Origin of the sequence: Thermococcus celericrescens (assembly GCF_001484195.1) — an archaeon.
GTDB classification, from domain to species: Archaea; Methanobacteriota_B; Thermococci; order Thermococcales; family Thermococcaceae; genus Thermococcus; species Thermococcus celericrescens.
On sequence record NZ_LLYW01000003.1, the window covers coordinates 1 to 40,959 of the forward strand.

The 40,959-nt window shown below is 56.4% G+C and carries 51 protein-coding genes and 1 pseudogene; 39 read left to right on the forward strand and 13 right to left on the reverse strand.

Features of this window, described 5'->3' with window-relative positions; translation table 11 throughout:
• Positions 1 to 76: 76 nt before the first annotated feature.
• Complete coding sequence (locus APY94_RS13545; protein ID WP_245610368.1) at positions 77 to 427, reverse strand: hypothetical protein; 351 nt, start codon at positions 425 to 427, stop codon at positions 77 to 79.
• Positions 428 to 756: 329 nt separating this feature from the next.
• Here APY94_RS13545 and rtcA point away from each other — a divergent pair, with 329 nt between their 5' ends.
• Positions 757 to 1,785 (forward strand): RNA 3'-terminal phosphate cyclase, encoded by a 1,029-nt coding sequence (gene rtcA, locus APY94_RS01005; protein ID WP_058937868.1) that lies wholly within the window; start codon positions 757 to 759, stop codon positions 1,783 to 1,785.
• Here rtcA and APY94_RS01010 read toward each other — a convergent pair.
• The 8 genes from APY94_RS01010 to shyB form a co-directional block, all read right to left on the reverse strand.
• Positions 1,782 to 2,630 carry a TatD family hydrolase gene (locus APY94_RS01010; RefSeq protein ID WP_058937869.1) on the reverse strand — a complete coding sequence of 283 codons (849 nt, stop codon included), beginning with the start codon at positions 2,628 to 2,630 and terminating at the stop codon, positions 1,782 to 1,784. The genes rtcA and APY94_RS01010 overlap by 4 nt on opposite strands.
• 9 nt (positions 2,631 to 2,639) lie before the next feature.
• A complete protein-coding gene (gene pbp11, locus APY94_RS01015; RefSeq protein ID WP_058937870.1) occupies positions 2,640 to 2,957 on the reverse strand; it encodes a tRNA-binding protein Pbp11 in 318 nt (105 codons plus the stop codon).
• A gap of 4 nt (positions 2,958 to 2,961) precedes the next feature.
• Positions 2,962 to 3,627, reverse strand: a complete 666-nt coding sequence (locus APY94_RS01020; RefSeq protein ID WP_058937871.1) for a DUF257 family protein — start codon at positions 3,625 to 3,627, stop codon at positions 2,962 to 2,964.
• Positions 3,602 to 4,291: a DUF257 family protein gene (locus APY94_RS01025; RefSeq protein WP_058937872.1), complete on the reverse strand. Its 690-nt coding sequence runs from the start codon at positions 4,289 to 4,291 to the stop codon at positions 3,602 to 3,604. The genes APY94_RS01020 and APY94_RS01025 overlap by 26 nt, the downstream gene beginning before the upstream one ends.
• Positions 4,292 to 4,403: 112 nt before the next feature.
• Complete coding sequence (gene shyA, locus APY94_RS01030) at positions 4,404 to 5,651, reverse strand: NAD(P)-dependent hydrogenase/sulfhydrogenase 2 subunit alpha (protein WP_058937873.1); 1,248 nt, start codon at positions 5,649 to 5,651, stop codon at positions 4,404 to 4,406.
• On the reverse strand, positions 5,648 to 6,388 hold the full coding sequence (gene shyD / locus APY94_RS01035) for an NAD(P)-dependent hydrogenase/sulfhydrogenase 2 subunit delta (RefSeq protein ID WP_058937874.1): 741 nt from the start codon (positions 6,386 to 6,388) through the stop codon (positions 5,648 to 5,650). Before shyD ends, shyA begins: the two co-directional genes overlap by 4 nt.
• On the reverse strand, positions 6,385 to 7,260 hold the full coding sequence (gene shyC, locus APY94_RS01040; protein WP_058937875.1) for an NAD(P)-dependent hydrogenase/sulfhydrogenase 2 subunit gamma: 876 nt from the start codon (positions 7,258 to 7,260) through the stop codon (positions 6,385 to 6,387). The genes shyD and shyC overlap by 4 nt, the downstream gene beginning before the upstream one ends.
• Positions 7,257 to 8,261 carry an NAD(P)-dependent hydrogenase/sulfhydrogenase 2 subunit beta gene (gene shyB, locus APY94_RS01045; RefSeq protein ID WP_058937876.1) on the reverse strand — a complete coding sequence of 335 codons (1,005 nt, stop codon included), beginning with the start codon at positions 8,259 to 8,261 and terminating at the stop codon, positions 7,257 to 7,259. The genes shyC and shyB overlap by 4 nt, the downstream gene beginning before the upstream one ends.
• Positions 8,262 to 8,428: 167 nt before the next feature.
• Between shyB and nuoE the strand changes: the two genes are divergently transcribed.
• The 4 genes from nuoE (at position 8,429) to APY94_RS01065 (ending at position 15,067) form a co-directional block, all read left to right on the forward strand.
• Entirely contained in the window at positions 8,429 to 8,893 is a 465-nt protein-coding gene (gene nuoE, locus APY94_RS01050) for an NADH-quinone oxidoreductase subunit NuoE (protein WP_058937877.1), read from the forward strand.
• Entirely contained in the window at positions 8,886 to 10,688 is a 1,803-nt protein-coding gene (gene nuoF, locus APY94_RS01055; protein ID WP_058937878.1) for an NADH-quinone oxidoreductase subunit NuoF, read from the forward strand. Before nuoE ends, nuoF begins: the two co-directional genes overlap by 8 nt.
• A 1-nt stretch (position 10,689) precedes the next feature.
• Entirely contained in the window at positions 10,690 to 13,551 is a 2,862-nt protein-coding gene (locus APY94_RS01060) for an NAD(P)-binding protein (protein WP_058937879.1), read from the forward strand.
• A 103-nt stretch (positions 13,552 to 13,654) separates the two neighbouring features.
• Positions 13,655 to 15,067, forward strand: a complete 1,413-nt coding sequence (locus APY94_RS01065) for an ATP-binding protein (protein WP_058937880.1) — start codon at positions 13,655 to 13,657, stop codon at positions 15,065 to 15,067.
• Between the two features lie 2 nt (positions 15,068 to 15,069).
• Here the strand turns inward: APY94_RS01065 and APY94_RS01070 are convergent, their stop codons facing one another.
• Together APY94_RS01070 and APY94_RS01075 are read right to left on the reverse strand one after the other, a co-directional pair.
• Positions 15,070 to 16,248, reverse strand: coding sequence for an aminotransferase class V-fold PLP-dependent enzyme (locus APY94_RS01070; RefSeq protein WP_058937881.1), 1,179 nt, complete (start codon positions 16,246 to 16,248; stop codon positions 15,070 to 15,072).
• A gap of 52 nt (positions 16,249 to 16,300) precedes the next feature.
• Positions 16,301 to 17,203 carry an asparagine synthetase A gene (locus APY94_RS01075; RefSeq protein WP_058937882.1) on the reverse strand — a complete coding sequence of 301 codons (903 nt, stop codon included), beginning with the start codon at positions 17,201 to 17,203 and terminating at the stop codon, positions 16,301 to 16,303.
• Positions 17,204 to 17,402: 199 nt separating this feature from the next.
• Here APY94_RS01075 and APY94_RS01080 point away from each other — a divergent pair, with 199 nt between their 5' ends.
• Entirely contained in the window at positions 17,403 to 17,984 is a 582-nt protein-coding gene (locus APY94_RS01080; protein WP_058937883.1) for a P-loop NTPase family protein, read from the forward strand.
• Here APY94_RS01080 and APY94_RS01085 read toward each other — a convergent pair.
• Both APY94_RS01085 and APY94_RS01090 read right to left on the reverse strand, forming a co-directional pair.
• Positions 17,977 to 18,762, reverse strand: a complete 786-nt coding sequence (locus tag APY94_RS01085; RefSeq protein ID WP_058937884.1) for a hypothetical protein — start codon at positions 18,760 to 18,762, stop codon at positions 17,977 to 17,979. The genes APY94_RS01080 and APY94_RS01085 overlap by 8 nt on opposite strands.
• Positions 18,763 to 18,791: 29 nt before the next feature.
• Complete coding sequence (locus tag APY94_RS01090; RefSeq protein WP_058937885.1) at positions 18,792 to 19,946, reverse strand: pyridoxal-phosphate-dependent aminotransferase family protein; 1,155 nt, start codon at positions 19,944 to 19,946, stop codon at positions 18,792 to 18,794.
• 163 nt (positions 19,947 to 20,109) lie between these two features.
• On the opposite strand from APY94_RS01090, the gene APY94_RS01095 reads away from it, so the two are divergent.
• The 33 genes and pseudogenes from APY94_RS01095 to rpl34e form a co-directional block, all read left to right on the forward strand.
• Complete coding sequence (locus APY94_RS01095; RefSeq protein ID WP_058937886.1) at positions 20,110 to 21,276, forward strand: MFS transporter; 1,167 nt, start codon at positions 20,110 to 20,112, stop codon at positions 21,274 to 21,276.
• 89 nt (positions 21,277 to 21,365) lie between these two features.
• A complete protein-coding gene (locus APY94_RS01100) occupies positions 21,366 to 21,914 on the forward strand; it encodes a 50S ribosomal protein L16 (protein WP_058937887.1) in 549 nt (182 codons plus the stop codon).
• 133 nt (positions 21,915 to 22,047) lie between these two features.
• The gene (locus APY94_RS01105) at positions 22,048 to 23,190 is read left to right on the forward strand and encodes an RNA ligase (protein ID WP_058937888.1); all 1,143 of its coding nucleotides are present in this window, start codon (positions 22,048 to 22,050) and stop codon (positions 23,188 to 23,190) included.
• A 51-nt stretch (positions 23,191 to 23,241) separates the two neighbouring features.
• Positions 23,242 to 24,609, forward strand: a complete 1,368-nt coding sequence (locus APY94_RS01110; protein WP_058937889.1) for an ATP-binding protein — start codon at positions 23,242 to 23,244, stop codon at positions 24,607 to 24,609.
• A 943-nt stretch (positions 24,610 to 25,552) separates the two neighbouring features.
• Positions 25,553 to 26,323: a putative RNA uridine N3 methyltransferase gene (locus APY94_RS01115; RefSeq protein WP_058937890.1), complete on the forward strand. Its 771-nt coding sequence runs from the start codon at positions 25,553 to 25,555 to the stop codon at positions 26,321 to 26,323.
• 1 nt (position 26,324) lies between these two features.
• Positions 26,325 to 27,368, forward strand: coding sequence for a 50S ribosomal protein L3 (locus APY94_RS01120; protein WP_058937891.1), 1,044 nt, complete (start codon positions 26,325 to 26,327; stop codon positions 27,366 to 27,368).
• Between the two features lie 10 nt (positions 27,369 to 27,378).
• A complete protein-coding gene (gene rpl4p, locus APY94_RS01125; protein WP_058937892.1) occupies positions 27,379 to 28,146 on the forward strand; it encodes a 50S ribosomal protein L4 in 768 nt (255 codons plus the stop codon).
• A 6-nt stretch (positions 28,147 to 28,152) separates the two neighbouring features.
• Positions 28,153 to 28,413 (forward strand): 50S ribosomal protein L23, encoded by a 261-nt coding sequence (locus APY94_RS01130; protein ID WP_058937893.1) that lies wholly within the window; start codon positions 28,153 to 28,155, stop codon positions 28,411 to 28,413.
• A 13-nt stretch (positions 28,414 to 28,426) separates the two neighbouring features.
• On the forward strand, positions 28,427 to 29,146 hold the full coding sequence (locus tag APY94_RS01135) for a 50S ribosomal protein L2 (protein WP_058937894.1): 720 nt from the start codon (positions 28,427 to 28,429) through the stop codon (positions 29,144 to 29,146).
• A gap of 5 nt (positions 29,147 to 29,151) precedes the next feature.
• Positions 29,152 to 29,553: a 30S ribosomal protein S19 gene (locus APY94_RS01140; protein WP_058937910.1), complete on the forward strand. Its 402-nt coding sequence runs from the start codon at positions 29,152 to 29,154 to the stop codon at positions 29,551 to 29,553.
• Between the two features lie 10 nt (positions 29,554 to 29,563).
• Positions 29,564 to 30,034 (forward strand): 50S ribosomal protein L22, encoded by a 471-nt coding sequence (rplV, locus tag APY94_RS01145; RefSeq protein WP_058937895.1) that lies wholly within the window; start codon positions 29,564 to 29,566, stop codon positions 30,032 to 30,034.
• Between the two features lie 5 nt (positions 30,035 to 30,039).
• On the forward strand, positions 30,040 to 30,672 hold the full coding sequence (locus APY94_RS01150) for a 30S ribosomal protein S3 (RefSeq protein WP_058937896.1): 633 nt from the start codon (positions 30,040 to 30,042) through the stop codon (positions 30,670 to 30,672).
• Complete coding sequence (gene rpmC, locus APY94_RS01155) at positions 30,659 to 30,859, forward strand: 50S ribosomal protein L29 (protein WP_014012554.1); 201 nt, start codon at positions 30,659 to 30,661, stop codon at positions 30,857 to 30,859. The genes APY94_RS01150 and rpmC overlap by 14 nt, the downstream gene beginning before the upstream one ends.
• Positions 30,860 to 30,895: 36 nt before the next feature.
• Positions 30,896 to 31,162, forward strand: a complete 267-nt coding sequence (yciH, locus tag APY94_RS01160; protein ID WP_206204241.1) for a stress response translation initiation inhibitor YciH — start codon at positions 30,896 to 30,898, stop codon at positions 31,160 to 31,162.
• Positions 31,048 to 31,425, forward strand: coding sequence for a ribonuclease P protein component 1 (locus APY94_RS01165; protein WP_083500581.1), 378 nt, complete (start codon positions 31,048 to 31,050; stop codon positions 31,423 to 31,425). The genes yciH and APY94_RS01165 overlap by 115 nt, the downstream gene beginning before the upstream one ends.
• A complete protein-coding gene (locus APY94_RS01170) occupies positions 31,422 to 31,757 on the forward strand; it encodes a 30S ribosomal protein S17 (RefSeq protein WP_014012551.1) in 336 nt (111 codons plus the stop codon). Before APY94_RS01165 ends, APY94_RS01170 begins: the two co-directional genes overlap by 4 nt.
• Positions 31,758 to 31,762: 5 nt before the next feature.
• On the forward strand, positions 31,763 to 32,188 hold the full coding sequence (locus tag APY94_RS01175; protein ID WP_058937898.1) for a 50S ribosomal protein L14: 426 nt from the start codon (positions 31,763 to 31,765) through the stop codon (positions 32,186 to 32,188).
• A 10-nt stretch (positions 32,189 to 32,198) separates the two neighbouring features.
• Entirely contained in the window at positions 32,199 to 32,564 is a 366-nt protein-coding gene (rplX, locus tag APY94_RS01180) for a 50S ribosomal protein L24 (RefSeq protein WP_058937899.1), read from the forward strand.
• Entirely contained in the window at positions 32,564 to 33,295 is a 732-nt protein-coding gene (locus tag APY94_RS01185; protein ID WP_058937900.1) for a 30S ribosomal protein S4e, read from the forward strand. The genes rplX and APY94_RS01185 overlap by 1 nt, the downstream gene beginning before the upstream one ends.
• 11 nt (positions 33,296 to 33,306) lie before the next feature.
• Positions 33,307 to 33,858, forward strand: coding sequence for a 50S ribosomal protein L5 (locus tag APY94_RS01190; RefSeq protein ID WP_058937901.1), 552 nt, complete (start codon positions 33,307 to 33,309; stop codon positions 33,856 to 33,858).
• Between the two features lies 1 nt (position 33,859).
• Positions 33,860 to 34,030: a 30S ribosomal protein S14 gene (locus tag APY94_RS01195; protein ID WP_014012546.1), complete on the forward strand. Its 171-nt coding sequence runs from the start codon at positions 33,860 to 33,862 to the stop codon at positions 34,028 to 34,030.
• A gap of 11 nt (positions 34,031 to 34,041) precedes the next feature.
• On the forward strand, positions 34,042 to 34,434 hold the full coding sequence (locus APY94_RS01200) for a 30S ribosomal protein S8 (RefSeq protein ID WP_014012545.1): 393 nt from the start codon (positions 34,042 to 34,044) through the stop codon (positions 34,432 to 34,434).
• A gap of 10 nt (positions 34,435 to 34,444) precedes the next feature.
• On the forward strand, positions 34,445 to 34,999 hold the full coding sequence (locus APY94_RS01205; RefSeq protein ID WP_058937902.1) for a 50S ribosomal protein L6: 555 nt from the start codon (positions 34,445 to 34,447) through the stop codon (positions 34,997 to 34,999).
• Between the two features lie 10 nt (positions 35,000 to 35,009).
• Entirely contained in the window at positions 35,010 to 35,390 is a 381-nt protein-coding gene (locus APY94_RS01210; protein ID WP_058937903.1) for a 50S ribosomal protein L32e, read from the forward strand.
• Positions 35,391 to 35,400: 10 nt separating this feature from the next.
• A complete protein-coding gene (locus APY94_RS01215) occupies positions 35,401 to 35,847 on the forward strand; it encodes a 50S ribosomal protein L19e (protein WP_058937904.1) in 447 nt (148 codons plus the stop codon).
• Between the two features lie 10 nt (positions 35,848 to 35,857).
• Positions 35,858 to 36,463, forward strand: coding sequence for a 50S ribosomal protein L18 (locus APY94_RS01220; RefSeq protein ID WP_058937905.1), 606 nt, complete (start codon positions 35,858 to 35,860; stop codon positions 36,461 to 36,463).
• Positions 36,460 to 37,167 carry a 30S ribosomal protein S5 gene (rpsE, locus tag APY94_RS01225; protein ID WP_083500582.1) on the forward strand — a complete coding sequence of 236 codons (708 nt, stop codon included), beginning with the start codon at positions 36,460 to 36,462 and terminating at the stop codon, positions 37,165 to 37,167. The genes APY94_RS01220 and rpsE overlap by 4 nt, the downstream gene beginning before the upstream one ends.
• An 11-nt stretch (positions 37,168 to 37,178) precedes the next feature.
• Positions 37,179 to 37,646 (forward strand): 50S ribosomal protein L30, encoded by a 468-nt coding sequence (locus APY94_RS01230; RefSeq protein WP_058937906.1) that lies wholly within the window; start codon positions 37,179 to 37,181, stop codon positions 37,644 to 37,646.
• A gap of 11 nt (positions 37,647 to 37,657) precedes the next feature.
• Positions 37,658 to 38,104: an uL15 family ribosomal protein gene (locus APY94_RS01235; RefSeq protein ID WP_058937907.1), complete on the forward strand. Its 447-nt coding sequence runs from the start codon at positions 37,658 to 37,660 to the stop codon at positions 38,102 to 38,104.
• 35 nt (positions 38,105 to 38,139) lie between these two features.
• Complete coding sequence (secY, locus tag APY94_RS01240) at positions 38,140 to 39,585, forward strand: preprotein translocase subunit SecY (RefSeq protein ID WP_058937908.1); 1,446 nt, start codon at positions 38,140 to 38,142, stop codon at positions 39,583 to 39,585.
• Between the two features lie 76 nt (positions 39,586 to 39,661).
• On the forward strand, positions 39,662 to 40,252 hold the full coding sequence (locus tag APY94_RS01245) for an adenylate kinase (RefSeq protein ID WP_014012536.1): 591 nt from the start codon (positions 39,662 to 39,664) through the stop codon (positions 40,250 to 40,252).
• A complete protein-coding gene (locus APY94_RS01250) occupies positions 40,245 to 40,772 on the forward strand; it encodes a DUF106 domain-containing protein (protein WP_058937909.1) in 528 nt (175 codons plus the stop codon). Before APY94_RS01245 ends, APY94_RS01250 begins: the two co-directional genes overlap by 8 nt.
• 42 nt (positions 40,773 to 40,814) lie before the next feature.
• Positions 40,815 to 40,959: pseudogene (gene rpl34e / locus APY94_RS01255) on the forward strand (50S ribosomal protein L34e); the annotation flags it as partial.

The window sequence follows — 40,959 nt, forward strand, 5'->3', positions numbered from 1 at the left end:
CTCGCGCGCCTTGTCAGGGTGCTCGTGGAGAAGAGGGGTCTGGGGGAGAGGGAGGCCCTGGCCCTCGCGGTGCGACTCAACCTTGGAGAGCCTTGAAGTATCGAATCACGGCCTCCCTGAATTGGGGATTGTTCTTTCCGAGGGCCGCGTTTATCAGTCCCTGGAGCTTTTCGTCCTCCGCGATGTACACAAGCAGAAGCCCCTGGTCCGGGCTAAGCTCGCCGAGAAACTCCGTTCCTTTCAGCAGACCCTCTCTGCTTCCGGCGGTTTTTTCAAGCTCCACTATCCTCTCGAGGTACGGTTCAACTTTCTTTCTCCTCGCCTCAAACTCCAGCCAGTCTATCGCCAGCCTCTCCCCGGGGAATATGTGGCGTCCGGGACTTTCTATATAGGGCCTGAGAACGTCCCCGAGCTTCGAGCCCAGCATCTTCCTTCGGAACCGTTCAATGGCCCTATAGTCGTTTTGAAGACGCTTTTTGTCCACGAAGTCGAGGGAGTCGTAGAGGGCTATTCCTGTGAGGTAGCAGAGGGCGGCGAAGGGAATCTCCGGGAGGGTGATGCAGTTTCACGTTACCCTGACGAATTCTCCATGTCTTCTTCCGGACCCCTCCAGGAGCATTCCCAGGGGATAGCTCATGCTCTTGATGCAGAACTCAAGTTCGTCCATACTCGCACCGCCTGAAATTCGTTCCGTAGAGTAAAAGCCTTTCGGCAAGGTTTTTAGCGGTCCCGCCGAAACTAATAACGGTGAGAGGGGTGATAGTGATAGACGGTTCCTACGGTGAGGGTGGAGGGCAGATACTGAGGACCGCCATAGCTCTCTCCGTCATCACCGGAAAGCCCGTTAAAGTCGTCAAGATTCGCGCTAACAGGCCAAACCCCGGTCTCAGACCGCAGCACCTCCACGGAATTCTGGCCCTGAAGGAGCTGAGCGGCGCGAGGGTTAAGGGTGCCCAGGTTGGCTCGACCCTTCTTGAGTTCGTCCCGGGGGAGGCAGGGCCAAAGCGCATCCGCGTTCCGATAAAGACCGCCGGCAGTGTGACCCTTGTCCTTCAGGCACTGCTGCCGGCGATGGCATTCATCGGTGGAAGCTTTGAGATAACCGGCGGAACTGACGTCCCCTGGAGCCCGCCGGTCGATTATCTGAAGAACGTAACGCTCTACGCCCTTGGGAAGATGGGGATTAAGGCCGAGATGGACCTCAAGAGGCGCGGCCACTACCCGAAGGGCGGCGGGCTGGTCACCGGGAGGGTCGAGCCCTGGGAGGAGAGGAAACCCCTGAAGGCCATTGAGTGGAGTAGGATAGAGCGCTTCGCAGGGATAAGCCATGCCACCAATCTACCCCCCCACGTCGCCGAGAGACAGGCGAGGGCTGCCGAGGAGAGGCTTGAGGAGCTTTACAGCGCCCCCGTGGAGATAGAGACCGAGGTATCGCGCTCCCTCGGGCCGGGAAGCGGTATCGTCATCTGGGCGGAAACCGATTCGCTGAGACTCGGCGGAGACGCCCTTGGAAAGCGCGGAAAGCCTGCCGAAGTTGTCGGCAGGGAAGCCGCCGATGAGCTCCTCGACCAGCTGACTGGTGGAAAAGCGGTTGACAGGTTCCTAGGCGACCAGCTGATACCGTTCCTGGCCTTCGCCGGCGGCGAGATAGGGGTAACGGAGATCACCAGCCACCTCGTCACAAACGTCTGGGTTGTGGAGCAGTTTCTGGGCAAGATCTTCGAGGTGGAGGGAGAAATCGGCGAACCCGGGATTGTGAGGGTGGTGAAGCGGGCGGAGGTTTAATCCTCCTCAACCTCTACCTCATATACCTTTCTCGGGTTCTCCACGTGGATCTTGTAAACGTCCTCCTCTGTGAATAAGCCGTTCTGGAGGAATGCCTTCGTTCTCTTCGGCACGGTCTTCGGCCCGAGAACCGCTCCCGGCCGTCTCTTGTCGTCTATGTAGTCCGTCTCCATCATGAACCTGTTTCCCTGCTCTATTGCCGCTTTAATGTTCTTCTTGCTGGCTATTATGCTCGGGAAGACTCCGACCTCCTCGGCCACCTTCACGAGGGGCGGCGAGAAGTGTTTGACGACCTTATACGGCTTTATTCCAACTTCCCTCACGTACTCCCCAAGCTCCCTGAACTTCTCCTCGTCGAAGCTCTCGGTGTGGAGCTGAACCGCGCAGTCGGCTTCCTTGGCAAGGCTCATCCCGTACTTCATCAGCTCGATGCTGGCGTTCCAGATTTCTTCGCTCACCTCGTAGTGCGGCCTGCCTATCTCGCCTATGGCTATGGCCTTCCCCTCAAGGCAGAGCCTCTGGGCGTATTCGAGGGCCTTCATGACCTCGTTTTTGGCGTATTCAAGGCCTTTCTGCTCCGCAAGATAAACGAACTCCGCAGGGTGCACACCAACGACGGCATAGGCCTTGACGGGCGTTTCCTCGTTGATTCTCTCGACGAGCCCGATGTGGAAGTCCATTGCCCTCATGAAGTCCTCCGCATTCAGTCCCGGGAAGCCGTAGTCGTGGGCGGTTTTGTAGACGACGACGAGATGTGTCCCTCCTGCCCTGTGGAACTGCCTCACGGCCTCAAGAAAGAGGCCCTTGTATGGGTCAACGTGGAAGTGGTCGTCCCAGATTATCATGCCATCACCTCACGACTGGTAAACTTCTATGATTTCACCCTCTTTGACCTTCAGCGTTCCCTCGAGAACCAGGGCCGCTTCGTCGTGCTCCACGACGAAATCTACCTTCCTGTTCTGGAGGTGTATCTCCCTCACGAGCGCTATTCCCCCACCCTTGAGCTTGTAGCCTGGGTATATGACGCCCTCAAGCACAACGCCGCCCAAAACCTGCTTTCCGAGGACGTATGTTACCCCAACCACCTGGAACCTGCCCGCGGGCTTTCGGGAGGCGATCTGAACATCTCCCCCGTTTCTGGCCCTGCCGAACAGCCGGTCCAGTATTCCCATGTTCTCACCTTGCACTCCCGTCCAGGTATGCTATCATGTCGCCGTCGACTATCCGAAGGGTAGGCCCCTTGGCGAAGACGAGGGCGTGCCGCTTGTTCCGCAGCTGAATCCTTACGACGGTTGTGGCTATCTCCTCCAGCTCCGGTATCGGGTTGGTTCTGAGGGCGGAAACTACACTTCTGTTCAGTATGTAGAACGAGACATGGCTCTCGTCCCCAAGCCGCTCCTTTATGGCTCCGGTCATCATGTAGAACTCGCGTTTGCTTTCAAAGAATGCGAACAGCCTCTCTATGCCGAGGGTTATGTGTATGTACCTCTTGCCGGGGGCCGCTTTTTTGAGGGCCGCTCTGTGCTGGTTCAGATACCTGGCGGCGTCGCTCTCTATGCCTATCCTCGCCACGACGTTTCCGATGCTCTTGACCCCGCCTGTTTTTATGACGCTGACGTCTGTAAAATCCTCATCTATTCCAAGGAATCGGAGATGTTCCCTGACTACGTGAAGTGAGTCCAGGATGTCGTCCACGTAAACGGGTACCCCCTTCTTTCTTCCGTACTCCGCTATCAGGCGGGTCATCAGAGCGGTCCCGTAGGGGGATTCGTTCTCCACTAGGATCACATCGCCGAAAAAGACGCTGTCCAGGTACTCATAGACCCTTTCCGTGGAAAGCATCGAGCATCACCTCCAGGCTCACCTCGTACTCCCTCCCCAGGAGTTCCCTTACCGGTGTTTTCAGGAAGGTGACCTTTGCACTGACCGGGGTGGGGGTTATCTCCACAACGGTGCTCGCTATGTACTCCAGCTCCGGCAGGGGGTTGAACTCCAGGGTTGAGGCCACCTCCGTGTTCATCAGGTACGCCGCCTTTCTCTTCGTGTTCCCGAGCATCTTCTGAAGTTCAGTTATGAACAGATAGTACTCCCTGGGGCTGTGGATAAAGGCAAAGAGCCTTTCTAGGCCGAGGGCAATGTTTATGGAGTCGTTAATTTCGGCGAGTGCATTTTTCATGGTCTCTTCATACTTTTTTATGTAAACAAGCGGCTCCGAGCTGAACTCCACGTTGGCTATGACGTTTCCAACGTTTATCCTGCCGCCCGATTTCACGACGAGTGCATCGTTGAAATCCTCCTCGATTCCCCAGAACCTGAGGTGCTTCTGAAGCACGTGAAGGGAATCAAAATTATCGTCTATGACTATCGGGACGTCCCTCTTCCTCCCGTACTCCATCAGCAAAAGAACGAGGAACTCGGGTGCGTAGGATGGATGGTACTTCACGAGAACGCTCTCCCCGGACTGTACCAGATCGACTATCCTGAAAAGCTCCTCGAGCTGCTCCATGGTTCTCACCGTTCAGAGTTTTACCATGGAGTGATATAAACATTTTGGGAGAATCTGAGGTTTGTGCACTGGATTTGAGGTTTTAGACTAAATTAAAATAAAAAACAACGCTTCAGAGCTTCACCAGGTGCACGGAGCAGGAGATGCACGGGTCGAATGCCCTGACGGTCTCCTCGAGCCTTCCTATCATCGCCCTCTCGTCGGCCTCACCGTACAATTTCCTTGCCTCTTCCAGCAGGCTGGCCTCCATCATCGCGTGGTTCAGCGCGGTTGGGGTTATTATGTTGGAGTAAGCGATGTTGCCGCTTCCGTCTATCCTGTAGTGGTGTATCAGAACACCCCTCGGGGCCTCGACGTAGCCTATCCCCTCGCCCTCCCGGGGCTCAACCGGGATGTTCTCCCCTTCGATGCCCCTGTCGAGAAGGGTCTTCGCTATCTCGTTTGCCCTCTCGAGGGAGTAGACAAGCTCTATCGCCTGGGCCAGGTTGTTGTAGCTGACGTAGCCGGTCTCCAGTTTTCCCCTGTGCTCCTCAAAGAGCCTCTTGGCCCTGGGGGTGAGCATCTCCGACTTGAGGAGCAGCCTCGGCAGCGCTCCGACGAAGAAGGCCTCGCCCTTGTAGCGGCTTTGCTTGGCGAAGCTGTAAACGAGGGAGCGTTCCTCTATCCTCTCTGTGTAGTGGAACTCCCCTTCCTCGTCCGAGACCAGCTTTTCGCCCCAGAGGTAGCCGTCGGTGGCAACGAAGTGCTTTGCCTGGGCGCCGTAGGGATCCAGTTGAGTGAAGAGCCTCACAGCCCTCCTGGCCAGCCTGAGGAGGGCTTCGCTTTCCGTCTCCACCCTCTCGAGCTCCTCCACCGTTGGATACCTGCCGAAGCCGCCGGGCTTGACGTTTATTCCGTGTATCTCCCTGCCGCCTACCATCACCCTTATCCTGTTGCCGAAGCCCTTCAGGGCGAGGCCCTCTTTCACCAGCTCCCCGTGCTTCGTGGCCATCCTTATGGCGTCGGGATAGCCAAACACGTCCGGCGCAACGAGGAGGTACAGGTGTAGCGCGTGGCTCTCAAGCAGTTCGCCTATGAGTCCGAGCTCCCTGATGAGGGCTATCTCCTCCGGGACTTCAACGCCGAAGGCCCGCTCTATCCCGAGGACTGATGCGACGCTGTGGGAGAGGTAGCAGATGGCGCATATCCTGGCCTCGAGGTCAGGAACGTCGTAGTAGTGCCTTCCAAGGGTCAGAAGCTCGAAGAATCTCGGCCCCTCGATGATCTTAAGCCTGACGTCCTTTACCTCGCCGTCCTCGATGACTATCTCGGCCTTTCCGTTGCCCTCAACCCTCGTGAACTCGCGGAGTTCGATTATCATGGCTCCCACCTCGCGAAGGTCTTGAACTTCCTTACGATGTACTCATCATCGTAGCTGAGCTCCTTGAGTATCTCGTACTCCCCGGCAGGGTTCACTTCTCCGGGCAGCGGACCGCGGCAGCCGATGCATCCCAGACCCGAGCGCACGCAGACGGCGTTGCAGCCGCCGTAGGTTATCGGGCCGAGGCAGGGGAGGCCTTTCTTTACCAGCACGCACTCGTACTCGTTGAGCTTGCACTCAAGGCAGACGGGGTAGTCCTTCCTGACGGGCTCGATGCCCTTGGCTATGTCCATGAGCACCTGGTAGACCTCGTTTTTGTCGTACGGGCATCCAGGAAGGGCGAAATCAACGGCTACGTATTCGACGACCGGCTTGGAGTCGAGGGCGCGCATCGGGTTGCCGTCGTCCCCATAGACTGCCTTCAGCTTCTCCCTGATGGGGAGTTCAACGCTCGCCTGGACCGAGCCGTGGGTTGCGCAGGTTCCGAGGGCGATGAGGTACTCCGAGTGGTTTCTCGCCTCTTTGAGCAGGTTCAGGTCGCGCTGGGTCGAGACGGTTCCGGTTACGAGGGCGACGTCGTAGTGGTTCCCCTCGCTGAGGCTCGTTGCCATGTGGAACTCGGTTATCTCGTAGAATTCGAGGAGGTCGAAGAGCTTCTCGTAGAGGAAGAGCATGTTGAGGGCACAGCCGCCGCAGTCGGTAAGCTCGAAAACCCCCAACTTGAGCTTGTCCATCATATCAACCCCCTCGTGGAGAGAGCGTCCCAGTACGTGAAGACCGGGCCGTCTTGGCAGATGTACTTCATGGAGACGCTGGTTCCGACGACGCAGTGGCCGCATTTGCCGACTCCGCAGCGCATGCGCCTCTCTAGGGTCATGTAAATCCTGCCCGGTGAGAGCTTTCTGTCTAGGAGCTCCCTTATGACGAACTTGTACATAACCGGCGGGCCGCAGATGAGGGCGTAGGCCTTGTTAACGTCGAACTCCTCGCCCCTGAAGAGGTCTGTGACGACACCTTTGCACACCCTGTCTGAGAAGCCCTGTTCGAGGTAGATGCACGATGGGCTCTCAACCTCGTATGCCAGCTTTACCGAGCAGTTCATGGCCTCGCCGTGCTTCAGGAGGTGTATTATCTCGTCGCGGAACAGTATGTCCTCGTAGGCTTTGGTTCCGTAGAGCAACCAAACGTTCTCATACTTGCCGGTGTCGATTGCGTACCAGAGTACCGAGCGGAGGGGTGCCATCCCGAGGCCACCTGCAACGAGTATCAGGTTGGAGCCCTCCATCTTCTCCATGGGGAATCCGTTTCCGTAGGGCCCGCGGATCCCCACGACGTCCCCTTCCTTCATCTTGTGGACGAACTTGGTCATCCTGCCGACCTTTCTGATGCAGAGCTGGAGGTAGCCCCTCCTCGTGGGCGAGGAGCAGATGCTTATCGGGAACTCTCCAAAGCCGCGGATGTCAACGATGACGAACTGCCCCGGCTTGAAGTTGAACTTGGCCTCAACCTCGGGGTCGAGGAAGCGCAGTGTGAAGAGCTTCTCCCTCGACGTTAAGTCCTTCACTTCGAGAATCCTTGCGTCGTACGTCTGGTACGGGTTCTCGCTCATTTCAGGGACCCCCTTACCTCTTCAAGAACCTTAACGTGCTCTATCTTCGCCGGGCAGAACTCGTCGCAACGGCCGCAGCCGACGCAGTTGTAGCCCGCCGTGGGGTCGAAGTAGCTCTTGCAGTAGTATCTGTGCCTGAAGCGGTCCAATCGCGTAGGCCTGAAGTTGTGGCCTCCAGCAACGAGTCCATGGTTCTCCATGAAGCATGAGTCGTAGCGCCTCTCGCGCACCGAGCTGTAGGCGTCCATCCAGCGGTCGCAGACCTCGTAGCAGCGGCACGTCGGGCAGACCATGTTGCAGTTGCCGCAGGTGAGACAGATGTCCGCGTACTTCTTCCACACGGGGCTGTTGTACGCTAAATCGAGCATGTCGGCGAGGCCTTCCTGTGGAAGCTCCTTCTGGAAGGCTTTCGCGCGCTTCTCCTCAAACTCTTTGAAGTTGGCGAGGTCTTCGTCGGTCACCTCCTCGAACAGCTCACCGTTCTCCCAGACTATCTCGTGGCCGCGGACGCTCCCGATTCTGACCAGCCAGCCGTCGGGAAGCTCGTGGAGAAACAGGTCGAAGCCGTCCATTGCGAAGTGCGTCCCGAGGCTCTTGCAGAAGCAGTACTCGTCGGGCATACAGCTTATTCCTATTATTAAAGTCTTCTCGCGCCTGCTCTTGTAGTACGGATCGGCCGGCTCGTCGAGGTATATCTTGTCGAGTATCTTAAGACCGTGAATGTCACAGGAGTGGAGCCCGAAGAGAACCGTCGGTTCTGCTTCGACTTCTTCCTCCCAGCGGCCGTTTTTCAGCCTGAGAATAGCCTCTTTGGGTCTGAAGAAAAACTTCTTCGGCGGAAGCATGGTTCTGTTGTAGTCCAGCGCTATCTCCGCCGGGTCGTGCACTTCTTGGAAAGAATAGATGCCCCCTCTTTTGACCGGGGCATACAAGGTACCCCATTCCCCAAGGGACTTGAAGAACTTCCCAAAGTTTTCGGAGGGCAATTTTATATATCTCAAGGGCATCACCGCCTTAAATGGGATTACAATTTTAAGTTTGTAAAGAATTGATTTAAGAATTTTTCAAACGAATGGTTACCAACCAGATGTTACAAACTTGTACTTTAGTGCACGCTTATAAACATTAAAGTTGAGACTCTTTTGAGAAAATCCCGTGGTGATGCGAGATGGAAGCCTCGTTCGATTACATGCGCTCTTATCCGCCGGAACCGAGTTCCCTAATCCCTCTTCTCCAGAGAACCCAGGAGCGCTTCGGTTACCTTCCCAGGGAGGCCCTTGAGGAGATCGCGAACTACGTCGGTGTCCCGCTCAGCAGGGTCTACGGCGTCGCGACTTTCTACGCCCAGTTCCGCTTCGAGCCCCTCGGAAAATACGTCGTCAAAATCTGCCACGGAACAGCATGCCACGTCAACGGTGCCGTCAATATATCCCAGGCCATAACTGAGGAGCTTGGAATTGAAGAGGGGCAGACAACCGAGGACGGCCTCGTGACGCTTGAGCGCGTCGCCTGTCTCGGATGCTGCAGCTTGGCACCGGTCATAATGATAAACGACAAGGTCTTCGGCAAGCTCACGCCGGATAAAGTCAGGAAACTGATGAGAAAGCTCAGGGAGGGGAAGCTCGATGTCTGAAATCAAAGCCATAGCGGTCGGCATGAACTCCTGCGGGATAGCCGCCGGCGCGAGAGAAACCTACGAGGCCATAAAGGCTGAGCTTGAGAAGAGAAACCTCGACGTGAAGCTCAAGATAGTCGGCTGCGTCGGTATGTGCTACCGCGAGCCCCTCGTTGACATAATTACCGATGATGAGATAATCACATACGGCCACGTCGACCCGAAGAAGGTTCCGAGGATTATAGAGGAGCACGTCATCAACGGAAGGCCCGTCGAGGAGTGGATAGTCAAGCGCGACTGGTGGGAGAACGGCGAGAGGAAAACCTGGGACGTTGATGGCTACTTCGCCAAGCAGAAGAAGATAGTGCTCGAAAACTCCGGCTACATAGACCCCGAGAACATCGACGAGTACATCCAGACTGGCGGCTACGAGGCGCTGAAAAAGGCCCTCACGATGGAGCCGGAGGAGATAATAGACGTCATCATGAAGTCCGGCCTGAGGGGGAGGGGCGGAGCAGGATTCCCGACCGGCCTGAAGTGGAAGTTCGCGAGGGAAGCCAAGGGCGACGTCAAGTACATCGTGTGCAACGCCGACGAGGGCGACCCCGGAGCCTTCATGGACAGGAACGTCCTTGAGGGCGACCCGCACAGGGTAATCGAGGGCATGATAATCGGCGCCTATGCGATTGGAGCAACCAAGGGCTTTATCTACGTCCGCGCCGAGTACCCGCTCGCCATAAGGAGGCTGAAGATAGCGCTGAAGCAGGCGCGCGAGAGGGGCTTCCTCTGTGAGAACATCCTCGGAAGCGGGTTCTCCTTCGACATCGTCATCAAGGAAGGTGCCGGAGCGTTCGTCTGCGGTGAGGAAACCGCTTTGATAGCCTCGATAGAGGGCAAGCGCGGAATGCCGAGGCCGAGGCCGCCTTATCCGGCCCAAAAGGGTCTCTGGGGCAAGCCCACCAACATCAACAACGTGGAAACGTGGGCGAACGTGCCGTGGATAATCAAGCACGGCTGGGAAGCCTACGCCTCGATAGGAACCGAGAAGAGCAAGGGAACGAAGGTCTTCGCCCTTTCAGGTAAGATAAAGCACGGCGGAAACGTCGAAGTGCCTATGGGAATGACGCTGAGGGAGATACTCTACGAGATAGGCGGGGGAACTAAGACCGGCAAGAGGATTAAAGCCGTTCAGCTCGGCGGTCCGTCGGGCGGCTGCATCCCGGAGTACCTCTTCGACACGCCCGTTGACTACGAGAGCGTGAACGCTACTGGCGCGATAATGGGGAGCGGCGGAATGGTCGTCATGGACGAGGACACCTGTATGGTCGACGTCGCCAAGTTCTTCCTCGACTTCACGGTGAAGGAGTCCTGCGGAAAGTGCACCTTCTGCCGTTTGGGTACCAAAAGGATGTGGGAGATCCTCGACAAGTTCACCAAGGGCGAGGCAGCGGAGGAAGACCTCGAAAAGCTCGAACGGCTTGCCTATCAGGTCAAAGCGGGTTCGCTCTGCGGCCTCGGACAGACCGCCCCGAATCCTGTTCTCACAACGCTCCGCTACTTCAGGAACGAATACCTGGCCCACATCGAAGGACGCTGTCCTGCCAAGGTCTGCAAGCCGCTCATCAAGTATGTCATCATCGCCGACAAGTGCACCGGCTGTACGGCATGTGCGATCTTCTGTCCGGTGAAGGCGATAAGCGGCGAGAGGCTCAAGCCCCACGTCATCAACCAGGAGGAGTGCATCAAGTGCGGAACCTGCTACGAGGTGTGCCGGTTCAATGCCATAGAGATAGTCGATGCGGGGGGTGAGTGAAATGGTCAAAATCATAGTCAACGGTAAGGAACTCGACGCTCCGGAGGGGAAGCCGATCATAGACTTCCTCCGTGAGATTGGGGAGCACATTCCCGGCTTCTGCTACACGAACGAGCTTAACCCCTACGGCTCCTGCAGGCTCTGCCTCGTCTCCACCAAGAGGGGCGTCACCACCTCTTGTACCCTCAAACCGATGGAGGGACTGGAGGTAGAGACCCTCAGCGACGAAGTCGTTTCGATGAGGAAGACGGCACTTGAGCTCATCCTCTCGGACCACTACGGCGACTGTATCGGCCCCTGTCAGGACGGCTGTCCGGCCCACAGCGACGTGCAAGGATATCTCGCGCTGATAGCCATGGGCAAGTACCACGAGGCCGTCAAGCTGATGAAGGAGAAGTATATCCTCCCGGCGGTCCTCGGAAGGGTCTGCCCGGCCTTCTGTGAGGATGCCTGCCGGAGAAACCTCGTGGAGGAGCCCCTCGCGATAAGGCAGTTGAAGAGATACGCGGCCGACTACGACCTCGAGCACGGTCCGTGGATGCCCGAGATTCCGCCCTCTACCGGAAAGAGAATAGCCGTCGTCGGCGGTGGGCCAGCGGGCCTTGCCTGCGCCTACTACCTCAGGACGATGGGGCATGAGGTGACCATAATCGAGGCGATGCCGGAACTCGGCGGAATGACCCGCTACGGCATTCCGCCCTACAGGCTGCCGAGGGACGTTCTGGACAAGGACATAGCGACCGTAATCAACACTGGAATAGAGGTGAAGACCAACACCGCCCTCGGAAGGGACGTAACCCTTGAGGAGCTCCGCGAGAAGTACGATGCCGTATTCCTCGGTGTCGGAGCGTGGAGAAGCAGAACGATGGGGATTCCGGGCGAGGAGCTTGAGGGAGTGATGCACGGTATAGAGTTCCTCAGGAAGGTCAATATGGGCGAGAAGGTCGAGCTCGGGGAGCGCGTCATAGTAGTCGGCGGCGGAAACACCGCCATGGACGTTGCTCGGACGGCTCTGAGGCTCGGTGCAAAGGTTACCGTCGTTTACCGCCGTTCGAAGGCGGAAATGCCCGCCAACGAACGCGAAGTCGAGGAGGCCATGGAGGAAGGCGTGGAGTTCATGTTCCTCACCAACCCTGTGAAGATTCTCGGAGACGGGAAGGTCGGGGAGGTAGAGCTCATCAAGATGCGTCTCGGCGAGCCGGATTCAAGCGGAAGGAGGAGGCCGATACCGATCGAGGGTTCGGAGTTCCGCGTTAAAGCGGACAACGTTATCCTCGCCATAGGCCAGTACTGCGACGAGGAGTTCCTCAAGAGCCTTGGCATCGAGGCGAAGCGCGGTAAGGCTCTCGTTGATGAGGTGACGCTCCAGACGAGCGTTCCCGGAGTTTTCGCCGGTGGCGACCTCGTCCTCGGGCCGTCAACGGTCATCGAGAGCATAGCAACGGGAAGAAGGGCCGCGATAATGATAGACCTCTACCTCAAGGGCAAGCTTGATAAGGCTAAGAACGTGCTTACCGAGCCCGAGAAGCACATCGAGGAAGTCTTAAGCGATGATGACCTTTACAGGGTTCTCTTCGACCTCAGGCCCTACAACCACTGGAAGAAGGTGACGGAGAGGGACTACGAGCACGTTGAGAGGAAGCCGAGGGCGAAGGTGAAGCTCCTCGACCCCGAGAGGAGGAAGAAGACCTTCGAGGAGGTCGAGCCGGCCTTAACCGAGGAGCAGGTTCTTGAGGAGGCCCAGCGCTGTATGAGCTGCGGCTGTATGGAGGTCTTCCGCTGCAAGCTGAGGGAGTACGCGACGCTTTACGGTGCCGAGCAGTACGCCTTCGAGGGCGAGCAGAACAAGTTCGAAATCGACGAGAGCCACCCATGGGTGACGCTCGACAACAACAAGTGCGTCCTCTGCGGCCAGTGCGTCAACTTCACCCACGAGGTTGCTGGAGAGGGAGTCCTCGACTACCTCTTCCGCGGATTCAAGACGAGGATCTCGCCGCCGCTCGGAGAGACCCTTGGAAACATGGACGGCAGATTCATCGGGGAGATGATAGACCTCTGCCCGGTTGGGGCAATAACGGAGAAGCTCCCCTTCGTCAAACCCGGCCCGTGGAAGACGAAGCCCGTCAAGACCGTTTGCAACGGCTGTTCCTTCGCCTGCGAGATGAACGTGGAGGTTTACGACGGCATGCTCGTGAGGGCTTCGAGGGTGGAAAACTCATGGAACGGGCACCTCTGCGACTACTGCCGCTTCGCCAGGCCGTGGGCCGAGGATCTTACTCAACCGCTCCTTAACGGGAGGCCCGTGAGCTGGGAGGAGGCAAAGCGCTTCATGGCCGAGAGGAGCTACGCCCTGGTACTGACTCCTGAACTGACGAATGAAGAAATCGCCAGGCTCAAGGCCTTTGCGGAGGAGAAGGGCATTCCAATAGGTTCAACCGTGAGTGGAGGCCTCTCCACGGCTACGCTGGAGGACATCAGAAACGCCAAAAGGGTTCTCCTGAAGGCAAGCGTGGATAAGTTCCCGCTCCTTAAGATACTCCTGAAGGGCAAGGAAATCGTTGAGGGGGGTTACGACGTTGCGATACTTGAGGGGGAAGAACCTCTCGATGTTCCGACGCTGATACTCTATCCCGGCGTTAACGCGGCGGGGCTCATCAAAGCCGGGATAACCGGAATACCTGAGGCTGAAGCCTACGTTGTCATCGGAAGGACGGAAAGGAAGCTGCCGGGTGACGTACTGGTGCTCCCGGCGGGCCTCTGGGCAGCCAGGGAGGGAACCGTGACCAATGCCTTTAGGATGGAGCTGAGGGTAGGAAGGGCCGTTGAAGAGGCCAGCAGGGTTTTTGAGCTCTTCTTCTCCTGATTTTCCCTTTCTGTGGGCCCTTTTTTACTTCCCTTCCGGCGGCATGCACCTGTTTTCAAAACATTTAAATAGTTTACCTGTGAGTAAATTACTGTGGAGTAAAATGTTTGTGGACAGGCGTGAAGAGCTGGGGCTTTTGGAGGAGAGGCTCAAAAATGGGAAAGCGGAATTCGTAGTCGTCTATGGCAGGAGAAGGATAGGGAAGACGACACTCCTCCTTGAGTTCCTCAGAAGAAACGGTGGCGTTTACCTCCTAGCGAGGGAGACGAGCAAAGTCGAAAACCTCAGGAGGTTTTCCGAGAGGCTAGCGGAGGTGTTTAACGACGAACTCCTGAGAAAGAATCCCTTCCAAAGCTGGGACGCGTTCTTTGAATACCTCCACCAGAGATCTAAGGAGAAGAGGCTCATCCTCGTCATAGATGAGTTCCCGTACCTCGTTAAGGGGGATAAAGCGCTGCCCTCCATTCTACAGGAGTACTGGGATTTGAAGCTCTCGGAGGGGAGAATTTTCTTAATCATCTGTGGTTCCAGCGTTTCCATGATGGAAAGGCTTCTAGGCTACAAGAGCCCCCTCTACGGCAGGCGAACCGGTCAGCTAAGGCTCCGACCGCTCGACTTTTTCAACGCAAGGTCGTTCCTTTTGGGATACCCGATCGAAGAGTTTATGAAAGCCTACGGCATTCTCGGCGGGACACCGGCCTATCTCCTCGAGTTCAGCGATGGGAAGAGCCTTGAGGAGAACCTGCGAGACTACTTTAGACCCGACTCCTTCCTGTACGGTGATGCGCTCTTCATTCTCAGGGAAGAGCTTGAAGAGCCAAGGAACTACTTCGCTATAATGGAAGCCATCGCAAGGGGGAAAACTTCGCTTGGAGAAATAATGACTGAGACCGGCCTTGAGAGGTCATTGATTGGAAAGTATCTCTCCGTTCTAATCGAGCTTGAACTGGTGAGGCGTGAAGTCCCTGTAACTGCGAGCAGGAAGAGCCGGAAGGGACGATACTACATCAACGATCCTTATTTTTCCTTTTGGTTCCGTTACGTCCACCCAAACTCTGACTTAATTGAGACAGGGCAGGGGGAGCTTCTCGTGGGTCTCGTTATGGAGGACCTTCCGGCGTACACTGGCGTTGTCTTTGAGGACGTTGCAAGGCAGTTTTTGCTCAGATTGAACAGGGCAGGAAAGCTTCCGTTCCGCTTTACGAAAATCGGCCGTTGGTGGCACAAGAGCGAGGAGATTGACCTCGTTGCCTTAAACGAGCGGGAGAAAAAGGCCCTATTCGTTGAGGTAAAGTGGAAAGGCTTAAGCGAGAGGAAAGCGAGGGGGATTTTGAATAGGCTGGAGAGGAGGGCGGAGCTTGTAGGTCTGGGGGGATGGGAGAAGTGGTATGGAGTGGTGGCGAAAAGCATCGAAGGCAAAGAAAAGCTGGAAGGAGAGAAGTGGCTTGCATGGGATCTGAGAGACCTTGAAGGCATTGGTGGTTCAGGCATTAAACGAAAAAGGAACTCTCCTTAAGCTCAGCGTCCCATAACCGTGAACAGCTCCTCCAGGAACATCTCGACGTCATCCAGCGTGTTGTAGAGATGCGGCGAGGCCCTTATCCCGTAGTGGCCGAGAACGCCGCGGTGGCTGACTGAAATCCCCTCCGCGGCGAGCTTCTGATACAGTCTTTCCTCTTCCTCGTAGCTCAACCCTGTTTTTATTGTGACTATCGAGGAACCCTCCGCGAGAACCTCAAGGTCGGCGTTCAAGGCTTCGTCCCTTATTCTGCCCGCCAGTCGGAGGTTGTGTCGTTCTATCTCTTCGATGCCTATCTCGTTTATCAGCTTCAGCGAGGCTTTAAACGCCGCGGCTATGAGATACGGGGCTCCGCCGCCGAAGTCGAGCTTCTTGACGCCTTCAGCAGGTTTCAACTCACCCCAGGGGTCCTTCTCGGGCAGTCCCCACCAGCTGCCCCATTCACCCGTCGGCGGTTCGTTGTTCAGCAGGCCGGTTATCGGCTTCATCTCATCTAGAAGCTCGTCCGAGACGTAGATTAGGCCCGCCCCAGTGTCTGGGCTGAGGAGCCATTTTTCACCGCCCGCTGAAAGCGCATCAACGCCCTCCTTCTCCGGGAACAACCTCAGAACCCCGAGGTGCTGGACGGCGTCAACTATCAGCCAGGCGCCGTGTTCGTGAGCCATCCTCGAAAGCTCCCTGAGGTTGAGCCGCTGCCCGGTGACCCAGTTGACGGAGCTTAAGACTACCGCAAAGGTGTTGTCGTCTATTGCCTTTTCGATGTCCTCTAGGCTGTGAACCCCGTTCCTGTTCTCCACGACCCTCAGCTCGAGGCCGAACCTCTTCGAGTAGCTCTTGAGAAGCGCGGGCACGGTTGGAAACTCCGTGTCCAGCGAGACGATGTTCTGCCCCCTCTTGGGCTTCATTGCCAGGAGTATTCTTCTAAGTCCCTCGGTCGTCTGTATCGAGAGGCCGACGTTCTCCGGGTTAACCTTCATCAGCCTTGCCGCCTCATCTAACAGCGGCTTCAGAACGACCTCGTCCATGTAGTCGACTGAGTTGACCTCCCCTTTGAACTCGATAACGTCGTTGAGGAGCTTTGTTGCCTCAAGAATCGCGGTTGACGGCATCAGGCCGAGGCTCGCGGTGTTCAGGTAGGCCTTAAACCTTCTTAACGAGGGAAACAGGCTTTTTCTCATAGAAATCCCCAAAAGGAGTGGGGAAGAAGGGTTTAAATGGGTTTTGGGGGCCTCAGATAACGGCCGGGACACCCGGAATCCTCGGGAACGGCTGCACCTCAGCTATGTGCTTTGCCCCCACCATGTAGCGGATTAGCCTCTCGACGCCGATTCCGGCCCCGGCGCTGGGCCTCAGGAGACCTGCCTTGGCCACTTCAAGGTACGGTCTGAATGCCTCAAGGCTTATCCCGGCGCTCTTCATCTTTCTGACGATGACCTCGTACTCCCACTCCCTCTCACCGCCGCTCGAGACCTCGCCGTAGCCCTCTGGCAGGTAGAGGTCGTAGTTCCTGAAGTGGCCGGGCTTTTCCGGGTCCTCCCTGTCGTAGAATTCCCTCTTGATGTCGGTCACCCAGAAGGGTTCCTTCATGGCCTTGCTGGCCTCGTCCTCGTCCCCGAACTTCTCCTCTATCTCCTCCAGGGTGAAGCGCTTGAAGGGCGGCTTGACTTTGGGCACCTCCCTCTCGAGCCCCCAGCTTCTTGCTTCCTTAAAGAGCCCGCTGATGAGGCCCTCGATGAGGCTCATCACGTCGTCCATGCTGGCATGGGCTATCTCGAAGTCGAGCTGGGTGAACTCGTAGGCGTGCCTTCCGTCGTCCGCGGAGCGGCCCTCAAGCCTCACGTTAGGCGAGAGGATGAAGAGCTTATCTATTCCCATCGCCACCGCCATCTGCTTGTGGAGTATCATGCTGTGGGTCAGTCTCAGTCTCGAGCCGTAGACCTCGACCTCAGGCGGTCTGAGCGCCTCTTCGGCGGCCGGATCGGGCCAGAGGGGGTCGGTGATGGAGCTGAGCATCACTGGGAGCATCCACTTGAAGCCCTCACTCACCATGTATCCTGTCATATAGTCAATAATCCTCGTCTGTATCTCCATAACTGGTTCAATTTTTCTGGTCACAATTTGGAGAGCGTTCATATCTATCACCTAGTTTTTGTCACTGACTTTTTCCTTTATGGCCTTTGTGCAAAAACTTTTGGATTTTGGGCAAGATATGACATGTAACTGCGATGATTTTTGAATATATGACGATATATTGCGCTTTATTTGACGTTTGTCAAAGCCCGCCGGCGATAGCGTTATAACGCCAGTCGAGAACCTTGTATGGTGGTAAAGCATGGGAGTGTACATATTCACGCCTGAGGACCTGATACGCTACGGCGCCGCAACCGAGGAGCAGTTTGAGGTTCTGAAGAACGCGATTCTCTCCAAGAAGGACATCCTCGTGGTTGGTTCCAGCCGCTCCGGAAAGACCAAGCTCGTTGAGGCGCTGATGCACTTCATACCCGACGACTGGAAGGTCGCTGTTATAACCGCCTACGGCGAGTTCAAGCCCTTCAAGCCGAACATCGTTGTCATGGATACTCAGTTCGACAGCCAGCCCCTGGAGAGGCGCACCTCGGACGTTATCTCAAAAATCAGGACTTTGAATCCCGACTACGTCGTCATCGACACCCTTCACACCGTTGACGCTGCAAGAATATTCCGCGAGCTTATAGACGATTACGCATTCATAGTGACCTCCCTCGCCCTCACGGACGATATAAAGGACGAGGTCAGGCACTGGCTCAGGATAAGCGGTGAGACCTTCGACAAGTTCGACATAGTCGTCGAGCTCAAGAGGGACTTCAGAACCGGCAGGAAGAGCATAGACCGCATATACGAGGTAAAGAACGGGGAACTCAGGCCCGTTATTTAGAGCGCTTTTTCAACCGCTCCTTTAACTTTCTCCAACCGTCCCTTATCTCGTTTCTGACCTTTCTCTGCCCCTCTTTTGTGAGGTAGCCCTTTCTCCATGCGATGTACATGAGGCCATTAAACGCGAGTGTAGCCACCACCGCCAGAAGCAGGGAGTTAACGGCGACGCCGGCTATCGTTTTCTGCGTCCTCCTGAACATTCCGAGGGCAACGTAGTCGTTGGGGTTCATGTGCTTCATAGGCAGAACCGCCCTCTCGGTGCCTTCGGCGGGGATGAGGGACAGCATGTGGTTCCAGGTTACGACGTAAACGTTGATGTGGGTCCCGTTAACCGTGCAGTTCGGCACTATCTGGTTCTCATCCACCCACAGGCAGCTCCCGTTCTCTAGGAGCTTTCCATTGACATCGGTGTGCTCGTAGGTCTGGAAGTAAAAGGTGCCGTTCTCTGGGTTCACCTTCACTACCTCTATGTCCTGCGTCGCGCCCCCGTAAACGAGGCCCCTGAAGAAGCGGTAGAGCTTGTCTATCAGCGAGTTGCTGAAGTACTCATCCTCCCAGACGATGTAGTAGTAGAGAACACCGTCGTAGTCCACCATGTAGAGAATTCCGACGGGTCTGTCGTTGGGGGCCGTGTAAACGATCGGTGTGTAGAGGTCTATCTTCTCGCTCTGGCCCGGCATGTAGCCTTCCAGGGAATAACCGCTTGAGGCCAGTCCAACGAACCAGAAGATGAGGAAGTTCAGGATGAGCCAGGCGGTTATCCACTTCTTTGAGACCATAACATTCACTAGAATAAAAAGAAGGGGGCTCAGCCCTTAAGCTTTTCTATGACCTCGCGGAGATTGGCGAGCATCTCCTCGATGTCCTCGAAGGTCATGTAGCCCATGTTTCCAATCCTGAAGGTCTTCTCCGCCACGCTTCCGTAGCCCTTGGCCAGCTCGAAGCCACGCTCGCGCATAGCGTTGTAGACGTCGACGCCCTTCATTCCCTCGGGGACGACGACCGCTGTAATCGTCGGGCTCTCGTAGCCAGGCTCAGCCAGAACGCCGAGTCCCATCTCCTTGACGCCTTCGCGGATGGTCTCGCTCCTCTTCCTGTACATGCCGAGCCATTCCTTCTTTCCGCCCATCTTCTCGACTATCCTGAGCACGACGTTGAGGCCGAATATCTGCGGAAGCGGGGGAGTTGAGGGGGTTCCCTTCTTCTTGCCGTTGAACTTCTTGTAGAGCGGCAGGTCGAAGTACCATCCGCGCTCGGGCATCTTCTCGGCGATCTCAAAAACGCGTTCGCTGACGGCCGCCACCGCGAGCCCCGGCGGGACGCCAAAGGCCTTCTGGGAGCTGGCGAATATCATGTCTAGGCCCCACTCGTCGAACTTTATGTCCGCGCCACCCATGGCTGAGACAGCATCGACGAAGAGTAGCTTGTCGTGCTCGTGAACGACCTTCGCCAGCTCGGGGAGCGGGTTGAGGACACCGGTTGAGGTCTCGTTGTAGGTTATGGTTACCGCAACGACGTCGGGGTTCTTTCTGAGGGTCTCGTCGAGCTCCTCCGGCTTGATTGCGTATCCAGGCTCCTTCCTCAGGATGACGGCTTCCCTGCCGTTGGCGTTGACGACATCGGCAAACCTGTCCCCAAAGGCGCCTATCGTCGTGACCAGGACCTTTCCTCCCCTTGGCACGGTGTTCCTGACGGCCGCCTCCATGAAGCCGGTTCCGGAGCTGGGGAACATTATTATCTCGCCTTTCTCGGCTTCAAGAAAAGCCTTGAGTCTGTTGAGGGTGTCAACGTGAACCTCCTTAGCTTCGGCCGAGCGGTGGCTGAACATCTGAACGCTCATTATGGCGAGAACCTCGGGGAAGCATGCAACGGGTCCGGCGGTAAAGAGCCCATACTTCGGCTTGACGAGCTCGTAAACTTCCCTGTAGGCTTCTTCATACTCCATTTCGAACCTGAGTTCCATCAGCATCACCTCGGCGGGAGTTGAGCTGGAATCTATAAAAGGGTTCTCCCAGGCTTTGCGGGGGGTTTCTGAAGCTTTTTCTGTGGAGGATGGGAGTGCATGAAAAGCCTTCGACACCGCCAAGACTTTTAAAGCTTCACACTAACGTTTAGAAGGTGGTCTGATGGAACGAAGACGCCTCGCTGGAATAGTCCTTCTTATAATCTCGGCGTTCACCGGGACGATAGCCTTTCGCCTCGCCACTCCAGCCATAGCGTTCTACACGCGCGACATACTCAGGGCCTCTATGCTCTCCGTGTCCATAGTCTCGATGTCGTTCGTGCTCGCAAGGGCATTTTCGTCAGTCTTTGGCGGGCTGATGCTCGAAAGGGGCAAGAGGCTCGTCTATATCGGCGCGGTAGCCATGATGGGAAACGCCCTGGCGGTTCAGCTCTACCCCCTGACCTCAACGTGGTTCCAGGTTGCCGGGATAAAGCTCCTCAACGGTTTTCTCAACGGTCTGAGCTGGCCGATGGCGCAGTTCGTCATAGCCGTAGCGACCCCGAAGGAGATAAGGGCGAGGGTTACCTCGGTCTACTTCTTCTTCGGCAGCATCGCTTCCCTCCTCGGAAACTACGTCTACGCCTACACGATAGACCTTGGGCTGGCAGGGCAGATGTGGATTTCCTCCGCGTTCTTTATTCTGACAGGTCTGATAATGGTGGCCAGCTACATCCTCCTCTACGAGAGAATAACGCCCAAGAGGAAGAAAACCCCCGACGGTGAAAAGCCGAGCCTTGAACCCAAGAGGGTTCTAATCATCGCCTCGCTGATGGCAGTAATAGTGGCCTTCACGTCCGGCGAGATAACCTACGTCTACGTCTCCGAGGCCCTGTGGATGGAGAAGGCAACGACCGCAACGCTCATCGGCTGGGCGGGTTTTCTCTCGGCGATGCTCAGCTACGGCGTCTCTTGGCTCGCCGACGTGAGGAGCGAGAGGCGGATGATTCTGCTCACGTCCCTAATGGCCGCGCTCTCACCGCTCCTTGCGGCAGTAAAGACCGCCTCGACGGTTTTCCTGGGAATATTCCTTGCCCTCTTTGCCTTCCAGAGCTTCAGACCGATTTCCAGAAAGGTTCTGGCTTCCTACCACCGCTCCTCCCTGGCCATCGGTGGCGTCAACGGCGTCCAGAACCTCTCGACCTTCCTTGGGGGGATGCTGTTCGGCTTTGCGTACTCGCTGGGCGAGCTCCACGGGGTTGTAACACTGAACCTCGCCCTTCTAGCATTTACCCCGGTTTCGGTGGCCCTGCTCTGGCAAGGCGTTAAGCTTAAAGGCGGTGGGGAGTAAGTTCCCTTTGACAAAGGCTCCAAAACTTTTATAAAAGAGAGCACTCGCCTAAGTTTAGGCTTAGCTTACGCTCATTTGGAGGTGAGAGTATGGGACTGAGACCAGCCAAGATTGATAGGGACGTTGATAAGCCCGCTTACACTAGGAGGAAGTACATCCGCGGTGCGCCCGGTCCAAGAATAACGATCTTCGATATGGGCAACCTCTCAGCCGAGTTCGAGTACGAGGTCAGCCTTCACGCCGAGCAGGCCATGCAGATAAGGCAGAACGCCCTCGAGGCCATCCGTATCCAGGTGAACAGGTACCTTCAGAAGAACGTCGGTAGGAGCAACTACCACTTCAAGATAAGGGTCTACCCCTTCCAGGTGCTCCGTGAGAACCCGATGGCTACCGGAAGGAAGGCCGACCGTTACGGAAACGGTATGCGCAGGCCCTTCGGAAAGCCGATCGGATTAGCCGCTCGCGTCAAGAAGGACCAGAAGATCATCACTGTCTGGGTGAACGAGGCCCACCTCAAGTTCGCCCTCGGCGCCATGCACAGGGCCAAGATGAAGCTGCCCTACAGCGCCTACTACAGGATCTACGACAAGGAAGGCAACGACATCACCAGCAAGGTTCTCTCGACCATGAAGCGCTGAAGCGCAGCGCTGAAGCCCTCTGGGCTTCCTTTACCAACTTTTGTCGCGTTTCTTGTGATGGAGTTTCTGGCAGGTTTTTCCGTATATTCATAATGATTATTAACGATGCTGCCCTAAACCCAGTGGTGGGATGATGGTAAGCTCAGGCTTCAAGGCCATGCTTCTCAAACTCGGCGTTCCAGAGGACAGGCTTCTTGTTCTCGAGGGCAAGGGCGGCATAGTCGAGGACGAGTTCGAGGGAATAAGGTACGTCCGCTTCCGCGATTCCGCGAAGGGCTTCCGCAGGGGGACGGTGGTGTTCGAGAACGGGGAGGCGATTCTTGGTTTTCCTCACATAAAGCGCGTCGTCCAGCTGGAGAGCGGTATAAAGAGGGTCTTTAAGAACAAACCCTTCTACGTCGAGGAGAAGGTGGACGGCTACAACGTCCGCGTCGTCAGGGTTCGGGATAGGGTTCTCGCTCTCACAAGGGGAGGCTTCATATGTCCCTTCACGACGGAGAGGATACTGGACTTTGTGAACGAGGAGTTCTTCAAGGACTACCCAAACCTCGTCCTGGCGGGGGAGATGGCCGGGCCCGAAAGCCCGTACATCGTCGAGGGGCCGCCCTACGTGAAGGAGGACATCGAGTTCTTCCTCTTTGACATCCAGGAAAAGGGAACGGGGAGGAGCCTCCCGGTGGAGGAGAGGCTCAACCTGGCCGAGGAGTACGGTATTCGTCACGTTGAGAGCTTCGGCCTCTTCGACCGTTCAAAAATTGAGGAGCTGCATGAGCTAATCGAAAGGCTCAGCCGGGAGAGGAGAGAGGGCATCGTCATGAAAACGCCCGACATGAAGAGAATCGCGAAATACGTTACCCCCTACGCCAACATAAACGACATCCGGATAGGTTCCCACATATTCTTCGACCTGCCGCACGGCTACTTCATGGGGAGGATTAAACGCCTCGCGTTCTATCTGGCCGAAAAGCACGTTAAAGGTGAGGAGTTCGACGAGTACGCCAAGGCCCTCGGAAAGGCCCTTCTGAGGCCGTTCGTTGAGAGCATTCACGAAGTCGCCAACGGCGGGGAGGTCGAGGAGGTCTTCACGGTGAGGGTGAAGAACATAAGCATCGCCCACAGGATGGTGACCCACTTCGAGAGGCTCGGCGTGAAAATTCACATCGAAGACATAGAGGACCTCAAGAACGGCTACTGGAGGATAACCTTCAAGCGGGTCTATCCCGACGCCACACGCGAGATGAGAGAGCTGTGGAACGGGCTGGCGTTCGTTGATTGAGGCCGAAAGGCTTATATTATTATCCTAATTAAGATTATCTTAGTGAGGATAATGTTTGTCAATCGAAAAGATGAGCTGGCTCTCCTTGAGTCGCTGTATTCATCGGGCAAAAAGGAGGTCCTGATTCTCTACGGGCGCAGACGAGTTGGAAAGACCGAGCTTGTAAAGAGGTTCATTCGGGAGAAGAATGCCATTTACTTCCTTGCCGACAGAAATGGACTTGAGTCGAACGCGAGACGGTTTTACCGGGAATCAGCGGAGGTTCTCGGACTTCCGGAGGTTGAAGTGAGGGACTTCAGGGAGACCTTTGAACTGATAAAGCTTAAGGCTCCTGAAAGACTTGTTGTTGTTATAGATGAGTTCTCATACCTACTTCTCACTGATAAAAACACGTCGGCGGTCTTCCAGCACGTTATAGATGAAATCCTTGACGACCGCTTTTTCCTGATTCTGAGCGGCTCGATAATAGGTCTGATGGAGGGGCTCATGGACTACGGCAACCCCCTCTACGGCAGGAGAACTGCCCAGCTCAAGCTTAGGCCCTTGAACTTCTTCCACGTGCGCGAGTACTTCAGGGAGGCATCCATCGAAACCGCCGTGAGGATATACTCCGTAACTGGCGGCGTGCCCATGTACTTCCGGCTTTTTGAAGGGAGGAACTTCGAGGAGGAACTCCTCAGGGTGGCGTTCTCGCCGACTTCTATACTCTACGAGGAGCCAGAGTTCATCCTGAGGGAGGAGCTGGGTGACGTTCACCGCCACTACCTGATTCTGGAGGCGATGGCCCTCGGAAGGCACAGGGTGAGCGAGATTGCGAACTTCGCGGGCATCGAGGCAAAGGACATGCCGAAGTACCTCAGAACCCTCATCTCTCTCGAACTCGTGAGGCGTGAGGTCCCAGTTACCGAGTCTGAGAGGAGCAAAAAGGCGCGCTATTACATCAATGATAACTTCTTTGCTTTCTGGTTCCGCTTCGTGAAGCCGAACCGGGGGAGGATAGAGATTGGGACGTTTGAGATGGACTGGAACGCTTTCAACACTTACGTGGGTAGGGCCTTTGAGGAGGTTGCGAAGCAGTTCCTCATCGAGCTGAACAGGTCCGGAAAGCTCCCGTTCAGGTTCACGAAAATCGGTCGCTGGTGGCGGAAGGGCGAAGAAATTGACCTCGTCGCATTGAACGAACGGGAGCGAAAGGCTCTCTTCGTCGAGGTGAAGTGGAAGGACTTAAGCGAGAGGGAAGCGAGGGGGATTTTGGGGGACTTGGAGCGGAAAGCTGAACTTGTTGGGTTGGACGGTTGGGAGAAGAGCTACGGTTTGATTGCTAGGAACATTGATGGGGAAGAAGAGTTGAAGGCTGAAGGCTGGCTCGTATGGGATTTGGGGGATTTCGAATGGTTGAGAGAGATTGAGAAGCTCTAACTTGCACCCCCTATCAACCTTTGCTCGCGCAAAGCTTGACCAAGAAACTTTTCTTGCGAAAAGTTTCATCAAAGCAATTCCCCTTAGAATGGGAAGCTTATAACATTGGGTTTCTCCCAGATATACCCCACCTAATGAAGAACATGCATAATGGGAGCATCTGGTGAGGGTTTCCTACTCTTTGACGCCCTTCGGGCGTCTTTTTGAAGTAAACCCATTTAAAAGGGACTCCTTGGAGAGGTTCTCACTCAAAAACTAAATCTCAAGGAGGGAAACCCGCGTTAAAAACAGCTTAAGAAACAGTGTACCACTTTCCGCCAGCGCTCCTTGGGAAGCGAAGCTTCCCGAGGTGTTGAGGCTTTGCCTCAACATGCGCAAGCAAGGGGCTGATTGGGGGTGTGGGGGCGTCGGCCCCCCAGTAATTTAAGAAAAACGGGGTCGCGGGGTGAAACCCCGCATCGGGGGTTTGAGAGTACAGGAAGCTTTTGGAAAAAGCTTCACCAAAAGTTTGTAGCTCTCGTTCTGAAAGTTAATCTGAGCTGGTGATCCAGCTACTGACGCTTTTAATTCGTGGAATCTACAAAAGCAAGTCGCTAAGAGTGAGTTCACTTTAAATCGACGCCCGAAGGGCGTCAGTGGACAGGAACTCCTAATAACACCTGTCCATTGAGTTGAATTCCGTTTTTGGAATGGGCGTTTGGGAAGGGATCACACTCTTAAATCAGGAAGTTCCACAATGAGCTACCAACTTGATCAAACTCAACGGGACTGTCGTCCCGTGCGTTGGAGCTTCGCTCCAACGTCGCGAAGGCGAAGTTTGCTTTGCAAAAAATTTGTATGCCTCCAAACCCAAAAAAGGGTGGAACGGTTCGAAAGCCTTTTAAATAGTCTCCATAGACCCCACTTCAGCGTTAAAGTACCCACAGCAAAGGATGACGGAAAAATGGCCTGGCACATCTTCATTCCAGATTCGCTCCTTGAAGAGACCGACGACCCCAAAATCAGGACGTACAAGGTTGGGCAGATAGCCAGGGCCGCTGCAATCTTCGGCGTTGAGCACGTGTGGGTTTACAGGGCCGGCGGTAGGGACGGAAGGTTCATCAAAACAATCCTTGAGTACGCGGAAACGCCCCAGTACCTCAGAAAGAGGCTGTTCCCCCTCATGCCGGAGCTCAGGTACGTCGGCGTTATCCCGCCGCTGAGGACTCCTCATCACAAGCTCAAGGGGAGACCGAGGGTCGGGGAGATCCGCGAGGGCTTTGCCTTCCGAAAGGGAAGGAGAACTTACGCGGACATCGGCCTCGACGACCTCGCCGCGGTGGAGGGGGACGTTGAGGGACGTTCAACCTTCAGGATCGTCTCGGTAAGACCGCTCAGAGTGATACCAGCGAAGCCAGAGGAGTACTGGGGGTACAGTGTGCATCTCACAAGGAAGTCACTGGCGAAAACACTTAAAAAGGCCAGGCTGGATTTGGCGATTGCCACCTCCCGGAGGGGGCGTGACATTCGAGAGGTGAAGCTTCCCCCGCTCGAGGGGGAGGTCGGATTCGTGTTTGGCTCACCGAGGAAAGGCGTGATGGAGCTCCTCGGCGAGGAGGAATATGACTTTGATCTAATCCTCAACACCATTCCAAATCAGCGGACGGCCACCGTCCGCACCGAGGAGGCCGTGTTGGCCACACTCGCGGTGTTTAATCTCATAAGGAGGGATTGAGATGGGAAAAATACACAGGCCAAGGAGAGGTTCACTGGCTTACTCCCCGAGAAAGAGGGCTAGGAGTGTAGTCCCAAGAATCAAGAAGTGGCCGAAGGACAGTGAGGTCAGGATGCTCGGTTTCGCCGGCTACAAGGCTGGCATGACCCACGTCCTCATGATCGACGACAGGCCAGGGCTCACCAAGGGCAAGGAGATCTTCATGCCGGTCACGGTGGTCGAGGTCCCGCCGCTCTTCGTCTACGGCATCAGGGCCTACAGGCAGGGCTACCTCGGTCTCGAGACCGCCACCGAGGTCTGGTTCCACGAGCTCAACGACCACGTCAAGAGGCGCATAAAGACCCTGCCGAAGAACTACGACGAGGACGCGTTCAAGGCCAAGCTTGCCCAGCTTGAGGAGCTTATCGAGGGCGGCGAGATAGTTGACGTCAGGCTTCTCGTCCACACCCAGCCGTGGCTCATCAAGCTCAAGAAGAAGCCCGAGGTCATGGAGTACGCCATCGGTGGCGACGACGTCAGGGCTAAGTTCGACTACGCCAAGGAGAAGATAGGCAAGGAGCTCCGCGCGAGCGAGGTTCTCCACGAGGGCGAGCTCCTCGACATCATAGCCGTCACCAAGGGTAAGGGAACCCAGGGCCCGGTCAAGCGCTGGGGTGTCAAGATACAGTTCCACAAGGCCCAGAGGGCTGGTAAGGGCAGGCACATCGGTAACCTCGGTCCGTGGCACCCGACCAGGGTCATGTGGACCGTTCCGCAGGCAGGTCAGATGGGCTTCCACCACAGGACCGAGTTCAACAAGAGGCTCATCGCCATAGGTGAGAACGGCGTTCTCAAGCTTGGTGACAAGAAGGAGATAGAGATCACTCCGAAGGGCGGCTTCCCGCACTACGGTGTCATAAGGAGCGACTTCCTCATGATACAGGGCACCGTTCCGGGAGCCTTCAAGAGGATCATCAGGGTCAGGCCGGCTATAAGGGCGCCGAAGAAGAGGCCGCCGGTTGAGAGGCCGCAGATAACCTACGTCAGTAGGGAATCCAAGCAGTGAGGTGAGATAGATGAAGGTTAAGGTTTTCAATCTCGAAGGCGAGCCTGTGGAGGAGATAGAGCTTCCGAAGGTCTTTGCCACTCCGTTCAGGCCCGACCTCATCAGGAGGGCTGTCATCGCCTCATGGACCCACAGGATACAGCCGCAGGGCAGGGACCCGATGGCCGGCAAGAGAAGGGTCACCGAGAACATCGGAAAGGGCCACGGAATGGCCAGGGTTGAGAGGATAAAGACCTCCCCGAGGTTTGCCGCCTTCGTCCCCTTCGCGAGGGGTGGAAGGAGAACCCACCCGCCCAAGGTTGAGAAGGTCATATGGGAGGACATCAACAAGAAGGAGAGAAGGCTCGCCATAATGAGTGCCATAGCTGCCACAGCCGACTACGACCTCGTCAGGGCCAGGGGACACATCGTTGACAACGTTCCGCAGGTTCCGATAGTCGTCACCGACGACCTCGAGAAGGTCTTCAAGACCGCCCAGACCAGGGAGATATTCAAGAAGCTCGGCGTCTGGGACGACATCGAGAGGGCCAAGAAGAACACCAGGATAAGGGCCGGTAAGGGCAAGATGCGCGGAAGGAAGTACAAGAAGGCCAAGGGCCCGCTCGTCGTCGTTGCGAAGAACGAGGGAATCGTTCAGGGTGCCAGGAACCACCCGGGCGTTGACGTCGTCACCGTAGAGAACCTCGGCGTTGAGCTTCTCGCTCCGGGCACCCACCCGGGAAGGCTCACGGTCTGGACGAAGGGTGCCATAGAGAGGCTTAGGGAGATTTACGGGTGATGAGAGATGGACCCCTACAAGGTTATCGTCAAGCCGGTCGTCACGGAGAAGGCCGTGGCGATGATTGAGAACGAGAACAAGCTCACCTTCATAGTGGACAAGAGGGCCACCAAGCAGGACATCAAGAGGGCCGTGGAAGCGATGTTCGATGTCAAGGTCGAGAAGGTCAACACCCTCGTCACCATGAGGGGAGAGAAGAAGGCCTACGTGAAGCTCAAGCCTGAGTACAGCGCAAGTGAGGTTGCTGCCAGGATAGGATTGTTCTGACGGGGTGAGTGAGATGGGAAAGAGTTTGATTCAGCAGAGGAGAGGTAAGGGAACCACGACCTTTAGGGCCCCCTCCCACAGGTACAGGGGTGCCGTCAGGTACGTTCCGCTCAACCTTACCAAGGAGAAGACCCTCGTCGGCAAGGTCGTAGAGATACTCCACGACCCGGGAAGGACCGCTCCGGTCGCCAGGGTTAAGTTCGAGAACGGCATGGAGAAGCTCATCATAGCCCCCGAAGGAATACTCGTCGGTGAGGAGATCGCCATCGGGCCGAACGCTCCGATCAAGATCGGCAACACCCTCCCGCTTGCCATGATACCGGAGGGAAGCTACGTCTACGACATCGAGGGAGTTCCGGGCGACGGTGGCAAGTACGTCCGCGCCGGCGGTGCCTACGCCCTCGTCGTCAGCAGGGAGAAGGACAAGGTCATAGTCCAGCTTCCGAGCGGTGAGCTCAAGCAGTTCAAGCCGACCTGCAGGGCCACCATAGGTGTCGTCGCCGGCGGCGGTAGGCTCGAGAAGCCCATCGTCAAGGCGGGTAAGGCCTACTACATCGCCAAGGCCAGGAACAGGTTCTGGCCGAAGCCGAGGGGTGTCAAGATGAACGCCGTCAACCACCCGCACGGTGGTAAGGAGCACCACATCGGCAGGCCAAGCACCGTTTCAAGGCGCGCCCCGCCCGGAAGGAAGGTCGGTCACATAGCCGCGAGAAGAACTGGTAGGAGGAAGTGATGAAGATGGCGAGAAAGAAGGAGTTTAAGTACAGGGGTTACAGCTTCGAGGAACTGCTCAACATGTCACTCGAGGACTTTGCTAAGCTCCTCCCGGCCAGGCAGAGGAGGAGCCTCAAGCGCGGCCTTTCCCCTGAGCAGAAGAAGCTCCTCAGGAAGATAAGGCTTGCCAAGAAGGGCAAGTACAACAAGCCGATAAGGACCCACAGCAGGGACATGGTTATACTCCCCGAGATGGTCGGCATGACCATCCACGTCTACAACGGAAAGGAGTTCGTCCCGATCGAGATAAAGGAAGAGATGATAGGCCACTACCTTGGCGAGTTTGCCCTCACAAGAAAGGTCGTCCAGCACGGCTCGCCTGGTGTCGGTGCGACCAGGTCATCGATGTTCGTGGCGGTCAAGTGAGGTGGTATAGATGAGCAGGGGCAGGTTTTCCTACTCATTCCAAAATTTTGACCCCGAGAAGATGGCTCGTGCCAGCGGAAGGGATCTCCGCATCTCGCCCAAGCACAGCGTCGAGCTCCTCAGGGAGATCAGGGGAATGATGGTCAACGACGCGCTCAGGTACATCGACGACGTCATAGCCCTCAAGAGGCCGGTTCCGATGAAGCGCCACAACGACAGCCAGGGCCACAAGCCGGGCAGGGGCTTTGGTCCGGGTAGGTACCCGGTCAAGGTTGCCAAGGCCGTCAAGAAGGTCCTCCTCAACGCCAAGAACAACGCCGAGCAGAAGGGCCTCGACCCTGATAGGCTCAAGATAATCCACGCGGCAGCGCACAGGGGCCCGGTCCTCAGGGGTTACATCCCGAGGGCCTTCGGAAGGGCCACACCGTTCAACGAGCAGACCACCCACATCGAGATAGTCGTTGAGGAGATTAGGAGGTGAGACTTTTGGCGATCGAGAGATACTTCATCAAGGAAAACGTTAGGGATATGATCATCGACGAGTACCTCGAGAAAGAGCTCAGAAGGGCCGGCTACGGTGGAATCGACATCAAGAAGACCCCACTAGGAACCAAGGTCACCATCTTCGCCGCCAACCCCGGCTACGTCATAGGCAGGGGCGGCAGGCGCATAAGGGAGCTCACCAGGATACTCGAGAGGAAGTTCAACCTCGAGAACCCGCAGATCGAGGTCGAGGAGATCAAGAACCCCTACCTCAACGCCAAGGTCCAGGCCGTCAGGCTCGCCCAGGCCCTTGAGAGGGGCGTCCACTTCAGAAGGGCCGCCTACTCGGCCATCAGGGCCATAATGAGGAACGGCGCCCGCGGTGTCGAGATCCGCCTCAGTGGAAAGCTCACCGGTGAGAGGGCTAAAAGCGTCAGGTTCTACCAGGGCTACCTTGCCAAGGTCGGAAACCCGGCCGAGACCCTCGTCAGCAAGGGCTACGCCCAGGCCAAGCTCAAGCTCGGTGTCATCGGTGTTAAGGTTTCCATCATGCCGCCCGACGCCAAGCTCCCGGACGAGATTGAGGTCATAGAGAAGCTCGTTGAGGAAGAGGTGAGCACCAATGAAGCCGAGTGAGATTAGGGAGATGAGCATCGAGGAGATCGACAAGAAGCTCAGGGAGCTCCGCCTCGAGCTCGCCAAGGAGAGGGGTGTGCTCACCATGGGGGCCTCCATAGAGAACCCCATGGTCATTCGCAACCTCAGGCGCGACATAGCGCGCCTGCTTACCATAAAGAAGGAGAAGCTTAGGGAGAAAAGGTGAGGTTCGGTGCCAAGGATTGTTAACCCTCTGGATGAGATGCTCTTTAAGGAGGTCCTGAAGGAGCAGCAGAGGATAAGGGTCTACATAGAGAAGGCCCGCTACGGAAAGCTTAAAACCATAATTGAGGGCATAGACGAGAAGGAGTTCGATCTTGACGATATAGCAAAGAAGCTGAAGGCGAAGCTGGCATGCGGTGGAACGGTAAAGAAGGGAAGGATAGAGCTCCAGGGGGACCACAGAGAAAGGGTCAAGAAGTTGCTCGGAGACCTTGGATTTTCCGAGGACTTGATAGAAATCGAGTGACGGCAAAAAACATCATCTGGGGCGAGCTCATAGGGCTGAAAGCAAAAATTATAAGGGCATCTCATCCAGAGCTGGTTGGCATCGAGGGCTACGTCCTTGACGAGACGAAGAACACCCTCACCATCGGCGGTGAGAGGGTCTGGGTTATCCCGAAGGACGTGGCGGAGCTCGAGTTTGAAGTTGGCGGTAAAAAAATCCGAATCAACGGAAAGGAACTGATTGGAAGACCCGAGATGAGATTGAAGAAGAGGTGGCGAAAATGAGAGAGATTGGATTGAAGGTTCAGCCTCCCGCTGAGAAGTGTGACGATCCCCACTGCCCCTGGCACGGACACCTCAGGATACACGGCAGGTACTTCGAGGGTGTCGTCGTCAGCGACAAGGGCAAGAAGACCGTCGTCGTCGAGAGGCAGCACTACCACTACCTCAAGAAGTACGAGAGGTATGAGCTCAGGAGGAGCAAGGTTCACGCTCACAACCCGGAGTGCATCGACGCCAAGGTCGGCGACAGGGTCCTCATCGCCGAGACCCGGCCGATAAGCAAGACCAAGAGCTGGGTCGTCGTTGCCGTCACCAAGAGGGCCGGTGAGAGGTGATAACGATGGCGAAGAAGGGTGCAGGTGCTACGAGAGGAATTAGCCCGGTCAGGCCGACTCGCGCTCTTCCGATAGGCGCTTACCTCAAGGTCGCCGACAACAGCGGCGCCAAGGTCGTCCAGATTATAGGCGTCGTTGGCTACAAGGGCACCAGGAGGAGGCTCGCCTCTGCCGGCGTCGGCGACATGGTCGTTGCCACCGTCAAGAAGGGAAGGCCCGACATCAGGCACCAGGTGGTTAGGGCCGTTGTCGTCAGGCAGAGGAAGGAGTACAGGCGCCTTGATGGAATGCGCGTCAAGTTCGAGGACAACGCTGCAGCTATAGTCACCCCCGAGGGTGTCCCTAGGGGAACCGAGATCAGGGGTGCCATAGCCAGGGAGGCCGCCGAGCGCTGGGTAAGGCTCGGCAGCATAGCGAGCATAGTGTTGTGAGGTGAGAAAGATGAAGTTGAAGACCAGGCAGCCGAGGAAGCAGAGAAGGTTCCTCTACAACGCTCCCCTTCACCTTAGGAGCAAGGTAATGGTCGCCACCCTGAGCGAGGATCTCAGGAACAAGTACGGCGTCAGGAGCCTCCCGATAAGGGCTGGCGACAAGGTCCGTGTAATGCGCGGAGACTTCAAGGGTAAGGAAGGCAAGGTCGTTGAGGTTGACCTCAAGAGGTACAGGATACACGTCGAGGGCGTTACCCACAAGAAGACCGACGGAACCGAGGTTTACTACCCGCTCCACCCGTCGAACGTTATGATAATCGAACTCAACCTCGACGATGAGAGGAGAGAGAAGATAATTAGTAGGAGGGCTGGTTGATGGCGAGGAAAGGCGCTAAGAGGCACCTTAAGAGGCTTGCCGCTCCCAATCAGTGGTACATCCACAGGAAGACCTACAAGTGGGCGGTCAGGCCGAGGCCGGGTCCGCACAGCATGAGGACCTCCATACCGCTGCTCTACATAGTCAGGGACTACCTTGGCTATGCCAAGACTGCCCGCGAGGCCAGGAAGATACTCAACGAGGGCAAGATACTCGTTGACGGCCACGTTAGGAAGGACTACAAGTTCCCGGTCGGAATCATGGACGTCGTTTCCATCCCCGAGACCGGCGAGCACTACAGGGTTCTTCCGAACAGAATTGGCAAGCTCATACTCCACCCGATAAGCGAGAAGGAAGCCAACATCAAGCCGCTCAGGATAAGCAACAAGCGCATGATCAAGGGCGCGAAGGTTCAGCTCAACCTCCACGACGGAAGCAACCACCTGGTCACCATGGAGGAGAAGGACAGGTACATGACCGCCAGCACCGTCCTCATGAAGGTCCCCGAGAGGGAGGCCATCGAGGTTCTCCCGTTCGAGGTCGGTGCCTACGTCTTCGTTACCCAGGGTAAGAACGTCGCCAGGAAGGGTAGGGTCGTCGAGGTCAGGCAGTTCCCGATGGGATGGCCGGACGTCGTCACCATCGAGGACGAGAATGGGGAGCTCTTCGACACCCTGAAGGAGTACGCCTTCGTCGTTGGTAAGGAGAAGCCGGAGATTTCCCTTCCGTGAGGTGAGATAAGATGCAGATCAACAGAGAGGCTATCCTAGCGGACTGGGAAGCTCACCCGATGAGGAAGCCCAGGATCGCTAAGCTTACCATCAACATTGGAGTTGGCGAGAGCGGTGAGAGGCTCACCAAGGCTGAGACGATGCTGGAGCAGCTCGTCGGCCAGAAGCCCATAAGGAGAAGGGCCAAGCAGACCAACAAGGACTTCGGAATCAGGCGCGGAGAGCCGATAGCGGTGAAGGTCACCCTCCGCGGCAAGAAGGCCGAGGAGATGCTGAACAGGCTCCTCGAGGCCGTTGACAGGAAGCTCAAGGCGAGCAACTTCGACGAGCACGGAAACTTCTGCTTTGGAATACAGGAGCACATCAACATACCGGGCGTTGAGTACGACCCGGAGATAGGCATCTTCGGTATGGACGTCTGCGTTACCCTCGACAGGCCAGGATACAGGGTTGCCAAGAGGAAGAGGCAGAGGAAGAAGCTCCCGACCAAGCACAAGCTGACCAAGGAGGAGGGTATCGTCTTCGCTATGGAGGAGTTTAAGGTAACCGTGGAGGGATTGTGAGATGGCGAAGGCTGACTACAACAAGAGGAAGCCCAGGAAGTTTGGGAAGGGTGCGAGAAGGTGCATGCGCTGCGGCCAGTACGGCCCGATAATCAGGATCCACGGCCTTATGCTCTGCAGGCACTGCTTTAGAGAGATAGCCCCTAAGCTGGGCTTTAAGAAGTACGAGTGAGGTGAGAGGAGATGACGTTGCTTGATCCGCTGGCGAACGCTCTCTCCCACATAACCAACAGCGAGAGGGTCGGTAAGGAGGAGGTTTACCTCAAGCCGGCTTCCAAACTCATGGGAGAAGTCCTCAGGGTTATGCAGGAGAACGGCTACATAGGCGAGTTCGAGTTCATCGACGACGGAAGGGCCGGCATCTACAGGGTGCAGCTCATAGGTAAGATCAACAAGGCTGGAGCGATAAAGCCGAGGTTCCCGGTCAAGGCCAGGGAGTACGAGGCCTGGGAGAAGAGGTTCCTTCCGGCCTTCGAGTTCGGTATCCTCATCGTCTCGACCTCCCAGGGCGTCATGACCCACAAAGAGGCCATCGAGAAGGGAATCGGCGGAAGGCTGATAGCCTACGTCTACTGAGGTGAGAGAGATGCCGATAGACGCGTGGGTAAGGGAAGAGGTTGAGATTCCAGAGGGCGTTGAAGTCGCCGTTGAGGGGAACACCGTCAAGGTCAAGGGTCCCAAGGGCGAGCTCGAGAGGGAGCTCAAGTATCCGGGCGTTCAGATATTCACCGAGGACGGCAAGGTCGTCGTATTCAAGGAGTTCCCGAGGAAGAGGGACATAGCCATAGCCAGGACCTTCAAGGCCCACATAGCGAACATGCTCAGGGGAGTCACCGAGGGCTTCACCTACAAGCTCAAGATCGTTTACAGCCACTTCCCGATGACCGTCAAGGTTCAGGGCGACGAGGTCGTCATCGAGAACTTCCTCGGTGAGAAGAACCCGAGGAGGGCAAGGATCCTTCCGGGAGTCACCGTCAGGGTCTCCGGCCAGGAGGTCATCGTCGAGGGCATAGACAGGGAAGCGGTTGGCCAGACCGCGGCCAACATCGAGCAGGCTACCAAGATAACCAAGTGGGACAGGCGTGTCTTCCAGGATGGTATCTACATCGTTGAGAAGGCTGGTAAGCCGATAAAGTTCTGAGGTGTGAGAAATGAACGAGAAGGCGAGACTCCTTAGGATAAGGGCCAGGATCAAGAGGAAGAAGCCCCGCTTCCTCCGCCAGGAGTGGTGGAGGTTCCCCAAGTTCAGGAACGACCCCAAGTGGCGCAGGCCGAAGGGAATCGACAGCAAGATGAGGCTCAAGAAGAAGGGTAAGGCCCGCTCACCCAGCATAGGCTGGAGCTCCCCGAAGGCCGTTCGCGGTCTCCACCCGAGCGGCTACGAGGAGGTCCTCGTCCACAACGTCAGGGAGCTTGAGGCCATCGACCCGACCAGGCAGGCTGCAAGGATAGCGAGAACCGTTGGGGCCAGGAAGAGAGAGGCCATAATCGCCAGGGCCAGGGAGCTCGGCGTGAAGGTACTCAACCCGTGAGGTGAGGCTCATGCTCAAGATGCAGAGAAGGATTGCCGCTGATTTGTTGAAGTGCGGTGAGAACAGGGTCTGGATCGACCCGGAGAGGATTGACGACGTCGCCGCCGCCATAACCAGGGAGGACGTGAGGAGGCTCATCAACGACGGCGTCATCAAGAAGAAGCCCGTCAAGGGCCAGAGCAGGGCCCGCGCCAGGGTCTACCAGGAGGCCAGGAAGAAGGGCCGCCACAGGGGCCCGGGAAGCAAGAAGGGTAAGAAGACCGCCAGGATGGGTAAGAAGGAGCGCTGGATGATGACCATAAGGGCCCTCAGGAAGGAGCTCAGGAAGCTCAAGGCCGAGGGCAAGCTCGACGAGCACACCTACAGGCGGCTCTACATCAGGGCCAAGGGCGGCCAGTTCAAGAACAAGAGGCAGCTCTACCTGTTCATGCAGGAGCACGACATACTGAAGGAGTGAGGTGAGATAGATGGCACACGGACCGAGGTATAGGGTTCCGTTCAGGAGAAGGAGAGAGGGTAAGACTAACTATCACAAGAGGCTCGCCCTCCTCAAGTCTGGAAAGCCCAGGCTTGTCGTGAGGAAGACCCTCAACCACCACGTCGCTCAGATAGTCCTCTACGACCCGAGGGGTGACAGGACCGTCGTTTCGGCTCACACCAGGGAGCTCATGAGGGACTTCGGCTGGAAGGGCCACGGCGGCAACACGCCTTCCGCTTACCTGCTCGGTCTCCTCATCGGCTACAAGGCCAAGAAGGCCGGCATCGAGGAGGCTATCCTTGACATAGGCCTCCACCCGCCGACCAGGGGTTCGAGCATCTTCGCCGTCCTCAAGGGAGCTGTTGATGCGGGCCTGGACGTTCCGCACAGCGAGGAAATCTACCCCGAGGACGACAGGATAAACGGCGAGCACATAGCCAACTACGCCAAGGCCCTTAATGAGGAGGACGAGGCAGCGTACAGGAAGCAGTTCAGCGGCTACCTCGTCAAGGGCCTCGAGCCCGAGAAGCTCCCCGAGCACTTTGAGGATGTTAAGGCTAAGATAATCGAGAAGTTTGAGGGGGCGAGAGAATGAGCGACCCGAGAGAGATGACTCAGCGCGTTCTTGAGGAGTGGGAGCCGAGGACCAAGCTCGGCAAGCTCGTCAAGGAGGGCCAGATAACTGACATTCACGAGATATTCCGCAAGGGCTACCAGATAAAGGAGCCTGAGATAGTCGACGTCCTCCTTCCAGAGGTTAACATGAGGGAGAACCAGGAAGTCCTCGACATAGCCCTCACCGTCAGGATGACCGACAGTGGCAGGAGGATCCGCTTCAGGGTTCTCGCTGCTGTGGGCAACAGGGACGGCTACGTCGGCCTCGGAATCGGCCACGGAAAGGAAGTCGGAATAGCCATCAGGAAGGCCATCAACTACGCCAAGATGAACATCATCGAGATCAAGCGCGGCTGTGGAAGCTGGGAGTGCAGGTGCAGGAGGCCGCACTCAATCCCCTTCGCCGTCGAAGGTAAGGAGGGCAGTGTCAAGGTCAAGCTCATGCCTGGACCGCGCGGCCTTGGACTGGTCATCGGTGACGTCGGCAAGAAGATACTCAGCCTCGCCGGCGTCCAGGACGTCTGGTCCCAGACCCTCGGTGAGACGAGAACCACCGTCAACTTTGCCAAGGCGGTCTTCAACGCGCTCTACAACACCAACAGCGTTGCCGTCAAGCCCGAGGACATCGAGCGCTATGGCATAATCGTTGGAAGGGAGATGTCAGCGAACTTCCAGGTTGAGTGAGGTGAGAAAAGATGGCAAAGCTCGCACTCATCAGGCTTAGGAGCGGGATAAGGGCGAAGGGAGATGTGAGGGACACCCTCGCTATGCTCCGCCTCCACAGGATTAACCACCTCGTCCTCGTCGATGACACCCCGAGCTACAAGGGTATGGTCCAGAAGGTTAAGGACTACATAACATGGGGCGAGATAGACAAGGAGACCCTCGCTGCTCTCATAAGGAAGCGCGGTAGGCTCATCGGCAACAGGCCTATAACCGACGACTACGTCCAGGAGAAGCTTGGAATGACCATCGAGGAGTTCGCGGAGAAGGTCGTCGATGGCGAGATGAGGCTCACGGATCTCCCGAGCATCAAGCCGGTCTTCAGGCTCCACCCGCCGAGGGGAGGTCTGAAGGGCGGCAAGAAGCGCACCTTCAAAGAGGGCGGAGCGCTCGGCTACCGCGGCGAGAAGATAAACGAGCTCATTGAGAGGATGCTCTGAGGTGGCGAGAGATGATAAGGAGGAAGAAGAAGGTTAGGAAGCTCCGCGGAAGTCACACTCACGGATGGGGCTGCAAGAAGAAGCACCGCGGCGGCGGTAGCAAGGGCGGTAAGGGAATGGCCGGAACCGGAAAGAGGAAGAACACCAAGTGGACCTGGGTCATCAAGTACGCCCCGGACCACCTCGGCAAGCGCGGCTTCCACAGGCCCAAGGCCGTCCAGTACACCCCGAATACCATAAACCTCAGCGACATAGACGAGAACCTCCAGCTCTTCCTTGACATGGGCGTTGCCTACGAGGAGGGGGGAAAGGTCATAGTTGACACCACTCAGCTCGGTGTTGACAAGGTTCTCGGAACCGGCAGGCTCAGCAGGCCCCTCGTTGTTAAGGCCTACTACGTTACCCCGAAGGCCGAGGAGAAGATCAAGGCCGCTGGTGGCGAGGTTCTCCTCGCCTGATTCCCCTTTAATTTAACTTTTGGCGGGTGTTAATCATGGGGTTCAGAAACGTAGTGTTCGCGATTGAGAGGTACTTCCCAGAGGTTGAGCGGCCCAAGAGGCACGTGCCGCTTAAGGAAAAGTTCATGTGGACAGGGATCGTTCTGCTGCTGTACTTCATTCTCGCGGAGATTCCGCTCTACGGAATTCCCGCCCAGATTCAGGACTACTTTGCCACGCTCAGATTTGTGCTCGCGGGAAGGAGCGGTTCCCTCCTGACCCTTGGTATCGGTCCAATCGTCACCGCGAGCATTATCATGCAGCTTCTCGTCGGTTCTGAGATAGTTCACCTCGATCTCTCGAATCATGAGGATAGGAGATTCTACCAGGCCGCTCAGAAGCTCTTTGCCGTGTTTATGAGCTTCTTCGAGGCCGCCATATACGTATTCGCAGGTGCGTTTGGTAAGGTTGACATGGGACTCGGGGCGTTCCAGACAGTCACGACACCCGCCGGACAGGTTTACATAGGCCTGGGTCTAGGGATACTCATAATACTCCAGCTCGGCTTTGCCTCCGTCATGCTCATACTCCTGGACGAGCTTGTTAGTAAGTGGGGAATAGGAAGCGGCATCAGTCTCTTCATCGCCGCGGGTGTTTCCCAGACCGTTGTCACCAAGTCGCTTAATCCGTTCACCACCAGTCAGTACATAGACCCTGTTACTGGGGGTCCCGCTATAATCGGTGCCATTCCAGCGTTCATACAGCACCTGTTCTACGGGGACCTGACCGGCGCGCTGTACAGGGGCACCCTGCCGGACATGATGGACGTCCTTGCCACCATAGTGGTGTTCCTCGTGGTCGTCTACCTCGAGAGCATGCGCGTGGAGATACCCCTCAGCTACGGCCGCGTCACCGTCCGTGGAAGGTACCCGATAAGGTTCATGTACGTCAGCAACATACCGATCATCCTAACCTTTGCTCTCTACTCCAACATCCAGCTCTGGGCCAGGCTCCTCAACAACTACGGCTACACCTTCCTCGGAACGTTTGATGAGAACGGATACCCCCTGACTGGCTTCGTTACCTACCTCTACCCGCCGAGGGACATCTACCACGTCATAGCCGATCCTGGAAGGGCCCTCGTCTACGCGCTGATGACGATATTCTGGGCTATACTCTTTGGATTCCTGTGGGTCGAGCTGACGGGCCTTGACGCCAAGAGCATCGCCAGACAGCTTCAGAGGGCAGGGTTGCAGATACCAGGGTTCAGGCGCGACCCGAGGATACTCGAAAGGGTACTCAACAGGTACATCCCCTACGTTACCTTCTGGGGTTCGTTCACACTGGCGTTAGTCGCAGTGCTGGCGGACTTCCTGGGTGCCCTCGGTACTGGAACGGGAATCCTCCTTACGGTCGGTATCCTCTACAGGCTCTACGAGGAGATTGCAAGGGAGCAGGCCACGGAGATGTTCCCAGCACTCAGGAAATTCTTTACGAAGTGAGCCTTTTCTTTTCTTTCACAAAACCTTTTAAACTCGGTCCTGTTACTTTCTCCAGAAACCTTCCTGGGTGAGCGTGATGCCGTTTGTGGTCATGATAACAGGAATTCCAGGGGTAGGGAAGAGCACCATAACCAAGCTCGCACTCAAGAAGTCCCGGGCCAAGTTCAGGCTCGTCAACTTCGGAGACCTGATGTTCGACGAGGCCGTCGGGGCGGGACTGGTGAGGCACAGGGATGAGATGAGGAAGCTCGACCCGAACGTTCAGAAGGAGCTTCAGATGAAGGCCGCGAGAAGGATAGTCGAGATGTCCCAGCGCGAGCCGGTCCTGATCGACACCCATGCGACGATAAGGACGCCTGTGGGCTACCTCCTCGGTTTTCCCAGGGAGGTTATTGAGGTTATAAACCCCAACTTCATCGTCATAATCGAGGCGGCACCGAGCGAGATACTCGGAAGGCGCCTACGCGACCTGAAGCGCGACCGTGACGTGGAGACTGAGGAGCAGATACAGAGGCACCAGGACCTGAACCGCGCCGCCGCGGTCAGCTACGCGATGCACTCCAACGCGCTCATAAAGATAATCGAGAATCATGAGGATAAGGGCCTCCAGGAGGCCGTTCACGAGCTTGTTGAAGTACTGGATTTGGCGGTGGGAGAATATGATTGAGGGAATATACGCGTTCCTTGACAACTTGTTTGGTCCGCTGATACAGGCGTACCATCCGATATGGGTGGTCACGATATCGGGAATTATACTGGGTGCTTTATTCACCCTGATAAACTACATCTTGGTCGATCAGGAGAAAGTTAAGAGGCTCCAGAAGAAGAGCAAGGAGTTCCAGAAGAAGTACAAGGAAGCCCAGGCTGCGAAGGATGAGAAGAAGCTCAAGAAGCTCCAGCAGGAGCAGATGGAGTTAATGAAACTCCAGAGCGAGGTCATGAAGGACACCATGCTCAAAGTCACCCTGCTTACGATGCCGATATTCTGGATATTCTTAAGCTGGCTTAGGAGATGGTATGTTGAGGCCGGCATAGTTAAGGCTCCCTTTGACTTCTTCGTGTTCAGCTTCTTCCACAACTGGCAGCACTCGGCACTACCCCCTAGTGAGCTTGGTTACCTCGGCTGGTACATGCTGAGTTCTATGATAACCGGTTACGTGCTCAGGAAGCTCCTTGACATGGGTTAAATTTAAAAACGATTCCCTGAAAGGAAAGGCGAGGTGAGAAGAATGAAGCCGATGTACAGGTCAAGGTCATGGAGAAGGAAGTACGTCAGGACTCCTGGCGGAAGAACCGTTGTCCACTTTGAGAGGAGGAAGCCCAAGGTCGCCCACTGCGCCATGTGCGGCAGGCCGCTCAACGGTGTCCCGCGCG

What these genes read in the sequence shown, in the direction of transcription:
- shyC (WP_058937875.1), bottom strand. Translation starts at nt 7,260, where the DNA reads ATGAGCGAGAACCCGTACCAGACGTACGACGCAAGGATTCTCGAAGTG.
- APY94_RS01170 (WP_014012551.1), top strand. Translation starts at nt 31,422, where the DNA reads ATGAGAGAGATTGGATTGAAGGTTCAGCCTCCCGCTGAGAAGTGTGAC.
- APY94_RS01195 (WP_014012546.1), top strand. Translation starts at nt 33,860, where the DNA reads ATGGCGAAGGCTGACTACAACAAGAGGAAGCCCAGGAAGTTTGGGAAG.
- APY94_RS01105 (WP_058937888.1), top strand. Translation starts at nt 22,048, where the DNA reads ATGGTAAGCTCAGGCTTCAAGGCCATGCTTCTCAAACTCGGCGTTCCA.
- APY94_RS01140 (WP_058937910.1), top strand. Translation starts at nt 29,152, where the DNA reads ATGGCGAGAAAGAAGGAGTTTAAGTACAGGGGTTACAGCTTCGAGGAA.
- APY94_RS01205 (WP_058937902.1), top strand. Translation starts at nt 34,445, where the DNA reads ATGCCGATAGACGCGTGGGTAAGGGAAGAGGTTGAGATTCCAGAGGGC.
- APY94_RS01200 (WP_014012545.1), top strand. Translation starts at nt 34,042, where the DNA reads ATGACGTTGCTTGATCCGCTGGCGAACGCTCTCTCCCACATAACCAAC.
- APY94_RS01095 (WP_058937886.1), top strand. Translation starts at nt 20,110, where the DNA reads ATGGAACGAAGACGCCTCGCTGGAATAGTCCTTCTTATAATCTCGGCG.
- APY94_RS01135 (WP_058937894.1), top strand. Translation starts at nt 28,427, where the DNA reads ATGGGAAAGAGTTTGATTCAGCAGAGGAGAGGTAAGGGAACCACGACC.
- nuoF (WP_058937878.1), top strand. Translation starts at nt 8,886, where the DNA reads ATGTCTGAAATCAAAGCCATAGCGGTCGGCATGAACTCCTGCGGGATA.
- secY (WP_058937908.1), top strand. Translation starts at nt 38,140, where the DNA reads ATGGGGTTCAGAAACGTAGTGTTCGCGATTGAGAGGTACTTCCCAGAG.
- APY94_RS01245 (WP_014012536.1), top strand. Translation starts at nt 39,662, where the DNA reads ATGCCGTTTGTGGTCATGATAACAGGAATTCCAGGGGTAGGGAAGAGC.
- APY94_RS01085 (WP_058937884.1), bottom strand. Translation starts at nt 18,762, where the DNA reads ATGGTCTCAAAGAAGTGGATAACCGCCTGGCTCATCCTGAACTTCCTC.
- APY94_RS01235 (WP_058937907.1), top strand. Translation starts at nt 37,658, where the DNA reads ATGATAAGGAGGAAGAAGAAGGTTAGGAAGCTCCGCGGAAGTCACACT.
- APY94_RS13545 (WP_245610368.1), bottom strand. Translation starts at nt 427, where the DNA reads ATGCTGGGCTCGAAGCTCGGGGACGTTCTCAGGCCCTATATAGAAAGT.
- rpl4p (WP_058937892.1), top strand. Translation starts at nt 27,379, where the DNA reads ATGAAGGTTAAGGTTTTCAATCTCGAAGGCGAGCCTGTGGAGGAGATA.
- APY94_RS01100 (WP_058937887.1), top strand. Translation starts at nt 21,366, where the DNA reads ATGGGACTGAGACCAGCCAAGATTGATAGGGACGTTGATAAGCCCGCT.
- APY94_RS01020 (WP_058937871.1), bottom strand. Translation starts at nt 3,627, where the DNA reads ATGCTTTCCACGGAAAGGGTCTATGAGTACCTGGACAGCGTCTTTTTC.
- APY94_RS01215 (WP_058937904.1), top strand. Translation starts at nt 35,401, where the DNA reads ATGCTCAAGATGCAGAGAAGGATTGCCGCTGATTTGTTGAAGTGCGGT.
- APY94_RS01185 (WP_058937900.1), top strand. Translation starts at nt 32,564, where the DNA reads ATGGCGAGGAAAGGCGCTAAGAGGCACCTTAAGAGGCTTGCCGCTCCC.
- shyD (WP_058937874.1), bottom strand. Translation starts at nt 6,388, where the DNA reads ATGATGGACAAGCTCAAGTTGGGGGTTTTCGAGCTTACCGACTGCGGC.
- APY94_RS01130 (WP_058937893.1), top strand. Translation starts at nt 28,153, where the DNA reads ATGGACCCCTACAAGGTTATCGTCAAGCCGGTCGTCACGGAGAAGGCC.
- APY94_RS01210 (WP_058937903.1), top strand. Translation starts at nt 35,010, where the DNA reads ATGAACGAGAAGGCGAGACTCCTTAGGATAAGGGCCAGGATCAAGAGG.
- APY94_RS01115 (WP_058937890.1), top strand. Translation starts at nt 25,553, where the DNA reads ATGGCCTGGCACATCTTCATTCCAGATTCGCTCCTTGAAGAGACCGAC.
- nuoE (WP_058937877.1), top strand. Translation starts at nt 8,429, where the DNA reads ATGGAAGCCTCGTTCGATTACATGCGCTCTTATCCGCCGGAACCGAGT.
- APY94_RS01250 (WP_058937909.1), top strand. Translation starts at nt 40,245, where the DNA reads ATGATTGAGGGAATATACGCGTTCCTTGACAACTTGTTTGGTCCGCTG.
- APY94_RS01165 (WP_083500581.1), top strand. Translation starts at nt 31,048, where the DNA reads ATGCGGTGGAACGGTAAAGAAGGGAAGGATAGAGCTCCAGGGGGACCA.
- APY94_RS01175 (WP_058937898.1), top strand. Translation starts at nt 31,763, where the DNA reads ATGGCGAAGAAGGGTGCAGGTGCTACGAGAGGAATTAGCCCGGTCAGG.
- APY94_RS01090 (WP_058937885.1), bottom strand. Translation starts at nt 19,946, where the DNA reads ATGGAACTCAGGTTCGAAATGGAGTATGAAGAAGCCTACAGGGAAGTT.
- APY94_RS01120 (WP_058937891.1), top strand. Translation starts at nt 26,325, where the DNA reads ATGGGAAAAATACACAGGCCAAGGAGAGGTTCACTGGCTTACTCCCCG.
- APY94_RS01070 (WP_058937881.1), bottom strand. Translation starts at nt 16,248, where the DNA reads ATGAGAAAAAGCCTGTTTCCCTCGTTAAGAAGGTTTAAGGCCTACCTG.
- APY94_RS01230 (WP_058937906.1), top strand. Translation starts at nt 37,179, where the DNA reads ATGGCAAAGCTCGCACTCATCAGGCTTAGGAGCGGGATAAGGGCGAAG.
- shyA (WP_058937873.1), bottom strand. Translation starts at nt 5,651, where the DNA reads ATGATAATCGAACTCCGCGAGTTCACGAGGGTTGAGGGCAACGGAAAG.
- yciH (WP_206204241.1), top strand. Translation starts at nt 30,896, where the DNA reads ATGCTCTTTAAGGAGGTCCTGAAGGAGCAGCAGAGGATAAGGGTCTAC.
- rplX (WP_058937899.1), top strand. Translation starts at nt 32,199, where the DNA reads ATGAAGTTGAAGACCAGGCAGCCGAGGAAGCAGAGAAGGTTCCTCTAC.
- APY94_RS01060 (WP_058937879.1), top strand. Translation starts at nt 10,690, where the DNA reads ATGGTCAAAATCATAGTCAACGGTAAGGAACTCGACGCTCCGGAGGGG.
- APY94_RS01190 (WP_058937901.1), top strand. Translation starts at nt 33,307, where the DNA reads ATGCAGATCAACAGAGAGGCTATCCTAGCGGACTGGGAAGCTCACCCG.
- pbp11 (WP_058937870.1), bottom strand. Translation starts at nt 2,957, where the DNA reads ATGGGAATACTGGACCGGCTGTTCGGCAGGGCCAGAAACGGGGGAGAT.
- APY94_RS01025 (WP_058937872.1), bottom strand. Translation starts at nt 4,291, where the DNA reads ATGGAGCAGCTCGAGGAGCTTTTCAGGATAGTCGATCTGGTACAGTCC.
- APY94_RS01110 (WP_058937889.1), top strand. Translation starts at nt 23,242, where the DNA reads ATGTTTGTCAATCGAAAAGATGAGCTGGCTCTCCTTGAGTCGCTGTAT.
- APY94_RS01075 (WP_058937882.1), bottom strand. Translation starts at nt 17,203, where the DNA reads ATGAACGCTCTCCAAATTGTGACCAGAAAAATTGAACCAGTTATGGAG.
- APY94_RS01080 (WP_058937883.1), top strand. Translation starts at nt 17,403, where the DNA reads ATGGGAGTGTACATATTCACGCCTGAGGACCTGATACGCTACGGCGCC.
- APY94_RS01220 (WP_058937905.1), top strand. Translation starts at nt 35,858, where the DNA reads ATGGCACACGGACCGAGGTATAGGGTTCCGTTCAGGAGAAGGAGAGAG.
- rpmC (WP_014012554.1), top strand. Translation starts at nt 30,659, where the DNA reads ATGAAGCCGAGTGAGATTAGGGAGATGAGCATCGAGGAGATCGACAAG.
- rpsE (WP_083500582.1), top strand. Translation starts at nt 36,460, where the DNA reads ATGAGCGACCCGAGAGAGATGACTCAGCGCGTTCTTGAGGAGTGGGAG.
- APY94_RS01065 (WP_058937880.1), top strand. Translation starts at nt 13,655, where the DNA reads ATGTTTGTGGACAGGCGTGAAGAGCTGGGGCTTTTGGAGGAGAGGCTC.
- APY94_RS01010 (WP_058937869.1), bottom strand. Translation starts at nt 2,630, where the DNA reads ATGATAATCTGGGACGACCACTTCCACGTTGACCCATACAAGGGCCTC.
- rplV (WP_058937895.1), top strand. Translation starts at nt 29,564, where the DNA reads ATGAGCAGGGGCAGGTTTTCCTACTCATTCCAAAATTTTGACCCCGAG.